This window comes from Bacillaceae bacterium S4-13-56 (assembly GCA_040191315.1).
Lineage (GTDB): Bacteria > Bacillota > Bacilli > Bacillales > JAWJLM01 > JAWJLM01.
The window spans coordinates 1-57,671 of sequence record JAWJLM010000006.1 but is presented as its reverse complement, the minus strand read 5'-3'; the positions used below and the strand labels follow the sequence as shown (position 1 = coordinate 57,671).

Below are 57,671 nucleotides of genomic sequence, written 5' to 3'. Positions count from 1 at the left end.
TCATGAGTAGATAGGATTCGATGTTTCCTGTTTTGACAAATACATTCCAAGATAGATCAATCACAAGAAACCACACCTTTCTTTATAACTAATTACCCCTCTATGATGATAGTTTGTCTTGAACAGCCTTCCTCATGTGTTAAAATATTTACCATTAATATTCATCTTCGCGAAATCCTAGTTCCTGAAGCTGATTCATACGATTTCTCCAGTCCTTTTGAACTTTTACCCACAGTTCTAAAAAGACATGATTCCCTAATAATTGTTCAATATCTTGTCTAGCCCTCGTACCAATTTCTTTAAGCATCTTTCCTTGCTTTCCAATGACAATTCCTTTTTGTGAGGACCTCTCTACGATGATTGTCGCTTGTACATCAATTGTTCGTCCATCAGGTCTGGACGATATTTGATCGATAACTACTGCTATAGAATGTGGAATTTCTTCACGAGTTAAGTGTAGAACTTTTTCCCTAATTAATTCTGCTATAATAAAACGTTCAGGATGATCAGTTACTTGATCATCAGGATAATATTTTGGTCCTTCGGGTAAATAGCTTTTCACAACTCCCAAGAGATTTTCAACATTATTTCCTTCTAAAGCTGAGATAGGAACAATATCGGCAAAATTTAATTCTTTTTGATACCGATCAATCAATGGTAATAGTTCGTCTGGATGAATTTGATCAATTTTATTAAGAACAAGGACAACTGGACTAGATACATTCTTGAGTTTTTCTATAATGTATTCATCTCCACGTCCATAGCCTTCTTTCACATTAACCATAAACAATATAACATCGACTTCATTTAAGGAATTCTCAGCGACCTTTACCATAAAATCACCGAGTTTATGTTTCGGTTTATGAATACCTGGTGTATCCATAAATACAAACTGTGCATCCTGTTCAGTAAGAACACCTTGTATTTTATTTCGAGTAGTTTGTGGTTTGTCACTCATGATAGCTATTTTCTGGCCAACCACCCGATTCATAAATGTGGATTTTCCAACATTCGGGCGACCAACTATAGCAATAAATCCTGAACGAAATGTGGGTTCAGTCATTTTAATCCTCCAATTATACTCTTTTTCTAAATCTCTTTATTCTTACCAAATATACGATCCAAATATAAGAATACCTATAACGACAGAGCCGATGGCCGAAACAAGAACAGCTCCTGCAGAGATGTCTTTAACCCGCCCAACTTGTTCATGCCATTCTGGAGCAACATAATCCATTGCCCTTTCAATGGCACCATTTATCATTTCAAAGCCAAGCACAACTATAATAGTTAAGATCAAAGAAATCCATTCCAGCTTTGATATAGAAAAGTAAAATCCAGCAAAAACCACCAAAAACATAATCACTATATGAATTTGAAAATTTCTTTCATGTAGGACCATTTGTAATAATCCTTTAAATGCAAAAGAGAATCCGACAATCTTTCGTTTTTTATTTTCTTTCAAGCCCGAAGTCATATAACAATTCCTCTTGTCTACCAAACATCTTTTTTTCATCTTCATCCGTCATATGATCATATCCTAGTAAATGGAGGAAACCATGTAGGGCAAGAAAACCCAATTCACGTTCGAAAGAATGTTCATAGGTATCTGCCTGTTCGCGAGTTCTATCAACAGATATGATAATATCTCCCAACATAACTGGCAAATTCTCTCCCTTAATCTCTAATTCATCTTCACCCATCTCTTGCATAGCAAAGGAAATGACATCTGTAGGCTGATCTTTTTGTCGATATTCTTTATTCATCTCTTGAATCTTTTGATCGGTTACAAAGGTAATGGAAACTTCAGCCTCTTCTCCAATATCTTCTTTTTCTGCAGCAAAATTTAATAAATTTTCGACCAGATCTAGATGTTTAGAATCCACTTGGTTGGTTTGATCTTGAAATTCTATGTTCATGCTAGTTAGCCTCCTTCACTGGATTTGCCTTTGGGTATTGAATCCGCGAATGAAAAATACCTTTTAACGTTTCGCAAATGGCGACTTTTATTTTTCTTAAATCACTGATGGTTAAAGATGTCTCATCAAATTGGCCGTCTTCTAAACGATCCTGAATAATGGATTCAACTAAGGACTCTATCTTTTCCATAGAAGGTTCTTTCATGGATCGCACAGCAGCCTCTACAGAATCACAAATGCAGACAATGGCAGCTTCTTTTGATCTTGGTTTTGGCCCCGGATAACGAAAGTCGCTTTCTTTTACTTTACCCTTTTTTTCTTTTTCCTTGTAATAAAAATATTTAAGTAAAGTTGTGCCATGATGCTGCTCTGCTATATCAACAATCTCCTTTGGAATTTTGTTTTTTCTTAATAGGTCTGCCCCTAAATATGGATGAGAAATTATAATCTGAGCGCTTTCTTCTGGGTCAAGATAATCATGTGGATTTTGTATGCCCATTTGATTTTCAATAAAATACATCGGTTGCACCGTTTTCCCTAGATCATGGTAGTATGAACCTACTCTAGCTAATAATCCATTTGCTCCAATTGCTTCACAGGCGCTTTCACTTAAATTAGCAACCATAACGCTATGATGGTATGTTCCTGGTGTTTCCGTTAGTATTTTTCGTAATAAAGGGTGATTTGGATTAGAAAGAGTGATCAATCTTGTATCTGTCAGCATGCCAAATGACATTTCTAATACCGGAAGGACTCCAAGTGTTAAGATTACTGAAAGAAACGCAGAAAGAAAACCCATTCCCAGATGTAAAATTAAATCTAACCACTGATAGCCTTCTATTGTAAAAAAGAAGAAAATTAAGGTACTACCCATATTTACAAGTGATAATCCAATCCCTGCTTTAATAATAGACAATCGATCCCTAAGATTTTTCAAAAATACAATTCCTGCAAGCTGTGTAAAAAATAAATAAAGAGTGGCTTCCATATTTAAATTTCCAGAAATAAAGTTATTAAATAAGAGGCTTCCTAAAATCGAATAAACAACAGCAAACAATAATGCTATTCGTTCATTAACGAGAATTTTAAGTAAGAATGCCGCGCTGGCTGCTGGAACAACGTAATAAATAGGAAATGAAAAGTCCTGAAATTGAGCAAGCAACTTCATAATGGTCAATATCATGATTGACACCAAAACAATAGTAGCACTTTTTTTAAAACCAAAATTACTATTTGTGTATAAATCCTTTAACTCATGACCGACACCTAATAAGAGTATACCAATTAAAATGGCTAATCCTATAATAGGATAAGTATTTCTTTTCTCTGTTAATAATCCAACAAGATCCAGTTTGTCATAAATCTCATTAGAGATTTCCTGTCCTTTTAGGACAATAACATCTCCTGCACGAATGATTTCTGGCTGTACGTTATTTTGAGCACGAGTTCTTGCCTCAGCTGTTTTGTCTGGATCATAAAACGAATTCTCAATTAAGGCAGCTCGTCCAACCTCTGTTAAGGCTGATTTATAGTTTGTTGATAGACTAGAATACATAAGCTTACTTTTTATATTTGATTTTGACTGTTCTAGAGTATCTGAACGAATCCCCTGATTAAATTCATTATACAAACTAGTGAGCAGCAACTCACTTCCCACTTTACGATCCTGTTCATTTGCTGATATCAAATGTCTAAGTGTAGATGAATCTAGAGAGTCGATCACGTCTCCAGTAACAAGCTGATACAACTTATCTAAACGATCGTCGATGGTAACAGAAGTGGTAGAAGCCTCTGCCTCACCAGGTTGTATCCATGTATCTGTTTGGTTCACATTCTCAATTGCATCAAAGAGGTCTTGAACTAACTTTGTCCGTTCACTCGTTACCTCCGACGAAATTGTATAGCGGTCTTCTACTTCGTGAAGAGCTTTTCTTATCTTCCTATCCGTCTCTTTCTTGTTTTCAATCGTGATCGGAGAAACGATTGTTTCATCAGCATTAGAAAATTTTTCAATGTCATAAATTTGTGTATAAACATTTGAAAGGGTAAAAAAGAAAAAAATCAATCCTAATAAAACAACTGGAAGAATCCACTCAATGTCTAGCAACCTTTTCTTATTAAACTTGACCCATTGCTGAAAAGAAGACTTCCCCATGACTTCACCTCAACCCTTTGGATACAGAAATAAGCCCAAAAAGGGCTTATTTCGATTCGTCATTATTTTTTTCATAAGCCTGGATTACTTTTTGTACGAGAGGGTGGCGAACAACATCTGATTGTTCTAATGGACAGAATGCAATACCATCAATGTTACTTAATTTTTCTTTCGCCACACGTAATCCAGAATATGTCCCTTTGGGTAAATCGATTTGTGTAATATCCCCTGTTATAACCATTTTCGACCCAAAACCTAATCGTGTCAAGAACATCTTCATTTGTTCAGGTGTCGTATTTTGTGCTTCGTCTAAAATAACATAGGCATCATCTAAGGTTCTTCCACGCATATAAGCAAGAGGAGCAATCTCAATGGTGCCCCTGTCAATTAAACGGGTTGTGTATTCATTCCCCAATAAATCATGTAAGGCGTCATATAATGGACGAAGATAAGGATCTACCTTTTCCTTTAAGTCTCCAGGCAAAAAACCTAAACTCTCCCCCGCTTCCACTGCTGGTCTCGTTAAAATAATTCGTTTAGCTTGTCCTGATTTTAAAGCGTTTACCGCCATAACTACAGCTAAATATGTTTTCCCTGTTCCAGCAGGTCCAATACCAAATACTAGATCATGGGATTTCATCGCCTGAACATATTTCCGTTGACCTAACGTTTTAACTCTTATTGATTTTCCTTTAGCGTTTTTAGTAATTTCATCTTCAAACAACGTTTCAAATTGCTCAAGCTTGCCTTTACTCGCAAGTTCTATAGCATAGATTACGTCTCTCTCTGTAATATTTAATCCCCTGCGTATAATATCAAGTAAAGCAAGAAGGATTCCCTCCACAAGAGAAACCTTTTCCGAATCTCCCGAGACAAGAATCTGCTCTCCTCTTGTGACTATTGCAACATTCATTTGTGATTCAATTTGTTTTAGGTGTCGATCCTCTGTCCCAAATAAAGCTAAACCTTCATTGGGAGATTTAACTTGAATTTCTACGGTTTGTAAATCTTCTGGCATTTGCTAATCTCCTTGGGTAATTGGTTGAGGTTTTGCAATATCTTCATATACAGTAAACTCAATTGTCATTTTCACTTTACCATTATTTGTTGACCGGCGCAAAATTTTTTCATTCCTTATTTCCGCATCGCTTTCCAATTCACTTAACAATTGGTTTCTTGCATCTTCTAATCCAACCATGACTGCATCCTTAATACTTCTTTTAATTTCTTTTGCTTCCTTTTCTAAAAAAATTGTTTCGTTCCATGTAACTGGTAATTTCCAATGAAGAAAATAAAATTCATGTACATAGTTTTCCACATGAGTATTGTTATATTCAGAATCCTCAAATCCCCATACAGGAACATTCCAACCCCCTATTCCCAAAGAATATTTCTTATAATGGTTACCAGTAACCACTTCTTGCTTTACTTGAAGCGGGGTTTCCACTTGACTTAGATACCATGTTTTCGCAGTAACCGTCCCAGTAGCTGCTACAGGTGGTGTCTCGTGCTCCTCTTCTAAATACCCATCTACCAGCAAGTCTCCTTTTTCCACAATCTGGTGTACATTTATAACTGGATTTCCTTTCGATATAAAATAATCTATAATTTCTCCTTTTTTCTTTGCAACTAAATGGCGGGGACCTTTTTCTTCTTCTTCTTCTACAATTGTTTTTTCTACACCTTGCACCTGATAGGTTGTCCCTTTAATTTTTATACCAACCCAAAGAAGCTCAGGGATATCATGAAGAATTTCATTTTGAAGCTCTTGTGGAGGTTTAAGACTTCCCTTCCAAGCTCCTTGTTCCACACCTAGTTTATCTAAAGATTTTTCAATTTTATATTCTATTTCTGGTGACACTCCTGAAATAGAGACTCCCCAGACAATATTGGATAATAAAAAAATCGTTAGAAGACCAGAAAATAATCCAATCATTAGACCCTTCATTTGAATAAATCTTTTCCAAATAAATGGAAAACCAAATCTGTTTCTAATCCGAATTTTAATACCTGTCCCTTTTCGAAGTTGGCGAACAGAGTTAAAATCCTTCAAAAAAATTTTAGCTTCAAATCCATTTCGTGAAATTCTTTTTATTGACCAAATTTGTATTCCGGACTGAGCCATACGATTTAAAATGAATTCTGGGAAATCTCCAGTTATATGAATAGTGAGAACGCCTAACCATTTCGCAATTGTATAGTTTTTCATTGTATCCTCCCACTTTGTTTCTTTTGTTAATCCTTTAAAAATTTCAAAGACTTTATCGTTCCCTCTAATACTATTTCTTCTGGAAGCATAGCCTTGATTACAAAGTCCTTTCCTTTTACTTGAAGCTGACCGACTTTTAACTTTAATCGAAGCTCTTGATCTGAAAAAATGAGCAATCCTTTGTGATTTTCTATGTAAACATGAAGTTGGCCGATTATAGTTATTCTAGGTAGCTCTAATAAAACGTCAGATGGTAGTTCAAGATGGTCTGCTGCCCATTTTCCTATTTTCTGCTGCCAATTATTCATCCTATCAGCTCCTTCTCCTATACAAATGTATGAAAAAAGCGCGAAATGTATCACTACATTTCGCGCTTTAGACTGCTATTTTTTATTTCTTCTTGTTAGGTGAGGCTTCATTGAGCGAGGAGCTCCGATGACTTCTGCCATTATAATACCTTCCACTAAGCCTTTAGGGTTTAATTGTTCATTAACAGAAATGGTGATTTCCTTTTTATTTCTTAATTCCTTTATAGTAACTGGCTGAATTCCATTTCGTTCTTCGGATTTTTTTGAGGCTGCAATGGAATTTGCATGCTCCAGCCTTCCTTTTTGTTCCTGAATCCTTTGTTTTTCTGAATCTAAATCCGTAGATGAATTGGAAACAGGTCTTTCGTTTTTCATCTTAGATTGTTGTTGTGCTACAGTCGGACGTTGTGTTGGGCTTGGACCTGTTTTTTGGATAGGACGATTAGGTCTTTGCGACTGGCTAGTTTCTTTTTTATCCCGTTTCCCAAGCCTCGTAAGAATTGCTCCTAAAACAATAACAATAAGAAAAATATTGTTAAATATAAATTGGATAAACTCTTCCATTACTCAAAGCCTCCTTTTCTAAGAAGCTTATTCTTCCTTATTTTCCTTATTAGAAAGCTTCCCGATCATATCTCTCATATCCGTATCAGCCATGATATTTCGTAAGTTTTGATAATCCATAACTCCTAAATTTCCACTACGTAAAGCTTCTGCCATGGCAAGTGGTACTTCAGCTTCTGCTTCCACCACTTTCGCTTGCATCTCTTGAACGCGAGCGCGCATTTCTTGTTCTTGGGCAACGGCCATTGCACGACGTTCTTCCGCCTTAGCTTGTGCGATGTTTTTGTCTGCTTCAGATTGGTCCATTTGAAGGATAGCGCCGATGTTTTTACCGATATCAATATCAGCAATATCGATGGACAGGATTTCAAAAGCAGTTCCTGCGTCAAGACCTTTGGTTAATACATTTTTAGAGATAAGATCAGGATTCTCTAAAACTTTGCTATGGTCTACAGAACTACCAATTGTACTTACAATACCTTCACCAACACGGGCAATAACTGTTTCTTCTCCTGCACCACCAACAAGGCGGTCAATATTAGCACGAACGGTAATACGCGCTTTCGCCTTAACTTCAATACCATTCATAGCAACCCCAGAAATAAATGGAGTCTCAATAACCTTTGGATTAACACTCATTTGAACGGCTTCTAATACGTCTCGTCCAGCTAAGTCAATAGCAGCACAGCGTTCGAAACCAAGTTCAATATTAGCTCTTTGAGCTGCAATTAATGCATTTACTACTCTATCAACATTACCACCTGCAAGATAGTGACTTTCCAACTGGTTTGTATTTACCCCTACTCCTGCTTTATGGGCCTTAATTAAAGGATTAATCACGCGATTTGGAATAACTCGACGAAGACGCATTCCAATTAAAGTAAAAATACTTACTTTTACCCCCGCTGCTAGGGCACTAATCCATAGTGCAACTGGAACAAAAGTAAATAAAATAGCTACAGCAATAATGACAATCCCTATAACGATAAGGGGCATTAAGTCAGCAATACTCATTTCAAACTTCCTCCTTCATTCTCTTTATGTTCTATTATTTCGCGTACCACTACTCGAGAACCTTCCGTTTTCACAATCTTTATTCGAATTCCAGACGCGATATAACCACCTTCAGTTACTACATCAATTCTTTCCCCATCGAATTCACCAGTACCCGATGGCCTTAATGTAGTAATAGCCTTTCCTTCTAGTCCAATCAATTCAATTCTATTTTTGGAAGAGACATAACCGCCCTCAGTTGTTGTTGCATCCCTTAAGATGATATGACGGAAAAATCCCTTTTCAAATCCCATCCTCTTAAATAAAACAACGGAAGCAATGATAGAAATGATAATAGCAATTCCTATACTGAAGGCCATATTCCCAACATCTGCTCCTGCCATAAACATGGATCCAATAATTGAAATCATTCCTATAATCCCTAATACACCACCTGGAACAAAAAATTCAGCAACAACAAGAATGATACCTAAAACTAATAAAAGAATAGTTTCAAATCCTGCTAAACCAGCTACGAGATGACCATAGAAAAAAAGCAATAAAGATACTAATCCCATGGTACCTGGAATCCCAAAACCAGGTGAATACAGTTCCACTATAAAACCTAAACTGGCTATTGACAACAATATCGGAACTACAAAAGGGTGGGTGATTAATCGGGCTAGTTCTTCTGCTAAAGTTGTTTCCATTTCTACGATTTTAGCATCAGAAAGTTCCAGCTCTGCCAATAGCTCCTCCCGATCATGAATCGTTCCATTCGAGTAGCCAACTTTTTCTGCATTTGATGGTTTTAATGTTAAAAAAGCTCCCTTTGGTGCACCTAGCTCTGGAAGGTCTATCTCCTTATTTGCCATAGCTTCCGCATAAATTGGATCTCTTCCTTTTGATTCAGCAGCTGCAGTCATTGCAGCAATCCATGCAGATTGTGCCTTTAAATCTGCGGCAGTACCATCTGAGTTAATAACACCCGAGGCTCCCATTTGCCCCTGAGGAGTCATATAAATATGGTCCGTGTTAAGAGCAATATAAGACCCTGCTGAAAGGGCCTCATTAATGACGAAAGAAGTAACGGGTACATCTTGGTTCTGTAACAAAGTACCAATATTTTTAGCCGCGTCGACCGCTCCACCAGGAGTATTTATTTCTAGAATAAAATGATCAGCACCATTTTCATTTCCTTCTTCAAAACTCCTTTCCAAAAAGGCTAGTAGCCCTCTTTCGACATCGTCTTCTACTGGTATAACATAGACTGTTTGTCCTTCTCCTTTTGCTTCTGTTCCAACATTGAAAAAAGGAAATACTCCCATCCCAAGTAAAACAAGAATAAAAACAGAAAAGAAAGATCTCCTCACGAAGAGCACCTCCTTTATACGAAGAGATTCTATTTTATGTACGTAAAATAATAAAGAAAGTTTCAATTTTATTTTACATCTTTATTTATAGTTATACTATTTTCTATTAAAAGATCTTCATTCATCTATAAGAAAAGTGCAAGCGCCCTTCGAAACAAGAAAAGCACTTGTTTCTGCGAAGTAGCTCCTCTATGTAGCTTTCCTTTGTGCCATTACTTGGGACAAAAACTTAGAAGATTACTCGATGATGCTTTTTCGCTGGAGCTAGACAAATTTTATACTTTTGTATGAAAACAGACCCTGTAAAACTTTTGTTTACGTGATCTAGTCACAATAGATGGTACTTCTATACCGTCACAACCCGTTTCTTATGCAGGGTATCCTTTTTCAGGATCCACCAATGTATATTTCGACCTGGTCATATTGTTATTAAAGGTATTCCCAAAGGTTAGGAATCCATTTTCATGGTAGATGGTGGCTCCGCGAAGCGAGCCATAATGATTTCTTATCTTGTAAAAAAAGCCGCCAATTGGCGGCTTTTAATTCAAATATTTTTGTACCATCTGATTTACATAAGAGCCATCGGCTTTCCCCTTAACTTTTGGCATGAGCTTTCCCATTACCTTGCCCATATCCTGTTTGGAAGAAGCACCTACTTCTTGAATGGTCTCTTTTACAATTTCTTCAATTTCTTCTTCTGTCAGCTGTTCAGGCATATATTCTTCTAAAACTTGGATTTCTGCTTCAATTTTATCAACAAGATCTTGACGATTTGCTGCTTTAAATTCTTGGAGGGAATCAGTCCGTTGTTTTAACTCACGAGTTAAAACCGTCAATTCTTCCTCTTCGTTTAAAAAATCTTTTCCAAGCTTAATGGCATCATTTTGCATGGAAGCTTTGACACCACGGATTACCGTTAAACGTTGCTTGTCTCTTGCTTTCATTGCCAGCTTCATATCTTGGTTCAGTTGATCTAATAGCGTCATTATATACACCTCTTGAACACTTGCAATTAGAATTTACGCTTTCTAGCAGCCTCGGATTTTTTCTTACGCTTTACGCTAGGCTTTTCATAAAATTCACGCTTGCGATATTCAGAAAGCGTACCGCTTTTTGAAACTGAACGTTTGAAGCGACGAAGAGCATCTTCAAGAGACTCGTTTTTACGAACGCGAGTTGTGTTTGACATGCAATTTCCCTCCCTCCAAAACAATAAAGACAAATTCGTACGGTTGTGTTCTCTATGACACTAACCTTTGCCAATTATAATATAACCTTGGAGCTGGGTCAACTTTTTTTCAAAACTTCTTGCATAATTTTACTAGTTCTTTAACTTTTTATCATGTTTGTCCACCTAGTCCATACAATGGTGATGAGGTGAGCGAATTGAGTAATTTATTGATTCATTTTTTTGTATATATTGCTATTTTTATTTATGGGATGATCGTTCTCCAAACCGGTTTGTATCAATTTTCCTATCAATCTATCCAGAAATGGATAACGAAAATGGTTAACAATCCAGTAAAAGGTATGATTTTTGGTGCTATTGCAACCGCGATTCTTCAAAGCAGTTCCTTAACTATGGTATTAACCATTGGATTTATTACCATTGGAGTTCTCAAATTTGAACAAGCTGTCGGTATTGTTTTAGGAGTGAATATCGGAACAACAATTACTGGAGAAATAATGACTTTAGCAAATTTAGTCCATCCCATCCCTTTTGTAATTTTCGGTTTTATTTTACTATTTATTCCTCATCAAAAGTGGTTTGGCTTTGGAGCAACTCTTTTGGGAATTGGATCTATATTCGTTGCAATGCAAGGATTTGAATCCTTTGCTGCCCCTTTATTAGAACATGAAGGCATTAAAGGAGGATTGTTATGGTTAAAAGAGAGCGCCCTTGGTGCAACAGTGATAGGCGCGATTTTCACAGCCATCATACAGTCTTCTAGTGCTACTACGGGGATTTTAATGGGGATCTTAAACCAAGAGCTCATAGACTTTCAAACGGCCTTTGCTATTCTGCTTGGAGCAAATATAGGCACGTGTTTCACAGCCTGGCTTGCTTCTTTAAGTGGAACTAGAGAAGCAAAGCTAGTAGCTTATGCACATATATGGCTAAACGTAATTAGTGTGATAGCCGTATTCCCATTTCTCGGTCCAATCTCAGGCCTCATGGAGAACTTAGTTACTAGTCCTTCAGTCCAACTCGCTCATTCATCAGTTCTATTCAATGTCGTTACATCCTTACTGTTTCTTCCTTTTGTTCGTCCATTCACGAATTTTATTAAAAATGTACATGGCGGTGCAGATACTAAATAAGGAGTTTTATTTGCGTCACGAACACTTATATAATAATTCATAATATAATAAGAAAAGAGCAAGAGCTATCGACCATCGACGTAAGGCGGTGGACCTCACCTTAGATTAAGGTTCGTCGGCTAAAACCGTCACATCGTGTGGTAACCTACATCCTCGAAAAAGCAAGCTTTTTTTCGTGCGAAGTAGTTCATTGTAGCTTTCCTGTCCTGTAGGCCCAAAGGAAACACGATGAACAAAGTGAATCGATGTTGACTTATTGATTCGAGATGAGTCAACATGAACATAAAGTGAAACTTTAATCAGTGGCCGTCCCCCACTGATTGTTAGTACCCAAGGGGATGATCGAAAGGTCCTTGAACCAATCGGCCATTTATGGACAGTTTACCCCCTACCTACCTTCCTCATATTTCTTAAGACTTGAAGTGGGGATATTACTCCCATGAAAATAAAATAATAATTTTCCATCCTTGTTGGTGAAGCTTCCTTCATGCTTAGCTGCCCGTTCATGCGGGATAAATTCTGATACTATAAAAAGCTTGTAGACCTTAAAAAGATCTACAAGCTTTTTTTAATAGTCACTAGTTCCTTGTTCACCTTTAACAATAGATACACCAGCACTAGCTCCAATTCTAGTTGCACCAGCTTCGATCATGGCTAAGGTGGTTTCGCGGTCACGTACACCACCAGAGGCCTTAACACCTAGATCTGGTCCAACTGTCTCTCTCATTAGTTTAATATCTCCAACAGTTGCTCCTCCACCAGAAAATCCTGTAGATGTTTTTACATAATCTGATCCTGCTTCTTTCGCAATCTGACAAGCCCTTACTTTTTCTTCTTCTGTTAATAAAGAAGTTTCAATAATCACTTTAGTTAAAGCTTTTCCTTTGGCTACCTCAACTACAGCTTGAATATCAGCCTTCACCACTTCTTCATTACCATCTTTTAAGGCTCCAATGTTGATGACCATATCGACTTCCTTCGCACCATTTTCAATAGCATTTTTTGTTTCGAATGCTTTTACTTCTTTGGTAGTGGCTCCTAATGGAAAACCTATAACTGTACAAACTTTTACATCGGTTTTCTTTAGCAAATCATAACAGTATGATACCCAATATGGGTTTACACATACAGAAGCAAATTTATATTCTTCCGCTTCTTCACAAAGTCTTTTAATTTGCTCTTTTGTCGTATCGGGTTTTAATAGGGTGTGATCGATTTTATTCGCAATTTGTTGTTCCATGATAACAGCCCTTCCTTTTCTTATTAGTTGTACGTACCTCTTCTTATCCTAACATTCTTTTATATAAATCTCTATCTTATTATTATATAACGAGCTAAAAGAAAACCCCTTTTTCTACTGAAAAAGGGGTTTTCTTTTATGAAGTTTTTACCATATGCTGTTCTGTTAGGACTCTTACAAACTCTCCTTCATTATAAGGATAGCCTGCTTTGTTAATTTTTACTCTTACAATTTCCCCAATTAAATCTTCTGTACCTTCAAAAACAACCTTTAAATAGTTATCAGTATAGCCTACTAGAAGTTTTTTGTTTGGTTGTTCTTTAGATTTCTCTTCAGGAATAACTTCTAGTACTTCACCTTCATAGTGTGAAGCATATTCCTTTGCCAATTGATCATTTAAAGTTAATAATCGGTGGACACGTTCGTTTTTTATCTCATCATCCACTTGATTTTCCATTCTTGCTGCAGGAGTCCCTGTGCGCTGAGAATAAGGAAAAACATGTAATTCAGAATATCCAACTTCTTTTATAAAATCAAAAGTTTCCTGGAATTCTTCGGCTGTTTCACCTGGAAATCCAACAATAACATCAGACGTAATGGCTAATCCTGGTAAAGCTATCTTTAGCTTTTCAATTCTTTCCTTATAAAACTCAGGAGAATATTTCCTTCTCATTCTTTGAAGGACCGTACTTGATCCTGACTGAAGAGGAATATGCAAGTGACGAACTACCTTATCTGATTGATCAAGAACTTCAATTACTTCATCGGTAATCTGGCTCGCTTCAATAGACGAGATACGAATGCGTTTTAGTCCAACAACTTTTTTATCCAAATCACGAAGAAGTTTTGCAAGATTATAATCCTTTAGATCCTCACCATAGCCACCTGTATGAATTCCTGTGAGAACTATTTCTTTATATCCTGCATCAACTAATTGCTGGGCCTGTTTAACAACCCCTTCAGGGTCTCTTGAACGAAGTAATCCTCGCGCCCAAGGAATAATACAGAAGGTGCAGAAATTATTGCAACCTTCCTGAATCTTTAATGAAGCACGTGTTCGGTCTGTGAAACTAGGCACATCCATTTCTTCAAAAACACGTGTTTTCATAATGTTCGTAACACCATTAATAGGCTGGCGCTCTGTTTTATATTGCTCGATATAATCTAACATTTTTACACGATCCTGCGTTCCAACCACTATATCAACACCTGGAATATTCATGATTTCCGCTGGTGAGGTTTGGGCATAACAGCCGGTAACACAAATAACAGCATCCGGATTGCGGCGAATAGCTCGACGAATAACTTGTCTACTCTTTTTATCACCTGTATTAGTTACAGTACAAGTATTAATGACATACACATCAGATTGTCTTTCAAAATCAACTCTTTCGTAACCTTGATCTTTAAATAATTGCCAAATTGCTTCCGTTTCATAATGATTTACTTTACAGCCTAGTGTATGAAAAGCTACAGATGGCATAATAATCACCCCTTCTTACTCTTCAAAATGATAGGACAATGCAGCCAAAAAGTAAAGTGCTGCTGTTTCAGTCCTTAATATTCTTGGTCCTAATCGAATGGATGTAAAACCATTTTCTCGTAGTTGTAATGCTTCCTCTTGGTTGATTCCACCCTCTGGCCCTATCAGGAGTATAACTTTTTGCCCCACAGCCATCTGTTCTATCTTGTTCTTTAATAAGGGTTGATGTTCTATACGTACTTCTTCCTCATATGCGAATAAACACGTATCATAATTTGTAGCACTTGATATAATATCATTCCAAGTTGTTATAGAAATTGCTGGAATTACCGTCCGGTGAGATTGTTCACTCGCTTCCTTTACAATTTTATCAAGACGTTCTTTTTTCTTTACCGCTTTCTTTTGATCCCATTTTACAACGGAGCGTTTGCTTTCAAAAACCAAGAACTCACTTGCACCTAATTCTGTTCCCTTTTGGAGAATAAGGTCTAACTTATCGCCTTTAGGAAGCGCTTGAGCAATGGTTACACGAACAGGCACTTCCGTTTGTTCTTCAATCTTTTCAACCCGGGTTGCCAAAACTTCATCCTCACTGATTTGCTCAATTTGATATTTTCCAGTTTCACCAGTTTCTTGATTACATATAATGATATAATCCGAGATTTGCATTCTCATCACTCTTTTCATGTGATGAACATCTTTTCCTGTTATGGAAACTTGGTTATCCGACCACTGTTTGGAAGGAACAAAATATCGTTGCATGATAATCATCCTTTAGGAGGTTTTTTTCCTATTATAGAAATCCAATCTTCCATTTGATTGATTTCTATAATTTCAAAACCTGCCTTCTCCATTTTATCTTTTACTTCGTTTTTCTTCCCTTTAATAATTCCAGATGTAATAAAATATCCACCAGGTTTTACTTGTTCAAAGGCCTCGTCAACAAACTGAATGATAATTTCGGCAAGAATATTAGAAACAATAATATCTGCCGTTTCAGTAACTCCTTCTAACAAGTTATTTTGTTTAGAGGAAACAATATCATCTACCTTATTTAACTTGGCATTTATAATGGTTGATTTTACAGCAATCTCATCCAAATCATAAGCATATACCTTCTTCGCTCCCAGTAAGGCTGCACTAATAGAAAGAACGCCTGATCCTGAGCCGACATCAATTACTTTGTCCCCATTCTTCACTAAGCGTTCAAGTGCCTGAATACTTAATACAGTGGTTGGGTGGGTACCCGTTCCGAAAGCCATTCCTGGATCCAGTTCAATGATGATCTCATCACTTGAAACGGGAGCATATTCTTCCCATGTTGGAATAATTGTAATCTTTTCTGAAATTTTCACAGGTTTGTAGTATTTCTTCCAGGCAGTTGCCCACTCTTCTTCATTTACCTCACTAATCGTTACTGCATTTTTCCCAATGTCAATGTCATATTTCACAAGATTTTGGGTTGCAAGCTTGATTTGATCGACAGTTTCTCCTAAGAAGCTGTTAACTGGTAAGTAGGCCTTTACATAGACTCCTTCCTCTGGATAATCATCAGGGTTTAATTCATAAATCTCACCAAAGAAAGTCTCTCTTTCCTTAACTAAATCCTGCGGGTCCTCAATAACAACTCCGCTTGCCCCTGCTTCATGTAAGATATTTGAAACAGGCTCAACCGCCTCATTGGTTGTATGAATACAAATTTCAGACCATTTCAAGTCAGATCATCTCATTTCACCAGATATTTATTCGCCTTTAAATGCGCGTTTTACTCTTTGGAAAATCGAATCCTGTTGCTCATCAGCAGGATCATTTCCCCCAGCATCATTAAATTCACGAAGAAGTTCCTTTTGTCGTTCATTTAAGTTTTTAGGAGTAACAACTCGGATTTTAACATGTTGATCCCCGTGTCCGTACCCTCTCACATTAGGAGCCCCTTTACCACGAAGACGGAAGTTAGCACCTGTTTGAGTTCCTGCTGGAATTTTAATTTTTACTCGTCCATGTACAGTTGGAACCTCAACCTCATCTCCTAGTGCTGCTTGGACAAAAGTGAGCGGCATTTCACAGTAAATGTCGTCTCCCTCTCTTTCGAAGAATTCATGATTATGGATATGAATCACTACATATAAATCTCCTGATGGACCACCATTTACACCTGGTTCACCCTGCCCAGAAACACGAATTTGTTGACCTTCATCAATACCAGCTGGAATGGAGATATGAATTTTTTTTTGCTTCTGTACTTTGCTTTCTCCACCACATGTTCTGCATTTTTCTTTAATAATCTTCCCTTTTCCTTGACAGTGTTGACAAACTCTTCGATTTACAATCCTGCCAAATGGAGTATTCTGTTCTACATTCATTTGACCAGTACCATTACAGTGGGAACAGGTTTCTGGATGTGTCCCAGGTTTAGCTCCTGACCCGTCACATGTTTCACACGTTTCTTCTTTTGGAATTTGGATATCTGTCTCTTTTCCGAATATGCCTTCTTCAAAACTTAATGTCATTGTATACTGAAGATCTGCTCCTTTTCTCGGGGCATTTGGGTCACGTTGGCGACCACCCCCACCAAAGAACATATCAAAAATATCTCCAAAACCACCGAAATCTTCCGCTCCCCCAAAACCACCAAAGCCTTGATTTTGAGGTCCCGCATGGCCAAATTGGTCATACTGCGTTCTCTTTTGCTCGTCACTTAGAACCTCATAGGCTTCCTTTGCTTCTTTAAACTTTTCAGGAGCATCTTGGTCCTTATTTACATCTGGATGGTATTTTCGAGCAAGTTTTCGGTAGGCTTTCTTAATTTCATCTTTTGAGGCATCCTTGGAAACTCCCAGCACCTCATAATAATCCCGTTTGCTCACGTCCAATCACTCTCCCAGTATCTACTAGCATAAATTTAATCATAACATTACTTTACGAGCCTTCGCAACGTTGGAAAACTTGGCATTTTAATTCCTAGTTGCACTTATACACATTAGAAAAACTTGGCCCAACTGATTGTTAGCACCCAAGGGTACGACCCAAAGGCCCTTGAACCAATCGGATATTTACAGGCAGTTTATCCCTACCTACTCTTCTCATTTTACTTAAGATTTAAGGTGGGGTATTACCACCTGTTCATGAGGGATAAAAAAGTTAATCCTATCTTATCTGCTAAGATGGCTCTTTACGTGAGAAAAGCCAAAGCCAAGAAACTTCCTGACTTTGACTTTATCCTTTCTTACTTGTTTCCATCCTCATTTACTTCTTCATAATCAGCATCAACTACACTATCATCTGTATTTCCTTGTTGAGCTTGTTGTTGAGCTTGCTCATAAAGCTTAACTGAAAGGTTTTGAACATGCTCTTGAAGGGCTTCTTTCTTAGACTTGATTTCCTCTAAATCTGTACCATCTAAGGACTTCTTAAGAGCTTCTTTTGCTTCTTCAGCTTTGTTTTTATCTTCTTCTGTTACTTTATCACCGAGATCCTTAATGGTCTTGTCTGTAGTGAAAATGAGTTGGTCAGATTCATTGCGAAGTTCAACTTCTTCTCTTTTCTTTTTATCTGCTTCTGCATTTTCTTCAGCTTCCTTCACCATTTTTTCTACTTCATCATCGGATAATCCAGAGGAAGATTTAATGGTGATAGACTGTTCTTTATTTGTGCCAAGGTCTTTAGCACGGACGTTAACAATACCATTAGCATCGATATCGAAGGATACTTCTATTTGTGGAACCCCTCTTGGTGCCGGAGGAATATCAGTTAATTGGAAACGACCTAATGTTTTATTATATTGTGCCATCTCACGTTCCCCTTGAAGGACATGGATATCAACAGCAGTTTGGTTATCAGCAGCTGTTGAGAATACTTGAGAATGACTCGTTGGAATCGTTGTATTTCTTTCGATCAACTTTGTAAATACTCCACCCATTGTTTCAATACCTAGAGAAAGTGGTGTTACATCAAGAAGAACTACATCTTTAACATCTCCTTGCAAAACTCCACCTTGAATGGCAGCTCCAAGTGCTACAACTTCATCTGGGTTAACCCCTTTAGAAGGTTCTTTCCCAATCTCTTTTTTAATCGCTTCAACAACAGCAGGAATTCTTGTTGATCCGCCGACAAGAAGAACTTTGTCTATCCCACTTGCAGACATATTTGCATCCTTTAGCGCCTGGCGAGTTGGACCCATTGTACGTTCTACAAGATGAGCGGTTAACTCTTCAAATTTAGCACGGGAAAGATTCATTTCCAAATGTAATGGTCCAGCTTCACCCGCTGTGATAAAAGGAAGAGAAATTTGAGTTTGAGCTACGCCTGAAAGGTCTTTCTTTGCTTTCTCAGCTGCATCTTTTAGGCGCTGTAAAGCCATTTTGTCTTTAGAAAGATCAATTCCGTTTTCTTTTTTAAATTCAGCAACCATATGATCGATGATTACTTGGTCAAAATCGTCTCCACCTAAACGGTTATCCCCTGCAGTAGCCACTACTTCAAAGGTCCCATCTCCAATATCTAAGATGGAAACATCAAAGGTACCTCCACCAAGGTCATAGACTAGTATAGTTTGATCTTCATTTTCTTTATCAATTCCATAGGCTAATGCTGCTGCAGTTGGCTCATTGATAATACGCTCCACTTCTAATCCTGCAATTTTACCAGCATCCTTAGTAGCTTGACGCTCAGCATCATTAAAGTAGGCAGGTACGGTGATAACAGCCTTGTCTACTTTTTCACCGAGATAATCTTCAGCATAGGATTTAATATATTGCAAAATGGCAGCTGATATTTCTTGTGGTGTATAAGACTTATCGTCTACTTGAACTTTGTAGTCAGTTCCCATATGGCGCTTAATAGATATGATTGTATTTGGATTTGTGATAGCTTGACGCTTTGCTACTTCCCCAACCTGTCTTTCCCCATTTTTAAACGCGACTACAGATGGAGTTGTACGATTCCCCTCAGGGTTTGGAATAACCTTAGCTTCTCCACCTTCCATTACAGCAACACAAGAGTTTGTTGTTCCTAAATCGATTCCAATAATTTTACCCATTTAATTTTCCTCCTTCAATCATCTTCAACAATTATTCATTTACTTTAACCATAGCAGGACGGATCACACGGTCCTTCAAACGATAACCCTTTTGAAAAACTTCCACTATTGTGTTAGGTGGTTGTTCCGGGTCTTGAACCTGCATCACCGCCTGGTGGAAATTTGGATCAAAAGGTTGCCCTTCTGCTCCAATTTCTTCTATACCTTCTTTAACCAGAGCCTGTCGCAGTTGATTGTATACCATTTTCATTCCATCAACAAACTGAGAAAAAGATGCCTCCTCTGCCTGTATTTGAAGAGCCCTCTCAAAATTATCTAAAACTGGCAAAATATCTTGAATAAGATCCTGTGAGCGATACTTTCGATCAGCTTCACGTTCCTTTATTGTACGACGTTTAAAATTCTCATAGTCAGCTTGAAGGCGAAGAAATCTTTGATATACTTCATCCTTTTCCTTCTGTACATTTTGATACTCTTGTACAGAAACAGATTCCTCTACTACTTCTGTTTCAACATTTTCTTCTAGATTCCCTTCAACATTTTCTTCCGTGATTTTATCCTGTTCTAACGTTTCTTCTTTTTCTTCCAAGATCGTCACCTCCTATGGATTTAGCTGCATTCTATAATCAAACAAGTTGATCATCTATTCCCAAGGTCCATTTCTCTGTTATATTCCCATACACAAAGTGAAAATTCAATCAGTGGCTGCCCCTACTGATTGTTTGCACCCAGGTATGATCGAAAGGTCCTTGAACCAATCGGACATTTATGGACAGTTTATCCCCCACCTACTCTTTTCGTTTCACTTAAGACTTGAGGTGGAGGTATTACTTCCCGTTAATGCGGGATATACAAAAAGAAGGGATGGGAAAATAAAATTCCCCACCTATTTCATCTATGTCCTTTATGATCCATTTTGATACCAGGATTGAAAGGTTTTACTCATTTGTCCAGAAAGAACATTCAATAACGAAATCACTCTTGAATATTCCATCCGAGTTGGACCTAAAATAGCAATGGTTCCTAACTGTTTATCACCAAAGGTATAAGATGCTGTTATTAAACTGCAGTTTTGCATGGCTTGAACCTTATTTTCTTGTCCTATAACAACTCTTACTCCCTCATTGTTTTGACGAATGATAGGCGCAATCTCTTTTTCTTGCTCAATAATAGACAGAAGGGTGCGTATTTGATTTACATCTTTAAACTCAGGTTGAGCTAGAATATTTGTTTTACCCCCAACATAAAGTTTTGTTGGACGTTTCTCAAGCAATGCTGAGTGCAAAAGTTTGTATGACTTCTCGAAATTATTCGTATGCTTTCTTAACAATGTCGCAATTTCCGTATTGATATAATCGTTTAACTGAACGATTGGAACTCCAACTAGCCGTTCATTTAAGATATTCACCATGATTTGAATGTCGCTTGGATCTACCCCCTCTGGAACAGTAAATGACCGATGTTCTACATGTCCAGTATTTGTTACCAATATGGCTACTGCTGACTGATCATTTAAGGGGATAATTTCAAGTTGCTTCAATTTCGTTTCGTACACTTCTGGTCCCAAAACAATAGAAGTGTAGTTTGATAACTCTGACAAAATAGTCGCAGCACGTTGAACGGTATGCTCCAGTTCTATTAAATGGTCATTAAAAGCTTCTCGAATCAAGTTTAAGTCTTTCTTACTCATACGAAAAGGTGCTAGTAAATGATCGACATAAAATCGGTACCCTTTTTCTGATGGGATACGTCCCGAGGAAGAATGCGTTTTTTCCAAAAACCCCATTTCTTCCAAGTCAGCCATTTCATTTCTTATGGTTGCTGAACTGTAGGATACATGATCCTTTTTAGAAATAGCACGTGAACCGATCGGTTGTGCCGTTTGAATGAAATCATCAACAATAACCTGTAAAATTTGTAATTGCCTATCTGATAACATCGATGATCACCCCTGTTAGCACTCTTATCTAACGAGTGCTAAATCTAATAATAACTTAACAAATGCCTATTTGATTGTCAACGAGAATACATTGAAATTCTTTTACGATAATAGAAACTCTAGAAACACTTCATTGCTGATTAATCTGCCAGTTTCAGTTAAACGTAAGAATCCTTCCTCAAGTTCAAGTAAACCTCTATTTTGTAACTTAGAGATAGGTTGATGAAACAATACGGTAGCATCTTCCCCAAATTTCTTTTTAAATTTTGTTAAAGATACCCCTTGATTTTTCCGCAATCCTAAAAACATTTCCTCTTCAATCTGTTCATTCCTACTTATAGGAATTTCCTCTAAGACTGCTTCTCCCTCTGATTTTATATAATGATTAACTGGTCTCATATTAACAATTCGTTTCCCAGGGTGATACCCATGAGCCCCTGGTCCGAATCCAAAGTAATATCCATTATTCCAATACGTAAGATTATGCTTACTCTCGAAACCTTTTTTAGAAAAATTACTAATTTCATATTGATCCATACCATGCTCTTTCATTTTTGAGACAAGCAAATGGTACATATCCACTTCCAAATCTTCGGGTGGCTTTGATAATTTCCCTTCTTTATATTTCAGATAAAAAATTGTTTTTGGTTCGATTTGCAAAAGGTAGGTTGAATAATGAGGGAGATTGAAAGAAAGTGCCTCGTCTACACTAGTTTCAAAACTTTTTAACGTCTGACCAGGCAACCCCGCCATCAAGTCCAATGAGATATTTGAGATCCCTATTTTTCTTAGAAAATCAATCGATCGATATATATCTTGCTTCGTATGTTTTCGTCCTAACTGTTCAAGCAAATTTTCCTCGAAACTTTGGACACCTAAGGAAACCCGATTCACACCATATTCATGGAACACCCTTATTTTTTCATCAGAAAAATCGTCAGGATTTGCTTCGACTGTAAATTCTGCTCCTGATTCAAGTGTAAATTGCTCCCGTAGCAGAGAAAACAATTTGGTTAATTGGTCTGGTGTGAGGGCTGATGGAGTTCCCCCACCAATATATAATGTCTTCAAAGGGCCATAATCCACCTGTTGCTTTTTCCTTTGAATTTCCATTTTTAAAGTATTTATATATTGATCTGCTAGTTCTTTTTGATAATACATTTTTGTAAAATCACAATAATGACATAAATATCGACAAAAAGGTACGTGTACATAGGCCGCTCTTATCATTTCTATCCTCTTCCTTCTTACAGTATAAGGAAACCGCAAGACATATATCCTGCGGTTCCTCGATCCTCTTGTATTTCATTAATGATCATCCATTTGTAATACAGCCATAAATGCTTCTTGTGGAACCTCAACAGATCCAACCATTTTCATCCGCTTCTTGCCTTCTTTTTGCTTTTCTAAAAGCTTCCTCTTACGAGAGATATCTCCACCATAACATTTTGCTAATACGTTTTTACGCATTGCTTTAATCGTGGACCTCGCAACGATTTTATTTCCAATAGCAGCCTGAATAGGAACTTCAAATTGCTGTCTTGGAATTAACTCTTTTAATTTTTCCACGATCATTTTTCCACGATCGTACGAGAAATCTTGATGAACAATAAAAGAAAGTGCATCAATGGTTTCTCCATTTAAAAGAATATCCATTTTCACTAATTTGGAAGCTTTATATCCAATGAGCTCATAATCAAAGGAAGCATATCCCTTAGTTTGAGATTTCAGTTGGTCAAAAAAGTCATAGACGATTTCAGACAATGGAATTTCATACAAAATATTTACTCGAATATCGTCCAAATAATCCATCGTTATGAAATCTCCTCGTTTTCTTTGACAGATTTCCATAACCGGACCAACATACTCATTCGGAACCATGATAGAAGCCTTCACATAAGGCTCATGAATTTCTTTGATTTTTTGTGAATCCGGCATAAAGGATGGATTATCAATTCTTTGCTCCGATCCATCGGTTAATTCCACCTGATAAATAACACTTGGAGCAGTAGTAATTAAATCGATTTTAAATTCTCTTTCAATTCTTTCCTGGATAATTTCCATATGCAACAATCCTAAAAATCCACATCGGAAACCAAATCCTAAAGCTTGAGAGGTTTCAGCCTCATATTGAAGAGATGAATCATTTAATTCTAATCTTTCAAGTGCCTCACGCAAATCATTGTATTTATTTGATTCTACTGGATAGAGTCCACAATAAACCATAGGATTCAATCGTCTATACCCCGGTAATGGTCCACTTGCTGGTCTCTTTGCGTGGGTTACGGTATCCCCAACTCTGGTATCTCCCACATTCTTAATGGAAGCTGTTAGGTAACCTACATCTCCAACTGTTAATTCTTTTAGTGGTACTGGCTTTGGATTAAACACCCCGACTTCATTGACTTCAAATTCTTTACCAGTCGCCATCATTTTTATTTTATCTCCAACTTTAACCGTGCCCTCTTTGACACAAACGTAGGCAACAACACCACGATAAGGGTCATATAAAGAGTCAAAAATTAATGCTTTCAACGGTGCATCCGGGTCACCAGCAGGTTCTGGAACCCTTTCAACAATCGCTTCTAAAATTTCTTCAATTCCAATCCCTGCTTTAGCTGAAGCTAATATAGCGTCATCTCCGTCAAGGCCTATGATATCCTCTAGCTCTTTTTTTACACGCTCAGGGTCTGCACTTGGAAGATCAATTTTATTAATAACAGGAATTATTTCTAAATCATTATCCAATGCCAAGTATACATTGGCCAATGTTTGTGCTTCAATCCCCTGAACAGCATCTACGACAAGTATAGCTCCTTCACAAGCAGCTAAACTTCGGGATACTTCATACGTAAAGTCAACATGTCCTGGGGTATCAATTAAATGAAAAATATACTCTTCATTATCTTTAGAAGTATATTTTAATTGTACAGCATTTAACTTAATGGTAATTCCTCGTTCTCTTTCCAAGTCCATCGCATCAAGAAATTGTTCTTTCATTTCACGTTGGGTTAACGCTTTCGTCTTTTCTAATATTCGATCAGCAAGGGTAGATTTCCCATGGTCAATATGAGCGATAATGGAAAAATTCCTAACTTGCCTCTTTTTATTATTCGGCATTGATGATCACTCCTACTTTTCAGCACAATGGCTCGCATTGATTATAGCAATTGCCTACCTAAGATTCAATGAAAATAGGAGGATCCCTTTTAGAAAAGCAGTCCTGCAACCTCATGCATTATAAATACGAGCTGGTTATATCCCCATTGGACTGTTTTTTGAAAAGTGCCGGCAATCTTTTGAGTAGTTGTTTCCTCATAGTTCGTTTGGTAGATAGACTGCTTTTCTTTTAAAGATTGCTGTTCAAATGTTTTTCCCATTACTTCAACGACATAGGACTCATCATTTGTTTCTCCTTTCACATTGTCTTTAACTTGGACAGCTTCCGTCCAATTTCCACCTTCATAACCTTTGATGGAAAGGATTCCTTGACTAGCTTGGTTAATTCCAAAAATAACTCCAAAAAGAAACAGACTTATAAGGGTTAACATCCAAATGATAAACCGTGTCATATTATTCCTCCTTTTGCCCTGAGACCATTTCCGCATCAAAATAGAATTCACTGAATAGGTCTGCAAAGACATCTGCCGTTCGATAAAGTTCTTCGAGACTATTATCTATTCCCCCAACTTCAACCAAAATAGAATTTTGGGATAAATCTTGATTAAACTTTCCATCTGTATAGGCACCTTTTTTCGTGATTACTCCTCGACTTAGTCCAGGATACTTTTCTTGAAGTTTCTCATGAAGTTTCATTGCCAATGATAAATTTTTTTCATATCCTTCATTTTCTCCACCAATGACAAACATCGTTCGTGCATATTTTTGTCCATTTATCTCAGTAGTTGTTGTTTCATATCTTTGACTGTCTCTATGAAAATCAATCAAATACGATAGAGATTTATTTTGTGCTAAAGCCTCAGTAACCATTTCTCGACTAGCGGAATAAGATTCAAAATATTGTAACCCCATTTGTTTTAATAAATTGGGGATATCTTTGTTACTATATTCAGTGGGGATTCCGTTTTCTTCTAACTTCTTTGAAAAACGTTTCCCAACTAAGGAGATGTTCACTTCTTTATGAACAGCTGAATTTGGTTCTGTACCTTTTGGCAAATGGGGGAGAAAAGATTCTCGATTATGTGATTGATAGACAAAGACAGTCGGCTTTCCAAGTGTATTACCTTGGGCATGATGAGGGGTATCCTCCTCTTCATGCAGCAAACTTTCATCAACATTTGCCACCCGGTTTTGATCTAACACTTCAAAAGGAGGGGAAGACTCTATAGGCATTGTCGTGTAATCTGTTCCTTCCCCTGCAACAATAATTTGTTCGTTATAGGTTGAAACTCCTGGCAATTCCCTCCCCAAAAATGTCCTGGGATCTGTTGGTTTAACTTGAGTAGCTAATTGGAAAGCTACTTTTGTCACACTGACTTCCGGTATATTCTCTGGAAATGCATAAGAAAATATTTTATTCTCTTGCTGCATCAAATAGAGAAACGAGGTTCCATCAATTGAGCTTGTCCATTTTTCTATTTTTTCCGAAGTTATTTGAAGTGCTGGCTTTAAAGCAGTTAGGACGCCTATTAAAAAAAACAATATTAAAAACGATATCATGTATACAGAACCATTTTTACTCAGTTTTCTCCATTTTGATTTCCTCCGGTATAATCCGATCCCTTTCATTATTGTTCTCCTCTCGTGACTCTAGTGAATCTAATAGATTCTATGAAAAGTCATTGAGAAGTAGAACCTTTTTTATCGGGTATAGGAATCTTGATTTTCCTCATATACTTGGTCATGAAGAGCTCCATTTAGGCCGCTTGCAATGACATGAGCCATATCTTCAATAAAACCATCCACTTCCTTTGGAGTCACCATTAAATTATGACCAAGCGGCGATAGTACCTCTTGAATTAACTGACGTTTATCTTCTTCGGACAATCCACCAATCATCCCAAACAGAGCTGCCCTATGTTCTTCGGGCGGGAGATCTTCATCTGTTAATTTTCTTTTTTCTCCAAACGTCATTCCTGCAGGTAGCAATGATTTGGATGGTTTATCTTTTTCCTTCATTTCTCTTCCAAAATGCTTAAATACATAATCAATCGTATCGCTTGTAATGGTTACTGCATCAACAACCGTAGGTACTCCTATGGCAATAACAGGAATTCCTAACGTATCCTTACTTAACTCTCTTCTCTTATTTCCCACTCCTGAACCAGGGTGAATTCCCGTATCAGAGATTTGGATCGTTGAATTCACACGTTCTATTGATCGAGAAGCTAACGCATCTATAGCAATCACAAAATCCGGCTTTACTTTTTCTATTACTCCATGAATAATGTCACTGGTTTCAATTCCAGTCAGCCCCATAACTCCTGGGGTCAATGAAGCTACTGGTCGATATCCCTCTTGGACATTTTGAGGTTGCAAAGTGAACAGATGTTTTGTAATCATAATTTTTTCAATAGCCATTGGCCCTAAGGCGTCTGGAGTTACATTCCAATTTCCTAATCCAACAACAAGTGCAGTGGCATCATCTTTAATGTTGAGATTTTTGAAAAAAGCTCTTAGTTCCTTTGATAATACTCTGGATGCATGTTCTTGGAGAGGAGTATCCTGTTTTCGAATGCCTTGGGTTTCAATGGTGACATAGTGACCTGCTTTTTTACCTAATTTTTCAGCAGCTTCCTCTTCAATTGTTACTTTAGTAATCGTGATGTCTTCATCTTCACGCTCATCTACATGGACACCCAAAATACCATCATCGGATTTCTCTTTTTCCTTTATTTGCTGTTCTTCCACCATCTCTTTTGCTTCAACTGCTAGATCTGTCCGAATTTGATATTTATCATCTAACATATGATCGCCTCCTACTCTCATTAGCTTTTCCTCTTTAGAAAAAGAACATACCTTTTGTCTCCATACAACTTCCTATTGAAAAGTTCCTTCCAGTTTGGTAAAATGTCATTTGTTCAACTATCCGCAAAATGAAAAGTGATAGTATCGACATACATCGACTTCAGCTTTTATAGGTTGTACAAGTATTCTGATGAGAAACCTGTATACTTATGTATGGTTCAAGTAGGTTAGGGAGGTGAAAGAAGATGCCAAATATCAAATCTGCTATCAAACGAGTGAAGACTAGCAATGGACACCGTTCGCAAAATCACAGTGAAAAGTCTGACATGAGAAGCGCGGTTAAACGTGTAGAAACTCTTGTTACAGAAAACAATGCTACTTCTGCAAAGGAAGCATTAAGTACTGCTATTAAGAAGATTGACAAGGCTGCACAAAAGGGCTTGATTCACAAAAATAATGCTAGCCGTCAAAAAGCTCGCCTAACTAAAAAGGTTAATGGTTTAGGAGCTTAATGGCACTCTAATCCCTTTTATGACTCAATATAAAATAATGGCAAATAAAAACGACCCAATCTGGGTCGTCTTTTTATATCTATAAGTCGGAGTGAAAAATGGGTTCCCTATTTCGAAAGATGATAAAGCGAAACTTCAATCAGCGGCCGTCCTCCACCTTCTTCTAAGGTGCTTGCGCTTTTCTTAACGTCTACAATTATATTTTTTCCTCGGTTGTTTGAGCAAGCTTCATAATCATCAATTCAAAGGCTAACACCGGCTCCATTATCCCTCTTTTTATAGTGGCATCGGTTTCGGCAATTAAATCCATTGCCCTATGCAGAGACTCTTTTGAAAATCGTCTTTCTCTTTGAAGGGCCATTTTAACTACAAAGGGATGCACTTTTAATTGCTGTGCAATTTGACTTTGATGGTAACCTTTAGCTCTCAAGATCTTAGATTGGAGCATTATTCTGTATTGATAAGCAACCAGTGCTAGCAAAGCAATTGGTTCTTCATTTTGTTTCATTAAATCCTTAAACCATTCTATTGCTTGTACTACTTGCTGATTCATAAGCAGGTCAACCATCTTTAACGCAGATGCTTCGCGGGTTCTTGAAACAACTTTTTCTGCATCTTTTAAGGTAATATAATCCCCCTCTGCGTACAATCCCATCTTACGAATTTCATTCCCAATACTCATTAGATTAACGCCATTTTCAGTAATCAACAGTTCGGGTATTTGATCATCAAGACGCAAATTTAACTGTTTGGCTTCTCGATCAATCCATTTCTTTACATCATGCTCTTTTAATGGCTCACACGGAACAACGACACCATGTTTTTTGAATCCCTTAACAATTTTCTTACGTTCATCAATCTTCTCGTAAGGTGCCAAGAATAATACAATACTCAGGTCAGATGGATTTTCTAAATAATGCTCTAAAGTCTCGATTTGATGTTCGACAATGCTTTCTGGTTTTGCTTTAAAGAAGGAAGCATTTTTAGCTATAATAACCTTTTTATCACCAAAAAAAGGAAGGGTTTCGGCATCTTCCATTACGATTTGAACAGGCACTTCATCTAAATCATAAATGGACAAATTGACATCCATTTCGTCCGGAGACAACACGTTTTCGATTAATGTTTTCTGAATCGACTCTATAAGAAAATTTTCTGTTCCGTAAACCAAGTAAAGTGGAGAGTACTCCCTTGATTTAAGCTGCTGCATTATTGTAACATAATCCATATGTATCAACCTTTATTCTAAGATACTCCTATCGTAACCATTATTCTTGAAATGAGCAAGAAAAATGGGGAAGTGAATGAATTCACTCCCCCTATCTATATAAACGCTTGAGGAAAGGTCCCAGGAATCCTTTCCTCAAACGGTATTCGCTTGTAGTTATAGGTTGTGCACATTGTATTAAACTATATGTGTTAACTCTTGTCATCCTAGGAAAACCATTTACATGAATACCGTTTTTTCTTTTGTTAACTATGGATTTTTTAGAATATTTAACTTATACTAAAGATTGGTAGGAGGGGTACTATGAACGAATTTGAAAAAAATGTACAATCCAGAAACGACGATATCGCTGACTCAGCACGTGGTTTCCTTTATTCCTTTTTATTTTTTATGGTCATATTTTTCATTGCTACCACGATTGAAGTAGCTGGGTCATTTTAAAATGACCATAAAAGAGGCTGAATTATACAGCCTCTTTTAAATTTGAAATTTTGTACTTTTTTTCTCTACTTCTATCCTATGGAAGAAAAGTTAAAAATGTTCCACTAGTCTTATCAAAAATATAGTTTATCATTCCGTGTAAATCTGTTCTTAAAACAACCATGCTTCTTTGATTCAAACGATCAATAACCTCTGGACTTGGGTGACCATATCCATTTCTTCTTCCAACGCTGATAATGGCCACGTCAGCTTGAATCTGTGTTAGAAATTCCTCCGAAGTTGATGTTTTGCTTCCATGGTGTGATACTTTTAAAACATCTGCCGAAAGACTTGGAAACGTGCTAATCAATTGACTCTCCATTTCTTTACTAATATCTCCCGTAAAGAGCCAGTTTTTCCCCCCTAAAACAACTGAAAACACTAAAGACTGATCATTTTCATCTTTTTCCTTTGTGGTAGGATGCCAAAAATAAAAGTCTGTGCCTGCCCAAGAAAGAGTCTCTTTTCCTTTTACAACAGTCACATTTTTGTATTCAGCAATAAGCGAAGAAAAAGGGCTGCTTACGATTTGATTCACTTTAAAATCCTTAAGCAAAAAAGGAAGTCCTCCACTGTGATCCAAATCCGAGTGACTTACGATGACTGAGTCAATAGTTGAGATTCCTTTTGACTTCAGAAACGGTTTAATAAAATTGTCATAAGAATAGCTTCCCTCCATATCACCCTTTACATCCACTAAAATAATACCTTTTCTATAAGGAAGTTCAATAATAGATGTATCTCCTTGCCCTACATCCAATACAGTCACACTACCCTCGCTGGATAAATAAGGAAGTGCAGACGCAACTATAATAGTTCCAGTAAAAGCTAGAGTAAATAGAAAGGTACTCCAACTTCGACCTTTTTCCCAAGAACGTAAAAATCCAATAAAAAACACATAATATAAAAATATGCTACTAATAGGGATATTTCCAACTACCCATTCCCCTTGAAATAAGTAATCCATACCCTTTAGCAAATAAATAACCTTTTCGATCAACCATTCAAAAATCGAATCTAAAAATGTGAAATCTTTGAGAACAGGAAGGGAGGAAGTAATTAATAAGAAAAAAAGGAATGGGAGTAGAATAAGGGTAAATAAGGGAATCATCCAAATATTTGCAAATACACTTAATGGATTAATGGAATAAAAATAATGGATTTGAAGGGGGAGAAGTGAAAGTTGACTAATGAGCGAAATTCTACATAACAACGCCATCTTACCTGTATTTTCAAAAAGCTTACGGGATAGTAAAAGAAAAAAAGTAACTAAATAAGAAAACTGAAACCCTAAAGAGTATATGGAGAAGGGTGATATGACCAACAGAAGAAGAAAGAAAAAGCAAAGAACATCTAATAATGGCCATTTTTTTCTCCACTTCCATCCAACAAGTCCAATTTCAGCCATACCAACAGCCCTCTGAATAGGAGCAGCCCATCCAGCCATTAACCCATAGATAGGTAAGAACAATCCTATCCAAAACCGTGTCCTCTGAACTGATATTCTTAAGAAGTAAAGAGAAATAGAAAAGAAAAACAGGATCACATATCCAACATGAAGACCAGACAAAGCTAGAAGGTGAGATAAACCCCATTTTTGAAACAATTCTCTTTCTTCATCATTGATCCATCCATCTTCACCAAACAGCAATGCGGCCATCCATGCCGAGGTACTCTCACTAAAATTTTTTCTTAAGAAATCTAAAATTGAGAATCTCAAATCATAAATGAAGGATAGTGGGTTGTTTGATGAATTACATAAAATGGTTTCGGGCGAGGAAACAAGAAGAGTATGAGAAATTTGTTGATTCTTTAAGTAGTTATAATAATTGAATTGTCCCCTATTTGTTGCATGCTCTATATCAAAAGTAAGGCCGCTAAATTGACAGGAAGAAAAAGGAAGAATTTTCGGATGAATAAGAGAGGAATTTTCTAATACAACGGTGACTAACCACAAGCTATTATTTTCAGCTTTTACACGTACTTTAAATTTATTATCAATTACAGGAGTAACTGTTTTAACATCTCCTGAGATTGTTAGGTAAGATCCATTTTCAAATGATACATTCTCTTTTTCATGAGTGATATTTGTAAATAGCATAAAAAAGAAAAGCATAACACAGCCACTACTGATTAGTAACTTTTTGGAAATTATCTGATGCTGGAAAAGGTTAAAAATAAGCCATAACAAGATAGAAATGACAATTGTAGTCCTAGCACCTAAGAGCCCAATAAGACTAAAAAGTGCTAGGAAATATAGTTGACCTTTCAAATAAACACCGCCCCTTAGTTGAAAAGCTTATCGAAACGACCCCTTAGATCTGTCATCTCTTCAGGACTGCTTTTCCCACCATCCTCTATTTGTTTTAACAACTCTTCAACAAATTCCAATTTTTGTTGACGATGAACATCTATAAATGTAGTTTGGAGCTCAACTTTTTTCACTTCAACTCCAGCATTTTTAAACAACTCAATGCCATATGGATGATTTCGATAATCCTTGGCATAATAGACAGCTTTGATCCCAGCTTGAATTAAGGATTTGCAGCAATGCAGGCAAGGAAAATGCGTTACATAAACTTCAGCTCCTTCTGTTGGGACACCAAATTTTGCGCATTGTAATAACGCATTCACTTCTGCATGAATTGTACGGACACAATGGTTGTCTATTACGTAGCATCCTTCATCTATACAATGAACACTTCCAGTAACACTTCCGTTATATCCCCCAGCAATAATTCTTTTATCCCTAACAATAGTAGCGCCGACAGCTAACCTCTCACATGTACTTCTTAAGGACAGCAAATGACTTTGCGCCATAAAATATTGATCCCACGAAATACGATCCATTACACCTCACCCTTTCGACAATTTGTGCACTTACAAGTAAGTGTATCTTCGAGTCAAAAATCCGTCAATGAATTATGGAATACGAATATACTCTCTCAACTGTTCTAGTGTTTTTTCTCCTATTCCTTTAACTTTTAGTAAATCCTCTTCTTTTTGAAAGGGACCAAATTGGGTGCGATAGTCCATAATAGCCTGCGCCTTGGAAGGACCAATCCCAGGCAATTGTTCCAGTTCATTTAAATCGGCGTAATTTATTCTGATTTTAGTATCCTTCATTGAAGGAACTATTCCAGCCTCTACTTCTCCTTGTTTCGGGATAACTATCATCATGGAATCATAAATAAGTTCGGCTAAGTTGATTCTTGATTGATCTGCCTCTTCTGTAAATCCACCTGCTTTCTCAACAGCTTGCAATACTCGATTACCCTCCTCTAACTCATAAACTCCCGGAATTCTAACTGCTCCTTTCACATCTACAGTTAATCGTTTCTTTTCATCTTCTTCTTGGTCAACTTCCTGTTCTTCAACAAAAGGGGAATGCTCTATAGAAGTAGGAGTAGGAAGCGCATTATTTGTTTGATTTTGCTTGTGGAAATTCCATGAAAGCAAAACAATAAGACACAAAATAATTCCGACAAAAATGAAAAGTTTTTTCTGAAGTAAATCTCTCATCTTTTCACACGTTCCTTTCATATCTTATAAAATTAAACATATATATTTATGAGTATAGGTGCTTAAGGAGGGATAATAGTTATGATAAAATGGGGTGTTATCGGTACAGGAAATATGGGGGGAATCTTGATTGAATCATGGATGGAAAGTGAAGTCATAACCGATTCGCAGTTACACATCTACAATCGTACTTTTTCAAAAACGGATTACTTCAAAAAAAGGTATCCCAATATTACCGTTCATGAGGCAGCTACATCCATCGCTTCTGAGGTTGACCTCCTCTTTATTTGCGTAAAACCATTGGATATTACACCAGTCTTAAAGGGAATTTCCCCATATTTAAATAAAGACCAGTGTATTGTTTCTATAACAAGTCCCTACCAAGTGGAACAATTAGAACAAATGGTTCCATGTCAGGCAATACGAATGATTCCAAGTATTACAAACAGATCCTTATCCGGAATCTCATTAGTCACATTTGGAACTCGGGTTAGTCCCTTTGTCAAAGGGTATTTTCTACAATCTTTAAAAAGGTATTCAAAACCAGTTTTTATCGACCCTTCCATAACAAGAGTTGCTTCTGATATTGTTTCTTGTGGACCAGCCTTTTTTAGTTACTTAACACAGAGATTTGTGAGAGCTGCAGTTGAGGAGACGAAAATCACAGAAGAAGTGGCAACAGAGATGGCTGCTGAAATGCTTATAGGACTAGGGAATTTATTAGAAAAGGGATACTTCACACTGCCAGAGCTTCAAGCAAAGGTATGCGTAAAAGGCGGAGTAACAGGAGAAGGAATTAAAGTGTTAGAAAATGAAGTGGAGCATATGTTTCATCACCTTTTTCAAAAAACACATAAAAAGTATGATGATGACCTTGATAAAATTGCAAAGCAATTAAATGAAGTGGACATTTAAGTATTCTCCACTTCCTCTTAAAAATCCTTCAACTAAGAAAAACGCAAGCTACTTCGAAACAAGAAAAGCACTTGTTTCTGCGAAGTAGCTTTCCTTTGTGCGATTACTCGGGGCAAAAACTTCGAAGATTACTCGATGATGCTTTTTCGCTGGAGCTACACAAATTTTATACACTTTCTTGTAAAAAATAAAGTGAACTTTTAATCAGTGGCCGTCCCCACTGATTGAAAGAAGTTCACTTTATAAGTTGAAGTGAAAAATAGGGTTCCCATTTTGAAAGCCGAAAGACTAACAAAAAAGGGTAGTTTTTTACTTTTGACAAACAAAGAAAATTCGATGGTCCTCTTCACCAGGTTCTTGTCCTTCTATAAAATCCCCAAAAACATCAAGGATATGAAATCCCGTTTTCTTAAGCAAACCCTCGTATGTAGACAATGGATAGGTTTTCTGAACATGCTGTTCGTCATAGCGTTCATAAAGAGTTCGATATTGATTGGACTGGACAAAAAATGTTAAATCATGGATGACCTCAAGAGGACGTAATCCTTCCTCACAAAGCCAAACAAAAGATACTTCATCATCAATTTGTGTAAAGGTTTGGTTCCTTAAAACATGTTGCACATAGTAAGGAGAATGGATATCGAAAATAAAAAGTCCTTTTTCGTTAAGGGATTGATACACCTTTTGAAAAACCTCTTCCAACTCATCTTCCTCCAGGATATAGTTCAAGACATCACAATAAGACACAATCAAAGGGACTTCCTTAAAGCCCTCTAACTTTCGAATATCCTGACATATCCATTGGGGATTATCTATAGAATAGGACTTTTGCTGAGCCAGGGTCAACATTTCTTCAGATAGATCTACTCCTGTTACTCTATATCCATGCTTAGCCAATCGAATAGCTATTTCCCCAGTCCCACATCCAAGATCCACTATGTGTTCTACATTACTCATGTATTTTTTTATGAAAAACTGAGTGATTTTTACCCAATCAGCATAGGGTGCATCTTCCATTAATTCATCGTAAATTAGGGCAAATTGCTGATAACTCATTATTGAAACCTACACTTCCGAAAGAATAGCGGAGACATTCTCTAATGGAGCATCTCCCCATAGTCTCTCTAGGTTATAATAGTTTCTTTCATCTTTATGAAATATGTGACAAACAACATCTCCTAAATCCACCAAAATCCAACGAGCCTGTTCAAATCCTTCTAAACGTTTAACCTCAATTCCCTGCTTTTCTACTCTCTCTTTTATTTCTCTTGCAATAGATTGAACCTGTCTTTCGTTAGAACCATGGCAAATCACAAAATAGTCAGCTATTAAGGAAACTTCCTTCATATTCATCACGACAATATCTTCTGCGCGCTTATCATCACATGCCTTTACAACCTCATGGGCTAAATCCTTTATATCCATTCTATTTCCCTCCTGTTACAAAATCATTGTAAGCTAAAAACGTATCCGGATAGATTTTTTGATTTTTTGATAGTAAAAAAATAATGGTATTAGAAAGAGCTAATTTACAACCTAAATTTATATTATCTTGAGCTACCTCTCTTACCGTATCCACGCCCGGAAAAGATCTTCCGGGCTCTATATAATCAGCAAGAAAAATAATTTTTTCTAAATCAGACATATTGACTCTTCCAGTAGTATGAGATTTAATAGCCATCAAAATATCCTTATCGAGAATCCCCACTTCTCTTTCCACTAAAATGGCTCCTACGGGAGCATGCCATAATTCATGGTGATACTGTAGCAAATCTTTTGAAAGTGTCTTCTCAGATAAAATCCACCGGCCCATCTCTTCCTTCGGTCTGTACTTTGCATAATCGTGAAAAATTGCAGAAAGCTCGACCTTTTTCAAATCTATTCCCATTTTTTCTCCAAGACGAAGCGCGGTTTCCAAAACACGAATAGTATGATCATACCGTTCAGGTTTTAGTTTTTCTTTAACAATAGCCAAAGCTTCCTCACGATTCATAAATCTGATTCTCCTTTATAAAATCTCCTAGTAATCCAGGTAAGAAATGAGAAGAGTCCAGTCCCTTTTGATATCTTTTACGGATCATAGACGAAGATATGTCTACAAAGGGAACATCCACTTCCATGATGGGATAAGTAGTTGTATGTGGGAAACCCTCCCTTTTAACACCTACAAAAGTGACTATTTCTAATAATTCCTCTATTTGATACCATTTAGGCAAGTAGTCAACCATATCTCCACCAATAATAAAGTAAAATTCAATATCTGGGTGTTGGTTACGAAGGATAGTCAACGTTTCATAAGAATAGGAGATTCCTTTTCTTTCCAATTCAATAGACTCCACCCGAAATCTTTGATCAAGATTAGCCATTATGGTAACCATTTGCTTGCGAAGATCAGGACTCGTGTTTGAATTTTCTTTATGCGGAGGTTGATATGTTGGCATAAACCAAATCTCATCTAATTGAAGCTGAATAAGCACTTCTTTAGCAATTATATAATGTCCAAGATGAGGTGGGTCAAAAGTGCCGCCTAAAATTCCTACTTTTTTCATGTTATCCCCGCTTTATGTTGGAAGGACAATTTCTTTATGTTCTTCTGATTCTTTGTATAGAACAATCGTGAGCCCAATGAGTTGCACTAATTCAGCATCCGTTTCTTGAGCTAACTCTTCTGCAACAACTCTTTTATCCTCTCCATTATTTTGTAAAATACTGACTTTAATAAGCTCTCTTCTCTCTAAAGCTTCTTTAACTTGTTTGACCATATTTTCATTTATTCCACTTTTTCCGATTTGGAAGATCGGATCAAGATGATGCGCTTTGGATCTTAGAAAACGTTTTTGTTTACCTGTTAGCATTTTTGTTCACCTATTAAGATTAATTCCAATTCCTTTACAAGTGGAGTGGCATCCACATTCTTACCCGTCCATTGTTCAAAAGCTAATGCTGCTTGATAGATAAGCATACCATGCCCTGTTAGAACTTGCGCATTTAGACGCTTTGCTTCTTTTAGGAAAGCAGTTTCAATAGGTTGATACACGATATCACAAACAATGGTTTTGGAAGATACGTTGTGTAGCGATATTATCTGATCCTTCGACCCTTTCCCCATTCCTACTGAAGTTGTCTGTATAATCACATCATATTCTCCAACCTTCTCTTCTGCCTCTTTCAAAGAAAGAATTTGAGTATCTGTAGTATCCTTCTTCATTTCTTTCAGTGATTCCATTTTGGGAACCGAACGATTCGCAATATCAACCTTTGAAAAAAGATGATGGGTAAGTGCACCATAGATCCCTCGAGATGCTCCCCCCGCACCTAAGAGTAATATCTTACTCTCGTTGTTTACTTGTTTATAGCTTTGCCGAAGAGATGCAAGAAATCCTTCTCCATCCGTATTATGCCCAATCCATTTCCCATTCTGGTGAACCACCGTGTTTACTGCACCTACTCGTGCAGCAATAGGGGTTAATTCATCTAAAAAAGGAAGAATTTTCTCTTTATAAGGGACTGTTACATTGAATCCATGAATACCCAAAAGCTTCATAGCACGAATTCCTTCTTCAAACTCATTCTCTTTTAACTCAAATAAATGATATCCGCCATCCAAAGACATTTGTTTTAAAAAATAATGATGAATCCATGGACTTCTTGAATGATGAACAGGATTCCCCACTAATCCTAGAAATAATGACATCCATTCTCCCCCTTTTAAATCAAGGATGGTCGTGTTGAAATCGCAACCCCTTTAGGGGCATACGCCCGTATTTTGACTCCGCCTTCCGGCACCGTAACCCAACCGAGTCCAGAATATACAATATCAGTTTTATCATTCTCTATATAAAACTCATAACCGATTAAAGGTGGTAGGATCTCCTTCGTTTCCTTATCTGGAGGGGATAACAATTCTCCTATATGCTCGCTATATAGGGAATCTGCCTGCTCTAGCTTAGTCCGGTGAATATATAACTCATTTGAAAAATGGCAGACAAAAGAATGTCGGCCCCCACTCTCATAATCTAATCTACCTAGTCCTGCAAAAAATAATGTTTGTCCCTCATTAAGCTGGTAGACTACCGGCTTTATTTCTTTTCGTGGTGTAATAACCTTTAAATCATTATTCGAAACATAATGAGCCATTTGAGAGCGGTTAATCACTCCTGGAGTGTCAAATAATGATCCATGGTCTTCCAACGGAATCTCAATAAACCCTAAGGTAGTTCCCGGAAAATAAGAAGTCGTTATTGCTTCTTTCTCTCCTGAAAAGTCATGAATTAAATGATTAATGAAGGTTGATTTTCCAACGTTGGTGCTCCCGACTACATATACATCCTTTCCGTCCCGCACAGAGTTAATCCCTCTTGCGGCCTCTTTCATTCCCATTCCGTTTGTTGCTGATACTAAGAAAACCTTCTCTATTTGCAAACCATAACTTTTGCATGAAGTCCGAAGCCACTGTATCACTTTATTAGGATTAACAGACTTGGGCAATAAATCGACTTTATTTCCAATTAAAATAATCGGTTGTTTCCCTGTTAATTTGGGAAGATTAGGGATAAAACTTCCATCGAAATCGAATATATCAACAATATTCACGACTAATGAATTTTTATTTTTGATTTGCATTACCATTTTTATAAAGTCTTCATCTTCTAAATCAACATCTTGCACTTCATTGTAGTGCTTTAAGCGAAAACATCTTTTACAAATAATGACTTCTCTATCTAATGCAGACCGTGGTGCATATCCAATTTTCGACTCATCCTCTGTTTGGATTACAGCTCCACAGCCCTGACAAATAGGCTTCATTTCTATTCCTCCCAAGTGAGCATCCCTCTATTTTTCATCCACTGTAAAATTCTTCTTTCAATTTTTCGATTCACTCTTGTCATCCATTCATCGGTTTGTTCAATGGGGACAACGAGAATCGTCTTAAATCCGGCACTATTCCCACCCAATACATCTGTTAACAGTTGATCACCAATAACTACAATTTCTTCTTTTAATAAATCCATATCTCTTTGTGCTCGTATGAAAGATTTACTCATTGGTTTTCTCGCACTATAAATGAACGGCGTATTAAGGGGTTCAGAAAACTTTTTCACTCTTTTTTCATTATTATTTGACATTATTGTTACTTTTATATTTTTCTCTTCCATGACCCTGAACCATTGAATCACTTCAGGGGTAGCATCTTTGCGGTCCCAGGAGACCAATGTGTTATCTAAGTCCGTTATAATCCCCTTAATTCCTTCCTGAATCAACTGATCCGGATGAATTTCAAAGATCGATTTAACATACTTTGAAGGCAAAAACCTTTTCATCAAACTCATTCACCTCAATTTTTCCTTTAACTCCTTACTCATCATATACAATTTATTTCTATCTTTCAAAAAAAACTTGGATTTTAAGGCAAAATCTAGTACTTAGTGCCCATCGCCTAAAAATATTCCTGAAACTTTTCGACAAATTTCATCAAAACTTCTACCTGTGGATAACTTTATTCACATTATCTCGGTTGATTTTATTGATTTTCCCATTCAATTCCACACTTTATCAACAACTTATGAACAGTGCTCTGTGGACATTTTTAGAGGTTGTCCTACCTTTATTTTTTTGATAAAGTATAACTAACTTAGATTAAGACAGACATTTAACGATTGCAATAAACCTTTTTCTATAAATAAATCAATAAAAAAATCCTTACCTTCATTGTACAGAAATTAGGGGGTGAAAACCGCTACTAAGCGGAAATGTTATGGAACATTTATCTGATGAGTTATTAATTGAATCCTACTATAAGGCTTTAGAACTAAAACTTAGTGTTGAGTTTATTAAACTAATTGAACAAGAAATACATAAACGATCTTTATCACAAAAAGTAAAGAAATCTGTTTAAAGCTACACTGACCAAAATTTTTTATCTAACAAAAAATGCATTGATAAGCTAGACCTTACCATAATATTTGTGGTAAGGTTTTTTTGTAGTATCAGCTATTTTAGCAATGTACAAAAAAATCACGAATTCCTAATGTTTTAGAAATCTTGGCAAACTACCAAGTACAGCGAAAAAAAGAGAAGATATCAACTATCATAACAAAATTTAAGGGAGGATTAAGCGAACGTGATCATTTTTTTCGTACTGTTACCTATAATGTTTGCATTTCTTGTGCCCATCATAAGTAAATGGAAGCATAAAATCCATACAGGCTGGTTGGTTTTAGTCATACCAATCATTATTTTTACTTATTTTATTAGATTTGTTGGAAGTGATTTTGTTCCTATTTCACAATCCTTTCCATGGATCCCCTCGTTACATATAAATTTTGATATGTATATTGACGGTTTGAGTTTACTTTTTGTTTTGCTGATAAGCGGAATTGGATCACTAGTTGTTCTTTATTCCATCTATTATTTAAACAAGGATGAACAATTAAAACAATTCTATATCTATTTACTATTATTTATGGCAGCTATGTTAGGCATAGCACTCTCTGACAATGTGTATGTTCTCTATACATTTTGGGAGCTAACTTCTTTGTCTTCCTTTTTACTTATTGGATACTGGCACAATCGTGAACGATCTAGATACGGTGCCTTAAAGTCAATGTTGATTACAGTTTTGGGAGGTCTAAGTCTACTTGGTGCTTTCATTACCCTCTCCGTAATCACTGGAACAACCAGTATCAGAGTTATGATTGAAAATAGTGATAAAGTTCTAACTAGTCCATTCTTAGGAATCATACTTGTATTCCTATTTCTAGGCGCATTTACTAAATCTGCTCAATTTCCTTTTCACATCTGGCTACCAGATGCAATGGAAGCACCTACACCTGTTAGTGCTTATCTTCACTCAGCAACAATGGTTAAAGCAGGAATATACCTAATTGCACGCTTTTCTCCTCTTTTTGCTGCAAGTGAGTGGTACTTTATGGTCGTTTCAACTGTAGGATTAATTACCCTATGCTGGGGATCCTATATGGCTGTTCGGCAAACCGATTTAAAGGCTATTTTGGCATTTTCGACTATAAGTCAATTAGGTATGATTATGGCCATGCTTGGATATGGCACGGAGGCTGCCTTGTTTGCGGCAGTATTTCATATATTGAATCACGCCACATTTAAAGGTAGTTTGTTCATGGTAGCTGGTATTGTAGATCACGAGACTGGCACAAGGGATATACGAAAACTCGGTGGCTTAATGGCTCTTATGCCTATTACCGGCGTACTTGCGTTATTTGGCACCTTTTCTATGGCGGGTTTTCCGTTACCATTTTTAAACGGTTTCTACAGTAAAGAGCTATTTTTTGAATCTAGTTTGCACATAGGTCATTTTGAAAATTCCTACGCAGCCTTATTGGCCAATGTAACGCCAATCATAGCTGTTTTAGGGAGCATCTTCACTTTTGTTTATTCTATGTATTTATTCTTTGGAACATTTAGAGGAAAATTAAAAGTAGATGAGTTGCCACAGAAGCCACATGAAGCACCAATTGGTATGCTTATCTCACCTATTCTTTTGGTTTTTGGAGTTATTATTATTGGGCTCTTTCCAAATCTATTTAATAAAGGGATTCTCTCTCATGCAGCAAGTGCAATTCTAGGGGGAGGACATGTAGAAGAAAAGATCTATTTTTGGCATGGGTGGGACTCCCCTGCTTTTCAAATGTCTCTCCTAGTCGTTGGCTTGGGAACCCTTTTATTTCTCACTAGAAAAAAATGGAGAACAATCTACAGAATTTTACCTGGAAATGTAAGTTTTAACCAAGTTTATGATGGGACAATTAAGCGAAGTGAAACTTATTCTGCAGCTATTACTAATAGCTATATGACGGGATCATTAGGTTTATATATTCGCCTCATCCTATCTACCATTTTCTTTATTACAGGTGGAGTCCTTTTGTACACAAATGGGATTAATCTTAATGTTAGTGAAATGGGTGCCATAACTGCGCCAGAAATTCTTGTAGCCCTAGTGATGATTATCGCTTCCTTTGGTACTATCTTTGCAAGAAACAGAATAGCTGCCATTCTTATTTTAGGAGTCGTAGGATATGGTATTTCCCTATTATTTGTTTTCTTTAGAGCACCAGATCTTGCTCTAACACAGCTAATTATAGAGACTGTAACTGTTGCGCTGTTTTTACTCAGTTTTCATCACCTGCCACAGCTTGAAAAAACAACAGAGAGGCCTATAGTAAAATCAGCAAACATTTTTATTTCTGTAGCTTTTGGTCTCCTTATGGGTATCATTGGACTATCTGCTCATAACAGCAAATGGTTTAAGCCCATTTCTGAATACTTTATAGAAACTTCTCATGAGCTAGGTGGAGGAGACAATGTAGTAAACGTTATTCTAGTTGATATGCGTGGACTAGATACGTTGTTCGAGATTTCTGTTCTAGGTCTTGCGGCGCTTGGTATTTATGGACTTTTAAAACTAGGACGTAAAAGGGAGGCTGAATAAAGTGGAGATTATCATGATTATTACAGCATCCATACTGTTTTCCACTGGGATATACAATCTATTACAAAAACAGCTTCTTCGTATCATAATTGGTACTGTGCTTTTATCCAATGGAGCCCATTTATTTATTTTAACAATGGGAAGACTAAAAACAGGTGCTCCTCCCATATTAGAAGAAGGAATCGACTTATATACCGACCCATTACCACAGGCCTTAATCCTTACTTCCATTGTTATTAGCTTTGGAGTAACCAGTTTTCTGCTTGTTTTGGCATACCGAGCCTCGAAGCTTAATGGGACAGATAATATGGAAAAGTTGAGGGGAACAGATTATGATTAATTTAGCCGTACTACCTATTGTCATACCGTTATTAGCTGGAATTATCGTTGCCTTTTTTACAAAACGGTTACCCTTGGCAAGAGGATTTACTCAAGTAGTCATGCTTTTCAATACTCTTTTGGTTATGTATATAGGCTGGCAAGTATATACAAATGGTTCAATCGTATTAGAAACAGGGGGATGGGAAGCTCCTTATGGAATTATTCTTGTCGCTGACCCCCTTGCCATTTCTTTAATTATTACTACAAATATAATTGCATTAGCTTTAGCCTTTTACGCTCCTCATGTTCTAAGTAAAGAACAAGAACAATTTTATTTTTACTTCTTTTTCTTTTTATTAATTACAGGTGTTTCTGGGGCATTCCTTACAGGAGACCTTTTTAACCTCTTTGTTTTCTTTGAAGTTTTACTAATGGCTTCTTATGGATTAATTGTTTTGGGAAATGGAAAAGCCCAATTAAGAGAATCCTTAAAATACGTTTTACTTAATCTTTTTTCTTCCATTCTTTTTGTTACAACCGTGGCCTTTCTTTATTCTATTTTAGGTACGGTTAACATGGCCCAAATGGCAGAAAGAGTAGCTGAAGTGGAACAGCAAGGTGTTTTAACTGGGGCTGGTATTTTACTATTTTTTGTTTTTGCAACAAAGGCTGCTATTTTCCCTTTGTACTATTGGCTTCCTAGATCTTATAGTGTACCAAATCCTGTTGTTTCGGCTATGTTTGGTGCCCTATTAACTAAAGTAGGTGTATACTCAATCCTACGTGTCTTCACCCTGATCTTTAATCATAAACCAGAAATTACACATGAATTGTTTATTTGGTTAGCTGCTTTCACTATGATTTTTGGTGCAATTGGTGCTATTTCTACTTCTAATATTAAATTAATTGTCGCTTACAATATCATACCAGCTGTTGGGTATATGTTGATGGGAATCGGACTATTTACAACGGTTTCTATAGCAGGGACCATTTATTATTTGATTCATGATATGATTATTAAAGCAGCTTTATTTTTATTAGTTGGAGCTTTAGCTGCATTAGCTGGAACAAGTGACCTAAGAAAGATCAGAGGAATGATTCATCATTATCCTTGGCTTGGTTGGCTTTTCTTTATAGGTACTTTATCCTTGGCTGGGATACCTCCATTTAGTGGTTTCATAGGTAAATTACTGTTGATACAAGGTGCGGTAGAAAAAGAGGAATTTGGATTAGTGGTTATTTCCCTTTTAACAAGTCTTCTTATTTTGTACTCCATGATTCGAATATTCATTCAGGGATTCTGGGGTGAAAAAGACGAAAACTTTGAAAGACAACCGAAAGTTGCAAAAAGATTAATCTTACCTGCTGCTTTCTTGTTATTGTTTTCTATCCTACTAGGTGTAGGAGCAGAGTGGTTTTATCCAACCGTAGAAAATATTTCTACTTACCTACTAGATCCTAATCAGTATATCAATACAGTGCTAAAGGAGTAATGCTATGGCTTTTCAAATTGTAATTAATATTCTAATCGCCATTATATGGATGTTTCTTGGAGAAACGTATACTCTACCATCCTTTGTAATGGGCTATACTATCGGCCTATTGCTCATCTTGATGCTTCAGCGTTTTATTCCAGATGAGTTTTATCTGAGAAAGGTTTATAAAATCCTAGCATTAATCTTTCTTTTCCTTAAGGAACTTACACTATCTAACCTATCAATTTTAAAATTAATTTATAAACCAAAATTAGACATTAAACCAGGAATCTTTGAGCTTCCTACAGAATTAAAGAGTAATTGGGAAATTACCCTACTGGCAAACTTAATCACTCTAACTCCTGGGACATTGTCGGTGGCCGTATCAAATGATCAATCAAAAATTTATATTCATGCCATGGACATACCTGATGTTCAGAAATCCATAAATGAAATTAAAGAGAGCTTTGAACGGGCAATCATGGAGGTGACAAGATAATGGGATTAATCCAAGGGGTAACTGTTTTCGGGATGGTAATGATCTCTCTATCTATTTTTATGCTTCTTTATCGAGTCATTGTTGGGCCTACTAACCCTGACCGCGCTGTTGCTTTAGATACTATTGGAAACAATATGATGGCTCTTGTAGGATTGCTTGCTATATATTTAAGCACCACTAACTTCAATGATATTATTTTGCTCATTGGTATTTTATTGTTCATTGGCACTATCTCTTTAGCAAAATTTTTGGAAAAGGGTGTTATAATTGATAGAGATCATCATTAGCTTTTTTATACTAGTAGGAACAATAGTGACTGTTTCCGCTTCAATAGGTATTTTACGTTTCCCAGACATTTATACAAGAATGCATGCTGCAACGAAAAGTGCTACTTTAGGAGTTTCGAGCATTATGATTGCCAGTTTTCTATACCTGTTTGATCTGCATGGCGTCTCCAGTGGGAAACTTATTTTGGCCATAATTTTTGTACTTCTTACTGCTCCTGTTTCAGGTCATATGATTTCTCGTGCCGCCTATCGCAGCGGAGTGAAGTTATGGGATAAAAGTGTACGAGATGATTATGCTAAAACCCTTCCTACGTACCAAAAAGAACGTTAATTTTAATGAAACTTTAAAGAGAGCGGCATTTTGTCCGCTCTTTTTTACATTATTTTAAATCAAACATGTCCTTATTTCGATTGGACAGACACAATCTCCTCCTATTCTCATACATATAGTGTATGGGCGTTTGCCTAAATCAATAGGAGGTGTAAGATGTGTCTTCATTCATGACAGCACTTGTATATATAATTAAAGAGACGTTCTTTTTTGTCTCCTATGTTAAAAATCAAGCTTTTCCACAACCTCTACCTCCTGAAGATGAAGCATATTATTTAAAGAAAATGATGGAAGGAGATACCGCAGCTCGTGACAAATTAATTGAACATAATTTAAGGTTGGTAGCACATATCGTCAAAAAATTCGAGAATACCGGAGAAGACAGTGAAGATTTAATCTCAATTGGGACCATTGGCTTGATCAAGGGAATTGAAAGTTATTCCCCAAATAAAGGGACCAAATTAGCCACCTATGCAGCTCGTTGTATAGAAAATGAGATTCTTATGCATTTGCGTGCCTTAAAGAAAACAAAAAAGGATGTTTCCCTGCATGATCCTATTGGTCAAGATAAGGAAGGAAATGAAATTCATTTGATGGATATCCTCAAAGCTGACAACGAAGATGTCATTGACCATATCCTTTTAAGTATGGAGCTTGAGAAGCTTAAAAAGTATCTGTCTATTTTAGATAAACGCGAAAAACAGGTAATCGTTGGACGATTTGGTTTAGATTCAAAAGAGGAATTAACACAAAAACAAATAGCTAAAAAACTAGGTATTTCCAGAAGCTACGTTTCTAGAATTGAAAAGAGAGCATTAATGAAGATATACCACGCAGTTTATCGTCAGCAAAAAAAACAAGAGCAATCTGAATCTTAAGTATGGGGACATGTGACCCAAACACCCCTCCTATCTGGTGCATAGGCTAATAATAGAAACATCAAAGAGAGGTGATTATGAATGCCTTATTGGAATGATGCACCTTATTACGGATGGTATGGGTATGGACCTAGTTATGGAGGATATTATGGTGTTCCTTATGACGCAGGTCCTTATGCAGGTGCACCCTATGGTGGAGGATACAGCAGTGGCTTTGGACTTGGATTGCTAGTTGTATTGCTTATTCTCTTATTAGTATTAGGTGGATACTACTATTATTATAATTACTAATTTTATTAGGTATATGATGAAAGGGCTCTATCGGATAATAGAGCCCTTTGTTATGATTCTAATTCATTTAGTTGATTTTGGCATTTTTTCCAAAGATAAATAAACCAACCAGCAGCAATTAAGCAAAATGTGGTTATGGGCATAAGCCAAACATAAGCTTGAGTTTCCTGAATAAATACAGATAAAAGACTAGCTATATAAAAATAAAAACTTACAATTAGTAGAGTATAAACAAATCGCGAATAATCACTTTGTTTCATTTGTAGTTCGTTTTTTTGTGTTTCCATAACGAATCCTCCCCTTACTTTCCTAATCATATCATGGATTAAGAAGGATTGGGATGGAACTTAATGTCACTTTTGGTTTATTCTTTCGACCATAAATGAAATTAATTGGGCAGAATTTTTAGCTGCTTTTTCAAGATAACTATCAAAAGAAATGGAAGATTCCTTTCCGGCAATATCAGATAAAGATCTTATAATAACAAATGGAGTCTTGTAAACATGACATACCTGCGCAATAGCAGCAGCTTCCATTTCCACACAAAGAACCTTAGGGAATTGTTCGCGAACAGTGTTGACTTTTTGGGCATCCTCCATGAAAGTATCTCCACTTGCAATCATCCCTGTCTTTACTTGAATAGACTGGGGCAATTGTTCAATTGCCTGTCTAGCAATCCTTTGAAGCTCACTGTGCGCTTCAAAAACAATTGGCATTCCAGGCACTTGTCCGTATTCATAGTTAAAAGCGGTAACATCCACATCATGATGGGTAACTACATTGGATATGATAATATCTCCAACCTGTAAATCAGGATCAAATCCACCTGCTGAACCAGTGTTAATTACATACTTTGGATGATAACGTTCTTGTAAGATAGTTGTGGCCATCGCTGCATTTACTTTTCCAATTCCTGATTGTAAAACTACCACTTCGGTACCTTGTAGTACACCTTTATGGAACAAACAACCTGCTACTTCTTTAGTTTCTTTGACTTCTACAAAATTAAGAATTTCTTTTACTTCTTCTTCCATTGCTCCAATAATTCCTATTGACACTTATTCCACCTCAGTATCTTGTTCATTTTCGCTAGTATTTTCTTTTTTATCATTTTCTTTTAATCTCTCTACTATAATTGGTTTATATCCTTGATTTTCTATCCATTTAAGAGTCACTCTGTAGATCTTGTCTTCATCTTGTTGTAAATTCGTTACAGTAGCCACTCTTTCCTGAATAGCCTCACCATGAGTTACCCACCATAAAATTAAATCATCTGGTCGAAGTTCCACTGCGTACCCAATGGCTTGTCTTAATTCTTTCCAATCAACAGATTCTTTATCAAAGCTAGGTGTATGAGGTTCTTTTTGAGCGGTCCCAATAGGTTCCCATGCTTCATTGGCGTATGTTTCGATCACATTAGGATCGTCTGAATTCTCTTGTACTTGTTCGTTAGACAAGTCCTCTTGTTCCTCCGGTTGATTCGTGTTTTCACTAGAATCAGAAGGTTGGTTATCCTCTTGTTCCTGATCATTCATACCTTCATTTCCACTCTCTTCAATTGCATTGTTATTGGATTCATGTTCTTCATTCGTAGCTGTTGCTGGTAACGCCTCATCTTGGGGTGGATCATTAAAAATAAAAAGGAAGATGAGAACAATAATCAATAAGCTCCCTACTATACCAAATAACGTTATCATTTTTGTATCTCTACGCTTCTTTTCAAATCGATTCACTCTTGAAGAATCCTGATTCGAATTTTCCAATACAATCTCTCCTCCTCGCTATAAATAGACTCTCGGCATTCGCCAAGTTAGGTGGTTCAAGGATTTTCTTGAACCAGTTATATTTGATTCCTCCTACTTTTGATAGGGGGATTTTTCAATTTACACAGATAGAATTGGAAATTCTTCATTAATTTTTTCACTCGAATTGTAGAAAACACTTGACTTTTCAAAACGTTCGATCATCTTTTCGCAAACAAACGCCTGGTTTATTCTTTAAAAATAAATAGTACATTTTTGAAAACTCCATGAAAACATAACTCCACTTTATACTCTCTAACGGAAATCCTAGTTAATTTTTTACAAATTATCGATGAAGTGGTTTTTTATTCCGAGAGTCTCTATATAATTATACTATGGTGTACTTCTAGAACCAATGCCATTGAACTACCTCCACCTAAAATTTTTTTGAGGAAGGAGTCTTCTCGCACATTTGTTAAAACAAATAAGTGAATGATAGCACATGTTTTTTTGTCGAATTTGTTCTATTTTTGACAGAGGGGAGGAATATCTCAAACGAACGTGTAATATAGTGTTAATAGATTCTTTAATTTGGGGTGGTCGAATGATTTGGACAAGTTTTGAAAATCCAGAATGGAATATTCAGTCATTCAAAAAGTTTGGATATGATAAAGAAAAAGAACTTTTAATGATCCAGTTTACCAATGGAACCATGATACATATTCAAAATATTGAAGAACAAATTATGTTTGAATTTATTATCTCCACAAAAAAAGATGCATTTATCGAAGAGTATCTCATGAACTATTATCAATATCATATTGAGGATAATGAAGCCTCTATGTTCAATCCTTAGAGGCTTCCTCTTCGTAAACTCCCTCCACAATTTCTCGAAATATCGGATACGTTAAGTAACTTCCGTTTTCCACATCTAGTTCATATACTACTAAAGTATACTTAGGTTGATCATATGGAAAGAATCCTGCGAACCAATGATGTTCTTTGCCTTCTCTTCCTGTTTCTGCTGTCCCTGACTTTCCCGCAACGTTTAGTCCTTTTAAGGACTGCCCTGTACCAGAATCAACCACTTTCTTCAATAAATCTGCCAATCTTTCTGCCGTCTTTGGTTGTAAAGCTTGCCTTTGTCCCTGCTGTTCATTAAAGGAAACCATAGTAGCTCCATTTTGATAAAGAATACGTTCTACCCCCCTCACCTGCTGAAAAACACCCCTGTTGGCTATTGTGGCCATCATGTTGGCAATAGATATTGGAGTTATTTTTACATTTTTTTGCCCAATTGCGGTTTGATTGATGGCTTTAGCGGATTGACGATCATACCAATCTCCCCATATATGCCCTTTTTCCTCCTCAGAGAACTGTCTAAAGTCTTCATAATGAAAGATATCCCCAGTCCATCCAACAGGCCCAGTAAGTCCTATTTTTTGGCTCATGCTCTCAATAGCATTGGGATCATTTCTTTGTAGTTCTTCCCCAATTTGTGCGAAAGTTCGATTGCAACTCTGAGCAAAACTTTCTTCAAAGGATAGAGCTCCTAATTTTCGGTTTGCTTCATTTTCTCCATATAAATCAAGATTACAATTATAAGTGTGATTTAAGTCGACTTCTCCACCTTCTATTGCAGCTGCTGCGACTACAGTTTTAAATACAGATCCAGGAGCATATGCCCTTAGATTATGATTAATGATAGACCCTTCTGAAAAAGGATCATCAATATTGATTGATGGTTTGCTAACCATAGCCACTAAGTCCCTATTTTCTATGTCTATAAGAACAGCTCCACCTTTCCCTAATTTGTTATCCTCTACACTCTTTTCTAACAAATGTTGAATAGTGGAATCAATCGTGGTTTTAATTTTCACAGGATAAAAGGAAGAAGAATCTCCCTTATAAAAATAAGAGAGTCCAAACAATGGTTGTTTTTTAGCATCCACATGCAAAAGCAGCTTTTCAGAGTTTTGATTGACTAGAAAGGAGTCAAAGGTGGCCTGAAAGCCTGTCACTCCAATTTGATTATAGGTTGTATTCCCGTATCTTTGAGATTCTACTTCCGCATTTTCACCAACTATACCCAGCAAATGCTCAGCTAGTAATGGTTTATAATTGGTTGAGTTATCAATGGGAACCAGCCCTGGGGTTTGATTTTCTACAAAAAATGTATAGTTTTCCATGGATATATTGTGACCTATCAGCTCTGATAACTGAATAGGCTGTTCTAATTCTGCTAGGTTTGAAAAGTCTTTTTGAAACCTATTTTCCAAAATCTGAACAACTTCAGGAATTTCCTTTATAAAAGGAAAAACAACGATATCCTTTTTAGGCACCTCTGTTAGAGGCAGCATATTTCTATCATAAAAAGAACCGCGTCCCTCACCAAGATGAATCACTTGTGTTCGTTGTTGGACACTTTTCTCTAATAGGTTTATGTTTTCAGGTCCAAATGAATCTGTAGAAAAAATTTGAATATCTCCTAGTCTCCATATTAGGCCTACCCAAGTAATCACAAGGAAACACACAAAAATAATCACTCTATTCTTCACACTCACCACCTCAACTCAAGTGTCTCCAATAACTAAAACATTCAAACCGTGAACCTCTCCAACTAAATCAATAGATTTTGATGGAGCATCCCTTATAAGAGACATTTCCTGTTTCTTAGACCGATGCCCCCCTCATCCGAGGGAGAACTTATATAATCTCCACAGGCATAGATTATACTGTTCGGGCGGGACCTCGACCTACAGTGTTTGTATACTTAGGATGCAGAAGGATATAGTTCGTCCTTTGCACAATGTAAAATATTTCGAGCTGCATTTTCATCTCTATCCATAATTAACCCACACTTCATACATACAGGAGTACGCACGGATAGGGATTTCTTTACATGATGACCACAATCAGAACATTCTACACTGGTATACTTTTTGAGTTTAGGATATTTCGCTTCTTTACGGGAGAATTTTTCCTACGCTTTTTCTAAGCGAAAGAAAACTTCTTGTAAAGGTTGAGAAGGTACTTCTTTCAACATAGGAATAACTTTCTTATCTATTGTTTGTTGATGTTGCATATCAAATCTACATATGAACGTTTTTCTTGTTTGTAGATGCGTTGTTTATCTAGGAGAGCAAATTTATACTGCATACGACAAATGTTAATCCATCTGTTTAATGGTATGTGTCGCACCTCCTTATCATACCATTTATCTATCATTTAGTCGAACGTAGGTTCTTATAAGCACAAAAGAAAAAGCGATTCATCTCCCACTAAATCAAAGATTTTGAAGGAGAATTCTCGCTAATTTTTGTTAAAAATGACGATTCTCATGTATTTCTTCCCAACAGAAAAATCCCCCTCAAGTTCAACTTAGATTTTGAGGGGGATTTTTAGTAAACGCTTCCTATTCTGCTTTAACAATTTTTACATTAATCTCTCCACCTGGAGTTACCACAGTGACTTTCTCTCCAACTTCATGCCCCAAAAGACTTTTTGCCATTGGAGAATCATTTGAAATTTTACCTTCAAATGGATCTGCTTCTGCACTACCAACAATTTGATAAGTTTCTTCATCACCTTCAGGTAATTCAACAAATGTTACAGATTTACCTAAAGAAACCATATTAGGGTTATCATTATCATTTTCAATAATGACTGCATTACGTATCATTTTTTCAAGAGCAGCAATTCTAGATTCCACAAATGCTTGCTCATCCTTCGCCGCATCATACTCGGAGTTCTCTGATAAATCACCAAACCCACGAGCAACCTTAATTCTTTCAACAATTTCTTGTCTTTTTTCAGTTTTTAAATGATGTAATTCTTTTTCTAATTTCTCTTTTCCATCTTGTGTCATATAATAGCTTTTCTCTTCTGCCATTCATTTTACACTCCTTTGAATCCCTGTGTTCAACATCACTATATAAAAATGAGCATCACATGGGGATGTGCGCTCAGAATCATAAACATTCAAGGATTGTTTTATTTCTAGAACCTACCACATACCACATACTATGGCAGATTTTTTCTTTTTTTTCAATACTTTTCTTCTCATTTATCATGACATTGTTTTAGATTTTCATACATCATATTCACAATTTAACTGTAGTTTACCATCTTTTCATTAAGAATAGTCTGGATCTTTGTTGCCATCAAGTCAATGGCTACGTGATTTTGTCCACCCTCAGGAATAATAATATCGGCGTATCTTTTTGTTGGTTCTACAAATTGCAAGTGCATAGGGCGAACAACGTTAACATATTGTTCTATTACCGAATCAATGGTGCGGCCGCGATCCTTAATGTCCCTTAACATTCTTCTAATAATTCTTATATCTGCATCCGTATCAACAAATACCTTAATGTCCATCAGATTACGTAGCCTTTCATCCTCAAGGACAAGGATACCTTCAAGAATAATAACTTCCTTTGGTTCTACCTCTATTATCTCATTGGAGCGTGTGTGCAGCTTATAATCGTATACAGGCTTTTTAATTTTTTCATGTTGAAGCAATGCTTCAATATGATTAATTAAAAGATCGTTATCAAAAGCTAAAGGATGATCATAATTGGTTTTTAACCGCTCCTCGAAAGGCAAGTGGGCTTGGTCTTTATAATAATAGTCTTGTTCAAGCATTAAAATAGTCTTATCAGAAAATCGTTGACAAATAGAACGTGTCACAGAGGTCTTTCCCGATCCCGTCCCACCTGCAACTCCAATCACAACAGGTCTTTCTGGCATGATTAATGCTCCTTTCGCATCATGTTATAAGGAAAAACAGGTTGATCAACTTTAATTTTTACAATTTGGAGCGGGTGTCTAGCGGCATCAAGTTCATTTCCGTCTTCATCCCAAATGGTACCTACGGTTTGGGAAAAACCAGAAAGTTCTGGGCCAAAAAATTCAATCTTATCACCAGGCTTGAAATGGTTCCTTTGTTGAATCATTGCCATATTATTTTCAATATCGAAATCTAAAACGAGTCCTGCAAAATCATAGGATGTCTTTTTACTATGATTCCCATACATTTGCTCTTTGTGACTTGGTGTTCCCTCATAAAAGGCCGAAGCCGTATCGCGGTTTGCACATTTATCAAGTTCTTCAATCCACTCTTTTTTGATTTCGAAATGATCTGGGTCAGCACAATAAGCATCAATGACCTTACGGTAAACACTTACTACAGTTGCCACATAGTGGATAGATTTCATTCTTCCTTCAATCTTTAAGCTATCGATACCAATATCAATCATCTTTGGGATGGAAAGTAAAAGATTTAAATCCTTTGGGCTCATGGCAAAAGGTGCATCTTCCTCTGAAAATAGGGCTAAATCATTTTCACCCTCGTTTTTCTTCATTAACCCATAATCCCAACGACAGGACTGGCAACAACCACCACGGTTAGAATCTCGAGCAGTCATATGATTACTTAAAACACAGCGGCCAGAATAAGAAATACACATAGCACCATGAATAAAGGTTTCAATTTCTATATCCACCTTTTCTTTCATTTCCTTAATTTCTTCATGGCTAGTTTCTCTCGCTAAAACGACCCTCTCTAACCCTTCTTCCTTCCAAAATTCTACAGCCTTAAAGTTGGATAAGGATTGTTGTGTACTTAAATGCACCTCTAGTTTTGGTGCGACACGTTTACATGTTTCTATAATTAAAGGATCAGCAACAATGATTCCATGAACTCTTGCGTTTTCAATTCCTTGCAAATATTCCTCTAACCCATCCATATTTTCATTATGGGCAAAAATATTGGTAGTCACATAAATTCTGGCATTATATTGTTTTGCGAATTCAACGCCTTCCGCCATTTCTTCCAATGAAAAATTATCTGCATTAGAACGAAGACCAAATTCTTGACCCCCAATAAAAACGGCATCTGCACCATAGCGCACGGCTATTTTCAACTTTTCTAAATTACCGGCAGGCGCCAGTAATTCTGGTTTTTTTACAATGACACGTTTTCCATCTATCACTTTTGAGATCTCTCCAATAGCCATGTTATTTCCTCCTTTTAATATACGGTTTCTTTAAAATAAAATCCGGTATCAAGTGATCTGTTTTTTGGCTGAAGCTTTTCTATTTGATCATAAAGATCCTGTTTTTGTTCTTCATATAAAGATGGGTTTTCATAATAAAGATCTATCGCTTTTCTATAAAGAGAAGTGACATTCAAAATATATTCCGATGACTTCAAAACACCATCAATTTTCAAAGAATCAATACCCGCTTCAAAAAATTCTTCTAATTCATCAATCATACAAATATCATTCGGACTCATAATATGAGTCCCATTTTCATCTTCAAATATAGGGTAACGGTTATCCCTTTCCTCATCATAAAGATACAAGGATTCATCCATACCTTGTCTCTCTATTTTCATATTTTTTTCTTGATAGCGATAATAGTTTCCGATAAGCATTCTTTTCGATTGAAACATGCAACTCATTCCATGAATTTGTACTTCGATTTCAACTTCTGCATTTTCTTTAATTTCAATAACGGAATCTAAATTAATTTCTCTTGCTAATACAGCTCGTTTTGCTCCTTTTCTTCCCCAATAATTACATGTGTACCAATTGGTTCCTGTTGTTTCTGTACTCCAATGTAATTTGAGAGAAGGAGCCTTTGCTTTTGCAATCATAATAACAGCAGGGTCCCCGAATACAACCCCATCAACACCTGTCTTTTCCAGAAAAGGAAGATAGTCTTCTAAATCTCCTACTCGATCATTATGAAAAATAGCATTTACTGCCACATATAATTTTTTCTTATATGAATGAACCAACTGAATTGCTTCAACTATTTTTTCTCTTGTAAATTCTCCTGGAAGACGTAATCCAAAATGTTCTTCACCCACTAAAAAAGCATCTGCACCTGCACTTACTAAATCGACGATATCCTGTACATTTTTTGGAGTTACTAAAAGCTCCGGTTTATTCATCCTATTCACCTCTTTATCGTTATTGAAACTCCATCCCCTAACGGAACAATAACAGATTGATAATCGGAAAGATTAGTTAACCATTCATTATACCGGTTTATCTTTTTTCCGATTTTGGCTTTCCTATTTGAAACGTCTGTTTCATCTAAGACATATCCATGAAAAAGGACGTTATCCGTAAGAATCATACCATTTTCTTGTACATATTTAGAAAAGGTTTCAAAAAACCGTTGATATTGTCCTTTGGCAGCATCTATAAACAATACATCATAAAGCTCACTATTACTCACGATTTCCTCTTGATCAAAAGCATCTCCAAATACTACCTCAATTCGCTCTTCTAGCCCAGCCTTTTTAATGTTTTTAAGAGCTTCCTCATAGCGAACCTGGTCTCTTTCTATGGTTGTGATAAAGGCAGTAGGACAAGCTTGTGCCATACGAATTGCAGAATAACCAATGGCAGTCCCGATTTCCAGAATTTTTTTAGGATTCTTCATACGAAGTAATTGAAGTATGAATTCCAATCCAAGGGGTTCCATGATAGGAATGGAATAGTCATGTGCATACTTTTCCATCTCTTGAATTAAGAGACTTTTTTCAGGTACAAATTTCAACAAATAATTTTCCAAGGTCTCCTCCATGCCACCCACCCTTTCCTATCCATTAAAAAATACAACCATAGTATTTTATCATAGCAAAAGGAAAGAATGCGAGTGTTTTTACCCGCATTCTTAAGATTCATTATTTCTCAAATATTGGTTAACTAAACGTTGATGTTCCTCATAGGTTTCTGCATAATGGATTTTGCCATCTGGAGCTGCTACAAAGTAGAAGTAATTACTTTGTTCCGGCTCTAGGGATGCTATTAGTGAATCTTCGGAAAAGTTAGCTATTGGCCCAATAGGTAAACCGTAATTTTGATAGGTATTATAAGGTGAATCTACCTCTAAATCCACATAAAGCACCCTGTCTTTATGTTCACCTAACGCATAAAGAACAGTCGGATCTGTCTGAAGCATCATACCTTCACTTAAACGATTTTGAAAGACACTGGAAATTAACATTCGATCCTCTAAAGTCTTAGCCTCCATTTCCACTAGAGAGGCCATCGTAACTAACTCGTGTACCGTAAATTCGCTTTCCTCCATCTTCCCTAAATAAGGTGAAATGACTACCTGAGTTTTATCGAGCATTTTCTTTATAACCGTTTCAATAGAAGGATTTTCTTCATAAAAATCGTATGTCGAAGCAAATAGATACCCCTCTAACGGTGCACGAATATCAGGATGTAGAATATCTTCTGTTAATATATCAGGGTAGGTTTCTATAAGATGTTGGATATACTCTTCATCATTTACTTTTTCGAGAAACTCATCCTTCGTAAAATTTGATTTATTTGCCATGATTTCTGCAATTTGATCTACAGTTTTTCCTTCAGGAATTGTGACTTTATACAAAGCTTCACGAATAATCTTTCCTGTTTTAAGTGACTCTATTAACTGATCTAAGGACATAGAAGGACTAAATGTATACTCTCCAGCCTGAAAGTTAGATTCATTATTAAACTTAATATACAACTGAAATAATCTACTGTTATTAATAATTCCTTCTTGCTCTAAAATATCACCTATTTTAGAAACGGATGAACCTATTGGAATCTCAATCGTTTTTGTTTCTTTACTGTTGGGATCAACAGGTTGTAACCCATTTTTCACATACGAATAACCCGAATATCCTGCAACAACAAGAGAAATGGTTAAGACCAGTAATACGATAGAAACTATCTTTCTTACAGTTCTAGTCTCTTCACTGCGTTTTTTGATACTATTTTTATAAAAATCGTCATGATTCGACGAAGACATGCGACTTCCTCCTCTCATCCGGTATATTATACAACATAACCTTTCTAGAATGCTAGAACGAAAATCAGAAACCTTGGCTTGTCAATCAAGAGTTCTCCATTATTAGAAAAAACTCTGCTTATAGTTAAAGAAATTCTTGAAAGCGTATTTTCTTTCATAGAAGCCATTGTACTATGGAGTGCAAGACCTAATGGTGAAAGCCTTATTTTCACTTGACAAACACCGTGAATAAAGTTATATAAGAAAAGTGCAAGCGCCCTATGAAACAAGAAAAGCACTTGTTTCTGCGAAGTAGCTCTATGTAGCTTTCCTTCCTGCGATTACTCAGGGCAAAATTGACCGTGTCGAAGAAACGTTCTAGGTCTATATCAACAATCCCAGTCGTAACCTTCGTACAGGTTGCGGTTGATATGTTCTTTGGCGAATTTG

General features: G+C 36.6%; 61 protein-coding genes and 2 pseudogenes (1 of these 63 running past the window's edge). 14 read left to right on the top strand and 49 right to left on the bottom strand.

All coding sequences use genetic code 11. From position 1 onward, the window contains the following. The 13 genes from RZN25_03400 to rpsU all read right to left on the bottom strand — a co-directional run. On the bottom strand, positions 1-64 hold the 5' end (the start) of the coding sequence (locus RZN25_03400; protein ID MEQ6375874.1) for a YqzL family protein. 68 nt of this gene lie to the left of the window's left edge; 64 of the gene's 132 nt are visible here — the first part of the coding sequence; the start codon lies at positions 62-64; its stop codon lies beyond the left edge, outside the window. Positions 65-154: 90 nt separating this feature from the next. Beyond that, complete coding sequence (era, locus tag RZN25_03395; protein ID MEQ6375873.1) at positions 155-1,063, bottom strand: GTPase Era; 909 nt, start codon at positions 1,061-1,063, stop codon at positions 155-157. Between the two features lie 42 nt (positions 1,064-1,105). Further along, entirely contained in the window at positions 1,106-1,477 is a 372-nt protein-coding gene (locus RZN25_03390) for a diacylglycerol kinase family protein (GenBank protein ID MEQ6375872.1), read from the bottom strand. Further along, complete coding sequence (gene ybeY / locus RZN25_03385; protein ID MEQ6375871.1) at positions 1,452-1,919, bottom strand: rRNA maturation RNase YbeY; 468 nt, start codon at positions 1,917-1,919, stop codon at positions 1,452-1,454. The genes RZN25_03390 and ybeY overlap by 26 nt, the downstream gene beginning before the upstream one ends. A gap of 1 nt (position 1,920) precedes the next feature. After that, a complete protein-coding gene (locus RZN25_03380) occupies positions 1,921-4,074 on the bottom strand; it encodes an HDIG domain-containing protein (protein ID MEQ6375870.1) in 2,154 nt (717 codons plus the stop codon). A 46-nt stretch (positions 4,075-4,120) separates the two neighbouring features. Further along, on the bottom strand, positions 4,121-5,092 hold the full coding sequence (locus RZN25_03375) for a PhoH family protein (protein ID MEQ6375869.1): 972 nt from the start codon (positions 5,090-5,092) through the stop codon (positions 4,121-4,123). Positions 5,093-5,095: 3 nt separating this feature from the next. Then, complete coding sequence (gene yqfD / locus RZN25_03370) at positions 5,096-6,283, bottom strand: sporulation protein YqfD (GenBank protein ID MEQ6375868.1); 1,188 nt, start codon at positions 6,281-6,283, stop codon at positions 5,096-5,098. 26 nt (positions 6,284-6,309) lie between these two features. After that, the gene (gene yqfC / locus RZN25_03365) at positions 6,310-6,591 is read right to left on the bottom strand and encodes a sporulation protein YqfC (protein ID MEQ6375867.1); all 282 of its coding nucleotides are present in this window, start codon (positions 6,589-6,591) and stop codon (positions 6,310-6,312) included. Between the two features lie 75 nt (positions 6,592-6,666). Then, positions 6,667-7,155 (bottom strand): hypothetical protein, encoded by a 489-nt coding sequence (locus RZN25_03360; protein MEQ6375866.1) that lies wholly within the window; start codon positions 7,153-7,155, stop codon positions 6,667-6,669. 27 nt (positions 7,156-7,182) lie between these two features. After that, positions 7,183-8,169 carry a flotillin-like protein FloA gene (gene floA / locus RZN25_03355; protein ID MEQ6375865.1) on the bottom strand — a complete coding sequence of 329 codons (987 nt, stop codon included), beginning with the start codon at positions 8,167-8,169 and terminating at the stop codon, positions 7,183-7,185. Then, positions 8,166-9,476 (bottom strand): NfeD family protein, encoded by a 1,311-nt coding sequence (locus RZN25_03350; GenBank protein ID MEQ6375864.1) that lies wholly within the window; start codon positions 9,474-9,476, stop codon positions 8,166-8,168. Before RZN25_03350 ends, floA begins: the two co-directional genes overlap by 4 nt. Before the next feature lie 584 nt (positions 9,477-10,060). Continuing rightward, positions 10,061-10,507, bottom strand: a complete 447-nt coding sequence (locus tag RZN25_03345) for a GatB/YqeY domain-containing protein (protein MEQ6375863.1) — start codon at positions 10,505-10,507, stop codon at positions 10,061-10,063. Positions 10,508-10,533: 26 nt separating this feature from the next. Next, positions 10,534-10,710, bottom strand: a complete 177-nt coding sequence (gene rpsU / locus RZN25_03340) for a 30S ribosomal protein S21 (GenBank protein MEQ6375862.1) — start codon at positions 10,708-10,710, stop codon at positions 10,534-10,536. 197 nt (positions 10,711-10,907) lie between these two features. Here rpsU and RZN25_03335 point away from each other — a divergent pair, with 197 nt between their 5' ends. Beyond that, positions 10,908-11,843 carry a Na/Pi symporter gene (locus RZN25_03335; protein ID MEQ6375861.1) on the top strand — a complete coding sequence of 312 codons (936 nt, stop codon included), beginning with the start codon at positions 10,908-10,910 and terminating at the stop codon, positions 11,841-11,843. 568 nt (positions 11,844-12,411) lie between these two features. Here the strand turns inward: RZN25_03335 and deoC are convergent. The 13 genes from deoC to gpr form a co-directional block, all read right to left on the bottom strand. Continuing rightward, positions 12,412-13,083, bottom strand: a complete 672-nt coding sequence (deoC, locus tag RZN25_03330; protein MEQ6375860.1) for a deoxyribose-phosphate aldolase — start codon at positions 13,081-13,083, stop codon at positions 12,412-12,414. A 136-nt stretch (positions 13,084-13,219) separates the two neighbouring features. Further along, on the bottom strand, positions 13,220-14,566 hold the full coding sequence (gene mtaB, locus RZN25_03325; protein ID MEQ6375859.1) for a tRNA (N(6)-L-threonylcarbamoyladenosine(37)-C(2))-methylthiotransferase MtaB: 1,347 nt from the start codon (positions 14,564-14,566) through the stop codon (positions 13,220-13,222). A gap of 15 nt (positions 14,567-14,581) precedes the next feature. Further along, positions 14,582-15,328 carry a 16S rRNA (uracil(1498)-N(3))-methyltransferase gene (locus RZN25_03320; GenBank protein ID MEQ6375858.1) on the bottom strand — a complete coding sequence of 249 codons (747 nt, stop codon included), beginning with the start codon at positions 15,326-15,328 and terminating at the stop codon, positions 14,582-14,584. Positions 15,329-15,333: 5 nt separating this feature from the next. Then, a complete protein-coding gene (gene prmA, locus RZN25_03315; GenBank protein ID MEQ6375857.1) occupies positions 15,334-16,281 on the bottom strand; it encodes a 50S ribosomal protein L11 methyltransferase in 948 nt (315 codons plus the stop codon). Positions 16,282-16,308: 27 nt separating this feature from the next. After that, positions 16,309-17,433: a molecular chaperone DnaJ gene (gene dnaJ / locus RZN25_03310; protein ID MEQ6375856.1), complete on the bottom strand. Its 1,125-nt coding sequence runs from the start codon at positions 17,431-17,433 to the stop codon at positions 16,309-16,311. A gap of 359 nt (positions 17,434-17,792) precedes the next feature. Continuing rightward, positions 17,793-19,604 carry a molecular chaperone DnaK gene (gene dnaK / locus RZN25_03305; protein ID MEQ6375855.1) on the bottom strand — a complete coding sequence of 604 codons (1,812 nt, stop codon included), beginning with the start codon at positions 19,602-19,604 and terminating at the stop codon, positions 17,793-17,795. Positions 19,605-19,635: 31 nt separating this feature from the next. Beyond that, positions 19,636-20,202 (bottom strand): nucleotide exchange factor GrpE, encoded by a 567-nt coding sequence (gene grpE, locus RZN25_03300; protein MEQ6375854.1) that lies wholly within the window; start codon positions 20,200-20,202, stop codon positions 19,636-19,638. 306 nt (positions 20,203-20,508) lie between these two features. Then, positions 20,509-21,543 (bottom strand): heat-inducible transcriptional repressor HrcA, encoded by a 1,035-nt coding sequence (hrcA, locus tag RZN25_03295; protein ID MEQ6375853.1) that lies wholly within the window; start codon positions 21,541-21,543, stop codon positions 20,509-20,511. A 102-nt stretch (positions 21,544-21,645) separates the two neighbouring features. Continuing rightward, on the bottom strand, positions 21,646-22,773 hold the full coding sequence (gene hemW, locus RZN25_03290) for a radical SAM family heme chaperone HemW (protein MEQ6375852.1): 1,128 nt from the start codon (positions 22,771-22,773) through the stop codon (positions 21,646-21,648). 78 nt (positions 22,774-22,851) lie between these two features. Next, complete coding sequence (lepA, locus tag RZN25_03285; protein ID MEQ6375851.1) at positions 22,852-24,663, bottom strand: translation elongation factor 4; 1,812 nt, start codon at positions 24,661-24,663, stop codon at positions 22,852-22,854. A gap of 89 nt (positions 24,664-24,752) precedes the next feature. Further along, the gene (locus RZN25_03280; protein MEQ6375850.1) at positions 24,753-25,115 is read right to left on the bottom strand and encodes a DUF3679 domain-containing protein; all 363 of its coding nucleotides are present in this window, start codon (positions 25,113-25,115) and stop codon (positions 24,753-24,755) included. 1 nt (position 25,116) lies between these two features. Beyond that, positions 25,117-26,292, bottom strand: a complete 1,176-nt coding sequence (locus tag RZN25_03275) for a stage II sporulation protein P (GenBank protein ID MEQ6375849.1) — start codon at positions 26,290-26,292, stop codon at positions 25,117-25,119. 72 nt (positions 26,293-26,364) lie between these two features. Continuing rightward, positions 26,365-27,492 carry a GPR endopeptidase gene (gene gpr / locus RZN25_03270; GenBank protein MEQ6375848.1) on the bottom strand — a complete coding sequence of 376 codons (1,128 nt, stop codon included), beginning with the start codon at positions 27,490-27,492 and terminating at the stop codon, positions 26,365-26,367. 224 nt (positions 27,493-27,716) lie between these two features. On the opposite strand from gpr, the gene rpsT reads away from it, so the two are divergent. Next, positions 27,717-27,983, top strand: coding sequence for a 30S ribosomal protein S20 (gene rpsT, locus RZN25_03265; GenBank protein MEQ6375847.1), 267 nt, complete (start codon positions 27,717-27,719; stop codon positions 27,981-27,983). Positions 27,984-28,179: 196 nt separating this feature from the next. Here the strand turns inward: rpsT and holA are convergent, their stop codons facing one another. Beyond that, the gene (gene holA, locus RZN25_03260; GenBank protein MEQ6375846.1) at positions 28,180-29,211 is read right to left on the bottom strand and encodes a DNA polymerase III subunit delta; all 1,032 of its coding nucleotides are present in this window, start codon (positions 29,209-29,211) and stop codon (positions 28,180-28,182) included. Positions 29,212-29,514: 303 nt separating this feature from the next. Here holA and RZN25_03255 point away from each other — a divergent pair, with 303 nt between their 5' ends. Beyond that, positions 29,515-29,652 carry a YqzM family protein gene (locus RZN25_03255; GenBank protein MEQ6375845.1) on the top strand — a complete coding sequence of 46 codons (138 nt, stop codon included), beginning with the start codon at positions 29,515-29,517 and terminating at the stop codon, positions 29,650-29,652. Between the two features lie 76 nt (positions 29,653-29,728). Here RZN25_03255 and RZN25_03250 read toward each other — a convergent pair whose 3' ends face one another. The 3 genes from RZN25_03250 to RZN25_03240 form a co-directional block, all read right to left on the bottom strand. Further along, the gene (locus tag RZN25_03250) at positions 29,729-31,963 is read right to left on the bottom strand and encodes a DNA internalization-related competence protein ComEC/Rec2 (GenBank protein ID MEQ6375844.1); all 2,235 of its coding nucleotides are present in this window, start codon (positions 31,961-31,963) and stop codon (positions 29,729-29,731) included. Positions 31,964-31,977: 14 nt separating this feature from the next. Further along, positions 31,978-32,541, bottom strand: coding sequence for a ComE operon protein 2 (locus RZN25_03245; protein ID MEQ6375843.1), 564 nt, complete (start codon positions 32,539-32,541; stop codon positions 31,978-31,980). A 72-nt stretch (positions 32,542-32,613) separates the two neighbouring features. Next, positions 32,614-33,213, bottom strand: coding sequence for a helix-hairpin-helix domain-containing protein (locus tag RZN25_03240; GenBank protein ID MEQ6375842.1), 600 nt, complete (start codon positions 33,211-33,213; stop codon positions 32,614-32,616). Between the two features lie 84 nt (positions 33,214-33,297). Here RZN25_03240 and comER point away from each other — a divergent pair, with 84 nt between their 5' ends. After that, positions 33,298-34,128, top strand: coding sequence for a late competence protein ComER (gene comER / locus RZN25_03235; GenBank protein ID MEQ6375841.1), 831 nt, complete (start codon positions 33,298-33,300; stop codon positions 34,126-34,128). A 309-nt stretch (positions 34,129-34,437) separates the two neighbouring features. Here comER and RZN25_03230 read toward each other — a convergent pair whose 3' ends face one another. The 8 genes from RZN25_03230 to RZN25_03195 are packed head-to-tail and all read right to left on the bottom strand — an operon-like array spanning position 34,438 to position 39,452. Beyond that, the gene (locus tag RZN25_03230) at positions 34,438-35,184 is read right to left on the bottom strand and encodes a methyltransferase domain-containing protein (GenBank protein MEQ6375840.1); all 747 of its coding nucleotides are present in this window, start codon (positions 35,182-35,184) and stop codon (positions 34,438-34,440) included. A 9-nt stretch (positions 35,185-35,193) separates the two neighbouring features. After that, positions 35,194-35,553 (bottom strand): ribosome silencing factor, encoded by a 360-nt coding sequence (gene rsfS / locus RZN25_03225; protein ID MEQ6375839.1) that lies wholly within the window; start codon positions 35,551-35,553, stop codon positions 35,194-35,196. A 1-nt stretch (position 35,554) separates the two neighbouring features. Further along, positions 35,555-36,121, bottom strand: a complete 567-nt coding sequence (gene yqeK / locus RZN25_03220) for a bis(5'-nucleosyl)-tetraphosphatase (symmetrical) YqeK (protein MEQ6375838.1) — start codon at positions 36,119-36,121, stop codon at positions 35,555-35,557. Then, positions 36,111-36,677, bottom strand: coding sequence for a nicotinate-nucleotide adenylyltransferase (locus tag RZN25_03215; GenBank protein MEQ6375837.1), 567 nt, complete (start codon positions 36,675-36,677; stop codon positions 36,111-36,113). Before RZN25_03215 ends, yqeK begins: the two co-directional genes overlap by 11 nt. A gap of 12 nt (positions 36,678-36,689) precedes the next feature. Continuing rightward, positions 36,690-36,983 carry a ribosome assembly RNA-binding protein YhbY gene (gene yhbY / locus RZN25_03210; protein ID MEQ6375836.1) on the bottom strand — a complete coding sequence of 98 codons (294 nt, stop codon included), beginning with the start codon at positions 36,981-36,983 and terminating at the stop codon, positions 36,690-36,692. Beyond that, complete coding sequence (aroE, locus tag RZN25_03205) at positions 36,977-37,822, bottom strand: shikimate dehydrogenase (GenBank protein ID MEQ6375835.1); 846 nt, start codon at positions 37,820-37,822, stop codon at positions 36,977-36,979. The genes yhbY and aroE overlap by 7 nt, the downstream gene beginning before the upstream one ends. Before the next feature lie 14 nt (positions 37,823-37,836). Next, positions 37,837-38,934 carry a ribosome biogenesis GTPase YqeH gene (yqeH, locus tag RZN25_03200; GenBank protein ID MEQ6375834.1) on the bottom strand — a complete coding sequence of 366 codons (1,098 nt, stop codon included), beginning with the start codon at positions 38,932-38,934 and terminating at the stop codon, positions 37,837-37,839. Positions 38,935-38,936: 2 nt separating this feature from the next. Then, a complete protein-coding gene (locus tag RZN25_03195) occupies positions 38,937-39,452 on the bottom strand; it encodes a YqeG family HAD IIIA-type phosphatase (protein ID MEQ6375833.1) in 516 nt (171 codons plus the stop codon). A 431-nt stretch (positions 39,453-39,883) separates the two neighbouring features. Here RZN25_03195 and RZN25_03190 point away from each other — a divergent pair, with 431 nt between their 5' ends. From RZN25_03190 to RZN25_03150, 9 genes and pseudogenes are all read left to right on the top strand, one after another. Continuing rightward, positions 39,884-40,024, top strand: coding sequence for a sporulation histidine kinase inhibitor Sda (locus tag RZN25_03190; GenBank protein ID MEQ6375832.1), 141 nt, complete (start codon positions 39,884-39,886; stop codon positions 40,022-40,024). Positions 40,025-40,252: 228 nt separating this feature from the next. Further along, complete coding sequence (locus RZN25_03185; protein MEQ6375831.1) at positions 40,253-42,592, top strand: Na+/H+ antiporter subunit A; 2,340 nt, start codon at positions 40,253-40,255, stop codon at positions 42,590-42,592. A gap of 1 nt (position 42,593) precedes the next feature. After that, positions 42,594-42,932, top strand: coding sequence for a Na(+)/H(+) antiporter subunit C (locus RZN25_03180; protein ID MEQ6375830.1), 339 nt, complete (start codon positions 42,594-42,596; stop codon positions 42,930-42,932). Continuing rightward, complete coding sequence (locus tag RZN25_03175; protein MEQ6375829.1) at positions 42,925-44,406, top strand: Na+/H+ antiporter subunit D; 1,482 nt, start codon at positions 42,925-42,927, stop codon at positions 44,404-44,406. Before RZN25_03180 ends, RZN25_03175 begins: the two co-directional genes overlap by 8 nt. Positions 44,407-44,410: 4 nt before the next feature. Continuing rightward, positions 44,411-44,887 carry a Na+/H+ antiporter subunit E gene (locus RZN25_03170; GenBank protein MEQ6375828.1) on the top strand — a complete coding sequence of 159 codons (477 nt, stop codon included), beginning with the start codon at positions 44,411-44,413 and terminating at the stop codon, positions 44,885-44,887. After that, entirely contained in the window at positions 44,887-45,174 is a 288-nt protein-coding gene (locus tag RZN25_03165) for a Na(+)/H(+) antiporter subunit F1 (protein ID MEQ6375827.1), read from the top strand. Before RZN25_03170 ends, RZN25_03165 begins: the two co-directional genes overlap by 1 nt. Continuing rightward, complete coding sequence (gene mnhG / locus RZN25_03160) at positions 45,155-45,505, top strand: monovalent cation/H(+) antiporter subunit G (GenBank protein MEQ6375826.1); 351 nt, start codon at positions 45,155-45,157, stop codon at positions 45,503-45,505. Before RZN25_03165 ends, mnhG begins: the two co-directional genes overlap by 20 nt. A 158-nt stretch (positions 45,506-45,663) precedes the next feature. Beyond that, the gene (sigK, locus tag RZN25_03155; GenBank protein MEQ6375825.1) at positions 45,664-46,383 is read left to right on the top strand and encodes an RNA polymerase sporulation sigma factor SigK; all 720 of its coding nucleotides are present in this window, start codon (positions 45,664-45,666) and stop codon (positions 46,381-46,383) included. A 102-nt stretch (positions 46,384-46,485) separates the two neighbouring features. Beyond that, a pseudogene (locus tag RZN25_03150) lies at positions 46,486-46,674 on the top strand (hypothetical protein). 50 nt (positions 46,675-46,724) lie between these two features. Here the strand turns inward: RZN25_03150 and RZN25_03145 are convergent. The 3 genes from RZN25_03145 to RZN25_03135 all read right to left on the bottom strand — a co-directional run bounded on the left by RZN25_03145 (position 46,725) and on the right by RZN25_03135 (position 48,437). Continuing rightward, positions 46,725-46,961: a YrhC family protein gene (locus RZN25_03145; GenBank protein ID MEQ6375824.1), complete on the bottom strand. Its 237-nt coding sequence runs from the start codon at positions 46,959-46,961 to the stop codon at positions 46,725-46,727. Between the two features lie 66 nt (positions 46,962-47,027). Next, entirely contained in the window at positions 47,028-47,732 is a 705-nt protein-coding gene (gene mtnN, locus RZN25_03140) for a 5'-methylthioadenosine/S-adenosylhomocysteine nucleosidase (protein ID MEQ6375823.1), read from the bottom strand. Next, a complete protein-coding gene (locus RZN25_03135; GenBank protein MEQ6375822.1) occupies positions 47,733-48,437 on the bottom strand; it encodes a YrrS family protein in 705 nt (234 codons plus the stop codon). It abuts the gene before it with no gap. A gap of 583 nt (positions 48,438-49,020) precedes the next feature. On the opposite strand from RZN25_03135, the gene RZN25_03130 reads away from it, so the two are divergent. Beyond that, complete coding sequence (locus RZN25_03130) at positions 49,021-49,272, top strand: KTSC domain-containing protein (protein ID MEQ6375821.1); 252 nt, start codon at positions 49,021-49,023, stop codon at positions 49,270-49,272. Here RZN25_03130 and RZN25_03125 read toward each other — a convergent pair. The 8 genes and pseudogenes from RZN25_03125 to mltG form a co-directional block, all read right to left on the bottom strand. Continuing rightward, on the bottom strand, positions 49,262-50,974 hold the full coding sequence (locus tag RZN25_03125; protein ID MEQ6375820.1) for a penicillin-binding transpeptidase domain-containing protein: 1,713 nt from the start codon (positions 50,972-50,974) through the stop codon (positions 49,262-49,264). The genes RZN25_03130 and RZN25_03125 overlap by 11 nt on opposite strands. Before the next feature lie 215 nt (positions 50,975-51,189). Next, a pseudogene (locus RZN25_03120) lies at positions 51,190-51,345 on the bottom strand (zinc ribbon domain-containing protein). Between the two features lie 486 nt (positions 51,346-51,831). Beyond that, positions 51,832-52,308 carry a transcription elongation factor GreA gene (gene greA / locus RZN25_03115; protein MEQ6375819.1) on the bottom strand — a complete coding sequence of 159 codons (477 nt, stop codon included), beginning with the start codon at positions 52,306-52,308 and terminating at the stop codon, positions 51,832-51,834. Positions 52,309-52,526: 218 nt separating this feature from the next. After that, on the bottom strand, positions 52,527-53,168 hold the full coding sequence (udk, locus tag RZN25_03110) for a uridine kinase (GenBank protein ID MEQ6375818.1): 642 nt from the start codon (positions 53,166-53,168) through the stop codon (positions 52,527-52,529). A 2-nt stretch (positions 53,169-53,170) separates the two neighbouring features. Next, on the bottom strand, positions 53,171-54,436 hold the full coding sequence (locus RZN25_03105; protein ID MEQ6375817.1) for a U32 family peptidase: 1,266 nt from the start codon (positions 54,434-54,436) through the stop codon (positions 53,171-53,173). Positions 54,437-54,450: 14 nt separating this feature from the next. Next, a complete protein-coding gene (locus RZN25_03100) occupies positions 54,451-55,380 on the bottom strand; it encodes a peptidase U32 family protein (GenBank protein ID MEQ6375816.1) in 930 nt (309 codons plus the stop codon). Positions 55,381-55,385: 5 nt separating this feature from the next. After that, positions 55,386-56,021 carry an O-methyltransferase gene (locus RZN25_03095; protein MEQ6375815.1) on the bottom strand — a complete coding sequence of 212 codons (636 nt, stop codon included), beginning with the start codon at positions 56,019-56,021 and terminating at the stop codon, positions 55,386-55,388. 90 nt (positions 56,022-56,111) lie between these two features. Then, the gene (gene mltG, locus RZN25_03090; protein MEQ6375814.1) at positions 56,112-57,242 is read right to left on the bottom strand and encodes an endolytic transglycosylase MltG; all 1,131 of its coding nucleotides are present in this window, start codon (positions 57,240-57,242) and stop codon (positions 56,112-56,114) included. Positions 57,243-57,671 lie beyond the last annotated feature (429 nt).

Bases quoted from the DNA above. Each gene is read 5' to 3' on its own strand.
- era (MEQ6375873.1), bottom strand. From the start codon at position 1,063: ATGACTGAACCCACATTTCGTTCAGGATTTATTGCTATAGTTGGTCGC.
- RZN25_03390 (MEQ6375872.1), bottom strand. From the start codon at position 1,477: ATGACTTCGGGCTTGAAAGAAAATAAAAAACGAAAGATTGTCGGATTC.
- ybeY (MEQ6375871.1), bottom strand. From the start codon at position 1,919: ATGAACATAGAATTTCAAGATCAAACCAACCAAGTGGATTCTAAACAT.
- RZN25_03380 (MEQ6375870.1), bottom strand. From the start codon at position 4,074: ATGGGGAAGTCTTCTTTTCAGCAATGGGTCAAGTTTAATAAGAAAAGG.
- RZN25_03375 (MEQ6375869.1), bottom strand. From the start codon at position 5,092: ATGCCAGAAGATTTACAAACCGTAGAAATTCAAGTTAAATCTCCCAAT.
- yqfD (MEQ6375868.1), bottom strand. From the start codon at position 6,283: ATGAAAAACTATACAATTGCGAAATGGTTAGGCGTTCTCACTATTCAT.
- yqfC (MEQ6375867.1), bottom strand. From the start codon at position 6,591: ATGAATAATTGGCAGCAGAAAATAGGAAAATGGGCAGCAGACCATCTT.
- RZN25_03360 (MEQ6375866.1), bottom strand. From the start codon at position 7,155: ATGGAAGAGTTTATCCAATTTATATTTAACAATATTTTTCTTATTGTT.
- floA (MEQ6375865.1), bottom strand. From the start codon at position 8,169: ATGAGTATTGCTGACTTAATGCCCCTTATCGTTATAGGGATTGTCATT.
- RZN25_03350 (MEQ6375864.1), bottom strand. From the start codon at position 9,476: ATGGGAGTATTTCCTTTTTTCAATGTTGGAACAGAAGCAAAAGGAGAA.
- RZN25_03345 (MEQ6375863.1), bottom strand. From the start codon at position 10,507: ATGACGCTATTAGATCAACTGAACCAAGATATGAAGCTGGCAATGAAA.
- rpsU (MEQ6375862.1), bottom strand. From the start codon at position 10,710: ATGTCAAACACAACTCGCGTTCGTAAAAACGAGTCTCTTGAAGATGCT.
- deoC (MEQ6375860.1), bottom strand. From the start codon at position 13,083: ATGGAACAACAAATTGCGAATAAAATCGATCACACCCTATTAAAACCC.
- mtaB (MEQ6375859.1), bottom strand. From the start codon at position 14,566: ATGCCATCTGTAGCTTTTCATACACTAGGCTGTAAAGTAAATCATTAT.
- RZN25_03320 (MEQ6375858.1), bottom strand. From the start codon at position 15,328: ATGCAACGATATTTTGTTCCTTCCAAACAGTGGTCGGATAACCAAGTT.
- dnaK (MEQ6375855.1), bottom strand. From the start codon at position 19,604: ATGGGTAAAATTATTGGAATCGATTTAGGAACAACAAACTCTTGTGTT.
- hrcA (MEQ6375853.1), bottom strand. From the start codon at position 21,543: ATGTTATCAGATAGGCAATTACAAATTTTACAGGTTATTGTTGATGAT.
- hemW (MEQ6375852.1), bottom strand. From the start codon at position 22,773: ATGATAAGAGCGGCCTATGTACACGTACCTTTTTGTCGATATTTATGT.
- lepA (MEQ6375851.1), bottom strand. From the start codon at position 24,663: ATGCCGAATAATAAAAAGAGGCAAGTTAGGAATTTTTCCATTATCGCT.
- RZN25_03280 (MEQ6375850.1), bottom strand. From the start codon at position 25,115: ATGACACGGTTTATCATTTGGATGTTAACCCTTATAAGTCTGTTTCTT.
- RZN25_03275 (MEQ6375849.1), bottom strand. From the start codon at position 26,292: ATGAAAGGGATCGGATTATACCGGAGGAAATCAAAATGGAGAAAACTG.
- gpr (MEQ6375848.1), bottom strand. From the start codon at position 27,492: ATGAGAGTAGGAGGCGATCATATGTTAGATGATAAATATCAAATTCGG.
- rpsT (MEQ6375847.1), top strand. From the start codon at position 27,717: ATGCCAAATATCAAATCTGCTATCAAACGAGTGAAGACTAGCAATGGA.
- holA (MEQ6375846.1), bottom strand. From the start codon at position 29,211: ATGGATTATGTTACAATAATGCAGCAGCTTAAATCAAGGGAGTACTCT.
- RZN25_03255 (MEQ6375845.1), top strand. From the start codon at position 29,515: ATGAACGAATTTGAAAAAAATGTACAATCCAGAAACGACGATATCGCT.
- RZN25_03245 (MEQ6375843.1), bottom strand. From the start codon at position 32,541: ATGGATCGTATTTCGTGGGATCAATATTTTATGGCGCAAAGTCATTTG.
- RZN25_03240 (MEQ6375842.1), bottom strand. From the start codon at position 33,213: ATGAGAGATTTACTTCAGAAAAAACTTTTCATTTTTGTCGGAATTATT.
- RZN25_03230 (MEQ6375840.1), bottom strand. From the start codon at position 35,184: ATGAGTTATCAGCAATTTGCCCTAATTTACGATGAATTAATGGAAGAT.
- rsfS (MEQ6375839.1), bottom strand. From the start codon at position 35,553: ATGGATATAAAGGATTTAGCCCATGAGGTTGTAAAGGCATGTGATGAT.
- yqeK (MEQ6375838.1), bottom strand. From the start codon at position 36,121: ATGAATCGTGAGGAAGCTTTGGCTATTGTTAAAGAAAAACTAAAACCT.
- RZN25_03215 (MEQ6375837.1), bottom strand. From the start codon at position 36,677: ATGAAAAAAGTAGGAATTTTAGGCGGCACTTTTGACCCACCTCATCTT.
- yhbY (MEQ6375836.1), bottom strand. From the start codon at position 36,983: ATGCTAACAGGTAAACAAAAACGTTTTCTAAGATCCAAAGCGCATCAT.
- aroE (MEQ6375835.1), bottom strand. From the start codon at position 37,822: ATGTCATTATTTCTAGGATTAGTGGGGAATCCTGTTCATCATTCAAGA.
- yqeH (MEQ6375834.1), bottom strand. From the start codon at position 38,934: ATGAAGCCTATTTGTCAGGGCTGTGGAGCTGTAATCCAAACAGAGGAT.
- RZN25_03190 (MEQ6375832.1), top strand. From the start codon at position 39,884: ATGGAACATTTATCTGATGAGTTATTAATTGAATCCTACTATAAGGCT.
- RZN25_03175 (MEQ6375829.1), top strand. From the start codon at position 42,925: ATGATTAATTTAGCCGTACTACCTATTGTCATACCGTTATTAGCTGGA.
- RZN25_03170 (MEQ6375828.1), top strand. From the start codon at position 44,411: ATGGCTTTTCAAATTGTAATTAATATTCTAATCGCCATTATATGGATG.
- RZN25_03165 (MEQ6375827.1), top strand. From the start codon at position 44,887: ATGGGATTAATCCAAGGGGTAACTGTTTTCGGGATGGTAATGATCTCT.
- RZN25_03145 (MEQ6375824.1), bottom strand. From the start codon at position 46,961: ATGGAAACACAAAAAAACGAACTACAAATGAAACAAAGTGATTATTCG.
- RZN25_03130 (MEQ6375821.1), top strand. From the start codon at position 49,021: ATGATTTGGACAAGTTTTGAAAATCCAGAATGGAATATTCAGTCATTC.
- greA (MEQ6375819.1), bottom strand. From the start codon at position 52,308: ATGGCAGAAGAGAAAAGCTATTATATGACACAAGATGGAAAAGAGAAA.
- udk (MEQ6375818.1), bottom strand. From the start codon at position 53,168: ATGCCAGAAAGACCTGTTGTGATTGGAGTTGCAGGTGGGACGGGATCG.
- RZN25_03105 (MEQ6375817.1), bottom strand. From the start codon at position 54,436: ATGGCTATTGGAGAGATCTCAAAAGTGATAGATGGAAAACGTGTCATT.
- RZN25_03100 (MEQ6375816.1), bottom strand. From the start codon at position 55,380: ATGAATAAACCGGAGCTTTTAGTAACTCCAAAAAATGTACAGGATATC.
- RZN25_03095 (MEQ6375815.1), bottom strand. From the start codon at position 56,021: ATGGAGGAGACCTTGGAAAATTATTTGTTGAAATTTGTACCTGAAAAA.
- mltG (MEQ6375814.1), bottom strand. From the start codon at position 57,242: ATGTCTTCGTCGAATCATGACGATTTTTATAAAAATAGTATCAAAAAA.